Origin of the sequence: Pseudoalteromonas ruthenica (assembly GCF_008808095.1) — a bacterium.
GTDB classification, from domain to species: Bacteria; Pseudomonadota; Gammaproteobacteria; order Enterobacterales; family Alteromonadaceae; genus Pseudoalteromonas; species Pseudoalteromonas ruthenica.
Genome location: NZ_CP023397.1, coordinates 691,655 through 748,362, shown reverse-complemented (window position 1 = coordinate 748,362; position 56,708 = coordinate 691,655). Strand labels below are relative to the sequence as shown.

Annotated in this window: 60 protein-coding genes (2 of these 60 running past the window's edge); 25 read left to right on the top strand and 35 right to left on the bottom strand. The window is 48.4% G+C overall.

Going from position 1 to position 56,708, the window contains the following annotated elements; genetic code table 11:
• Positions 1-449 carry the 3' portion of a prepilin-type N-terminal cleavage/methylation domain-containing protein gene (locus PRUTH_RS18580; RefSeq protein ID WP_051034508.1) on the top strand. It extends 94 nt beyond the left edge of the window, so the window shows 449 of its 543 coding nt (coding positions 95-543); the start codon falls outside the window, past its left edge; it ends in the stop codon at positions 447-449.
• A gap of 16 nt (positions 450-465) precedes the next feature.
• On the opposite strand, the gene PRUTH_RS18575 is transcribed toward PRUTH_RS18580, so the two are convergent.
• A complete protein-coding gene (locus PRUTH_RS18575; protein ID WP_022946791.1) occupies positions 466-1,677 on the bottom strand; it encodes an EAL and HDOD domain-containing protein in 1,212 nt (403 codons plus the stop codon).
• A 359-nt stretch (positions 1,678-2,036) separates the two neighbouring features.
• On the opposite strand from PRUTH_RS18575, the gene PRUTH_RS18570 reads away from it, so the two are divergent.
• The 3 genes from PRUTH_RS18570 to PRUTH_RS18560 all read left to right on the top strand — a co-directional run bounded on the left by PRUTH_RS18570 (position 2,037) and on the right by PRUTH_RS18560 (position 6,177).
• Positions 2,037-4,199 carry a M3 family metallopeptidase gene (locus tag PRUTH_RS18570; protein ID WP_022946790.1) on the top strand — a complete coding sequence of 721 codons (2,163 nt, stop codon included), beginning with the start codon at positions 2,037-2,039 and terminating at the stop codon, positions 4,197-4,199.
• Positions 4,200-4,332: 133 nt separating this feature from the next.
• The gene (locus PRUTH_RS18565; RefSeq protein ID WP_130146468.1) at positions 4,333-5,253 is read left to right on the top strand and encodes a hypothetical protein; all 921 of its coding nucleotides are present in this window, start codon (positions 4,333-4,335) and stop codon (positions 5,251-5,253) included.
• Positions 5,254-5,307: 54 nt separating this feature from the next.
• The gene (locus PRUTH_RS18560) at positions 5,308-6,177 is read left to right on the top strand and encodes a mechanosensitive ion channel family protein (RefSeq protein WP_151174295.1); all 870 of its coding nucleotides are present in this window, start codon (positions 5,308-5,310) and stop codon (positions 6,175-6,177) included.
• Between the two features lie 28 nt (positions 6,178-6,205).
• Here PRUTH_RS18560 and PRUTH_RS18555 read toward each other — a convergent pair whose 3' ends face one another.
• The 3 genes from PRUTH_RS18555 to PRUTH_RS18545 form a co-directional block, all read right to left on the bottom strand.
• Positions 6,206-6,766 (bottom strand): serine protease external chaperone, encoded by a 561-nt coding sequence (locus tag PRUTH_RS18555; protein WP_151174175.1) that lies wholly within the window; start codon positions 6,764-6,766, stop codon positions 6,206-6,208.
• Positions 6,767-6,777: 11 nt separating this feature from the next.
• Entirely contained in the window at positions 6,778-9,093 is a 2,316-nt protein-coding gene (locus PRUTH_RS18550; RefSeq protein WP_151174174.1) for a S8 family serine peptidase, read from the bottom strand.
• Positions 9,094-9,270: 177 nt separating this feature from the next.
• Complete coding sequence (locus PRUTH_RS18545; RefSeq protein WP_022946785.1) at positions 9,271-9,699, bottom strand: Lrp/AsnC family transcriptional regulator; 429 nt, start codon at positions 9,697-9,699, stop codon at positions 9,271-9,273.
• A 162-nt stretch (positions 9,700-9,861) separates the two neighbouring features.
• Between PRUTH_RS18545 and PRUTH_RS18540 the strand changes: the two genes are divergently transcribed.
• Genes PRUTH_RS18540 through PRUTH_RS18525 form a run of 4 tightly spaced genes read left to right on the top strand, consistent with a single transcriptional unit; the run spans position 9,862 to position 14,436 of the window.
• Positions 9,862-11,067, top strand: coding sequence for an aspartate aminotransferase family protein (locus PRUTH_RS18540; protein ID WP_045979944.1), 1,206 nt, complete (start codon positions 9,862-9,864; stop codon positions 11,065-11,067).
• A gap of 25 nt (positions 11,068-11,092) precedes the next feature.
• Positions 11,093-12,127: an arginine N-succinyltransferase gene (gene astA / locus PRUTH_RS18535; RefSeq protein ID WP_151174173.1), complete on the top strand. Its 1,035-nt coding sequence runs from the start codon at positions 11,093-11,095 to the stop codon at positions 12,125-12,127.
• A gap of 3 nt (positions 12,128-12,130) precedes the next feature.
• Entirely contained in the window at positions 12,131-13,597 is a 1,467-nt protein-coding gene (astD, locus tag PRUTH_RS18530; RefSeq protein ID WP_138587424.1) for a succinylglutamate-semialdehyde dehydrogenase, read from the top strand.
• A gap of 35 nt (positions 13,598-13,632) precedes the next feature.
• Positions 13,633-14,436: a DUF1338 domain-containing protein gene (locus tag PRUTH_RS18525; RefSeq protein WP_022945492.1), complete on the top strand. Its 804-nt coding sequence runs from the start codon at positions 13,633-13,635 to the stop codon at positions 14,434-14,436.
• A 3-nt stretch (positions 14,437-14,439) separates the two neighbouring features.
• Here the strand turns inward: PRUTH_RS18525 and PRUTH_RS18520 are convergent, their stop codons facing one another.
• Positions 14,440-14,691 (bottom strand): TIGR03643 family protein, encoded by a 252-nt coding sequence (locus PRUTH_RS18520; RefSeq protein WP_045979941.1) that lies wholly within the window; start codon positions 14,689-14,691, stop codon positions 14,440-14,442.
• 102 nt (positions 14,692-14,793) lie between these two features.
• On the opposite strand from PRUTH_RS18520, the gene PRUTH_RS18515 reads away from it, so the two are divergent.
• Positions 14,794-14,934: a DUF2256 domain-containing protein gene (locus PRUTH_RS18515; RefSeq protein ID WP_151174172.1), complete on the top strand. Its 141-nt coding sequence runs from the start codon at positions 14,794-14,796 to the stop codon at positions 14,932-14,934.
• 81 nt (positions 14,935-15,015) lie between these two features.
• Positions 15,016-15,912: a DUF4231 domain-containing protein gene (locus PRUTH_RS18510; RefSeq protein WP_151174171.1), complete on the top strand. Its 897-nt coding sequence runs from the start codon at positions 15,016-15,018 to the stop codon at positions 15,910-15,912.
• A gap of 2 nt (positions 15,913-15,914) precedes the next feature.
• On the opposite strand, the gene PRUTH_RS18505 is transcribed toward PRUTH_RS18510, so the two are convergent.
• Entirely contained in the window at positions 15,915-16,739 is an 825-nt protein-coding gene (locus PRUTH_RS18505) for a TlpA family protein disulfide reductase (RefSeq protein WP_151174170.1), read from the bottom strand.
• Positions 16,740-16,795: 56 nt separating this feature from the next.
• On the opposite strand from PRUTH_RS18505, the gene PRUTH_RS18500 reads away from it, so the two are divergent.
• Positions 16,796-17,614 carry an AraC family transcriptional regulator gene (locus PRUTH_RS18500; RefSeq protein ID WP_151174169.1) on the top strand — a complete coding sequence of 273 codons (819 nt, stop codon included), beginning with the start codon at positions 16,796-16,798 and terminating at the stop codon, positions 17,612-17,614.
• 4 nt (positions 17,615-17,618) lie between these two features.
• Here the strand turns inward: PRUTH_RS18500 and PRUTH_RS18495 are convergent, their stop codons facing one another.
• Complete coding sequence (locus tag PRUTH_RS18495) at positions 17,619-18,578, bottom strand: MBL fold metallo-hydrolase (protein ID WP_151174168.1); 960 nt, start codon at positions 18,576-18,578, stop codon at positions 17,619-17,621.
• Between the two features lie 92 nt (positions 18,579-18,670).
• Between PRUTH_RS18495 and PRUTH_RS18490 the strand changes: the two genes are divergently transcribed.
• The 10 genes from PRUTH_RS18490 to PRUTH_RS18445 all read left to right on the top strand — a co-directional run bounded on the left by PRUTH_RS18490 (position 18,671) and on the right by PRUTH_RS18445 (position 28,713).
• Positions 18,671-18,928: a DUF3081 domain-containing protein gene (locus tag PRUTH_RS18490; protein ID WP_022943876.1), complete on the top strand. Its 258-nt coding sequence runs from the start codon at positions 18,671-18,673 to the stop codon at positions 18,926-18,928.
• A gap of 49 nt (positions 18,929-18,977) precedes the next feature.
• Positions 18,978-19,283: a hypothetical protein gene (locus PRUTH_RS18485; protein WP_235418273.1), complete on the top strand. Its 306-nt coding sequence runs from the start codon at positions 18,978-18,980 to the stop codon at positions 19,281-19,283.
• Complete coding sequence (locus tag PRUTH_RS18480) at positions 19,276-20,745, top strand: FAD-binding domain-containing protein (RefSeq protein ID WP_151174167.1); 1,470 nt, start codon at positions 19,276-19,278, stop codon at positions 20,743-20,745. The genes PRUTH_RS18485 and PRUTH_RS18480 overlap by 8 nt, the downstream gene beginning before the upstream one ends.
• 200 nt (positions 20,746-20,945) lie before the next feature.
• A complete protein-coding gene (locus PRUTH_RS18475; protein ID WP_130146500.1) occupies positions 20,946-22,535 on the top strand; it encodes an AbgT family transporter in 1,590 nt (529 codons plus the stop codon).
• 544 nt (positions 22,536-23,079) lie between these two features.
• The gene (locus PRUTH_RS18470) at positions 23,080-25,014 is read left to right on the top strand and encodes an ATP-binding protein (RefSeq protein WP_151174166.1); all 1,935 of its coding nucleotides are present in this window, start codon (positions 23,080-23,082) and stop codon (positions 25,012-25,014) included.
• 119 nt (positions 25,015-25,133) lie between these two features.
• Positions 25,134-25,601: a hypothetical protein gene (locus PRUTH_RS18465; RefSeq protein WP_151174165.1), complete on the top strand. Its 468-nt coding sequence runs from the start codon at positions 25,134-25,136 to the stop codon at positions 25,599-25,601.
• A 350-nt stretch (positions 25,602-25,951) separates the two neighbouring features.
• Positions 25,952-26,218 carry a hypothetical protein gene (locus PRUTH_RS18460; RefSeq protein WP_151174164.1) on the top strand — a complete coding sequence of 89 codons (267 nt, stop codon included), beginning with the start codon at positions 25,952-25,954 and terminating at the stop codon, positions 26,216-26,218.
• A 156-nt stretch (positions 26,219-26,374) separates the two neighbouring features.
• Positions 26,375-26,695 (top strand): DUF4160 domain-containing protein, encoded by a 321-nt coding sequence (locus PRUTH_RS18455; RefSeq protein WP_045979932.1) that lies wholly within the window; start codon positions 26,375-26,377, stop codon positions 26,693-26,695.
• On the top strand, positions 26,673-26,930 hold the full coding sequence (locus PRUTH_RS19410; protein WP_138548288.1) for a DUF2442 domain-containing protein: 258 nt from the start codon (positions 26,673-26,675) through the stop codon (positions 26,928-26,930). The genes PRUTH_RS18455 and PRUTH_RS19410 overlap by 23 nt, the downstream gene beginning before the upstream one ends.
• Before the next feature lie 424 nt (positions 26,931-27,354).
• The gene (locus tag PRUTH_RS18445; RefSeq protein ID WP_151174163.1) at positions 27,355-28,713 is read left to right on the top strand and encodes a DUF2254 domain-containing protein; all 1,359 of its coding nucleotides are present in this window, start codon (positions 27,355-27,357) and stop codon (positions 28,711-28,713) included.
• Here the strand turns inward: PRUTH_RS18445 and PRUTH_RS18440 are convergent.
• The 23 genes from PRUTH_RS18440 to dapA all read right to left on the bottom strand — a co-directional run bounded on the left by PRUTH_RS18440 (position 28,710) and on the right by dapA (position 49,472).
• Complete coding sequence (locus PRUTH_RS18440; RefSeq protein WP_151174162.1) at positions 28,710-30,935, bottom strand: carbohydrate binding family 9 domain-containing protein; 2,226 nt, start codon at positions 30,933-30,935, stop codon at positions 28,710-28,712. The genes PRUTH_RS18445 and PRUTH_RS18440 overlap by 4 nt on opposite strands.
• A gap of 139 nt (positions 30,936-31,074) precedes the next feature.
• Positions 31,075-31,503 (bottom strand): YbjQ family protein, encoded by a 429-nt coding sequence (locus PRUTH_RS18435; RefSeq protein ID WP_022943864.1) that lies wholly within the window; start codon positions 31,501-31,503, stop codon positions 31,075-31,077.
• Positions 31,504-31,506: 3 nt separating this feature from the next.
• Positions 31,507-32,316 carry a MipA/OmpV family protein gene (locus tag PRUTH_RS18430; RefSeq protein ID WP_151174161.1) on the bottom strand — a complete coding sequence of 270 codons (810 nt, stop codon included), beginning with the start codon at positions 32,314-32,316 and terminating at the stop codon, positions 31,507-31,509.
• Complete coding sequence (locus tag PRUTH_RS18425; RefSeq protein ID WP_151174160.1) at positions 32,313-33,533, bottom strand: beta-ketoacyl-ACP synthase; 1,221 nt, start codon at positions 33,531-33,533, stop codon at positions 32,313-32,315. The genes PRUTH_RS18430 and PRUTH_RS18425 overlap by 4 nt, the downstream gene beginning before the upstream one ends.
• Positions 33,533-34,258 carry a 3-oxoacyl-ACP reductase FabG gene (gene fabG, locus PRUTH_RS18420; RefSeq protein WP_151174159.1) on the bottom strand — a complete coding sequence of 242 codons (726 nt, stop codon included), beginning with the start codon at positions 34,256-34,258 and terminating at the stop codon, positions 33,533-33,535. The genes PRUTH_RS18425 and fabG overlap by 1 nt, the downstream gene beginning before the upstream one ends.
• Positions 34,255-34,665: a hotdog family protein gene (locus tag PRUTH_RS18415; protein WP_053909687.1), complete on the bottom strand. Its 411-nt coding sequence runs from the start codon at positions 34,663-34,665 to the stop codon at positions 34,255-34,257. Before PRUTH_RS18415 ends, fabG begins: the two co-directional genes overlap by 4 nt.
• 48 nt (positions 34,666-34,713) lie before the next feature.
• Positions 34,714-35,889: a beta-ketoacyl-ACP synthase gene (locus PRUTH_RS18410; protein ID WP_151174158.1), complete on the bottom strand. Its 1,176-nt coding sequence runs from the start codon at positions 35,887-35,889 to the stop codon at positions 34,714-34,716.
• Positions 35,886-36,443: a DUF3261 domain-containing protein gene (locus PRUTH_RS18405; protein ID WP_151174157.1), complete on the bottom strand. Its 558-nt coding sequence runs from the start codon at positions 36,441-36,443 to the stop codon at positions 35,886-35,888. The genes PRUTH_RS18410 and PRUTH_RS18405 overlap by 4 nt, the downstream gene beginning before the upstream one ends.
• The gene (locus tag PRUTH_RS18400) at positions 36,443-37,693 is read right to left on the bottom strand and encodes an NAD(P)/FAD-dependent oxidoreductase (RefSeq protein ID WP_151174156.1); all 1,251 of its coding nucleotides are present in this window, start codon (positions 37,691-37,693) and stop codon (positions 36,443-36,445) included. Before PRUTH_RS18400 ends, PRUTH_RS18405 begins: the two co-directional genes overlap by 1 nt.
• Positions 37,677-39,923: an MMPL family transporter gene (locus PRUTH_RS18395; RefSeq protein ID WP_151174155.1), complete on the bottom strand. Its 2,247-nt coding sequence runs from the start codon at positions 39,921-39,923 to the stop codon at positions 37,677-37,679. The genes PRUTH_RS18400 and PRUTH_RS18395 overlap by 17 nt, the downstream gene beginning before the upstream one ends.
• Positions 39,920-40,444, bottom strand: a complete 525-nt coding sequence (locus PRUTH_RS18390) for a LolA-like protein (protein ID WP_151174154.1) — start codon at positions 40,442-40,444, stop codon at positions 39,920-39,922. Before PRUTH_RS18390 ends, PRUTH_RS18395 begins: the two co-directional genes overlap by 4 nt.
• Entirely contained in the window at positions 40,441-40,869 is a 429-nt protein-coding gene (locus PRUTH_RS18385) for an acyl-CoA thioesterase (RefSeq protein ID WP_053909352.1), read from the bottom strand. Before PRUTH_RS18385 ends, PRUTH_RS18390 begins: the two co-directional genes overlap by 4 nt.
• The gene (locus PRUTH_RS18380) at positions 40,862-42,406 is read right to left on the bottom strand and encodes an HAL/PAL/TAL family ammonia-lyase (RefSeq protein ID WP_130146914.1); all 1,545 of its coding nucleotides are present in this window, start codon (positions 42,404-42,406) and stop codon (positions 40,862-40,864) included. Before PRUTH_RS18380 ends, PRUTH_RS18385 begins: the two co-directional genes overlap by 8 nt.
• A 3-nt stretch (positions 42,407-42,409) precedes the next feature.
• The gene (locus PRUTH_RS18375) at positions 42,410-43,357 is read right to left on the bottom strand and encodes a lysophospholipid acyltransferase family protein (protein ID WP_053909350.1); all 948 of its coding nucleotides are present in this window, start codon (positions 43,355-43,357) and stop codon (positions 42,410-42,412) included.
• Positions 43,354-44,094, bottom strand: a complete 741-nt coding sequence (locus PRUTH_RS18370) for a glycosyltransferase family 2 protein (RefSeq protein WP_151174153.1) — start codon at positions 44,092-44,094, stop codon at positions 43,354-43,356. The genes PRUTH_RS18375 and PRUTH_RS18370 overlap by 4 nt, the downstream gene beginning before the upstream one ends.
• Entirely contained in the window at positions 44,091-44,450 is a 360-nt protein-coding gene (locus PRUTH_RS18365) for an ApeI family dehydratase (protein WP_045979919.1), read from the bottom strand. The genes PRUTH_RS18370 and PRUTH_RS18365 overlap by 4 nt, the downstream gene beginning before the upstream one ends.
• Positions 44,443-45,822, bottom strand: coding sequence for an AMP-binding protein (locus PRUTH_RS18360; protein WP_151174152.1), 1,380 nt, complete (start codon positions 45,820-45,822; stop codon positions 44,443-44,445). The genes PRUTH_RS18365 and PRUTH_RS18360 overlap by 8 nt, the downstream gene beginning before the upstream one ends.
• Positions 45,806-46,375, bottom strand: coding sequence for a COG4648 family protein (locus PRUTH_RS18355; protein ID WP_151174151.1), 570 nt, complete (start codon positions 46,373-46,375; stop codon positions 45,806-45,808). The genes PRUTH_RS18360 and PRUTH_RS18355 overlap by 17 nt, the downstream gene beginning before the upstream one ends.
• An 8-nt stretch (positions 46,376-46,383) precedes the next feature.
• A complete protein-coding gene (locus PRUTH_RS18350) occupies positions 46,384-46,629 on the bottom strand; it encodes an acyl carrier protein (protein WP_022945170.1) in 246 nt (81 codons plus the stop codon).
• 13 nt (positions 46,630-46,642) lie between these two features.
• The gene (locus tag PRUTH_RS18345) at positions 46,643-46,906 is read right to left on the bottom strand and encodes a phosphopantetheine-binding protein (protein WP_045979917.1); all 264 of its coding nucleotides are present in this window, start codon (positions 46,904-46,906) and stop codon (positions 46,643-46,645) included.
• Positions 46,903-47,673 (bottom strand): lysophospholipid acyltransferase family protein, encoded by a 771-nt coding sequence (locus PRUTH_RS18340; protein WP_151174150.1) that lies wholly within the window; start codon positions 47,671-47,673, stop codon positions 46,903-46,905. The genes PRUTH_RS18345 and PRUTH_RS18340 overlap by 4 nt, the downstream gene beginning before the upstream one ends.
• On the bottom strand, positions 47,663-48,364 hold the full coding sequence (locus PRUTH_RS18335; protein WP_052698251.1) for a beta-ketoacyl synthase chain length factor: 702 nt from the start codon (positions 48,362-48,364) through the stop codon (positions 47,663-47,665). The genes PRUTH_RS18340 and PRUTH_RS18335 overlap by 11 nt, the downstream gene beginning before the upstream one ends.
• A gap of 190 nt (positions 48,365-48,554) precedes the next feature.
• Complete coding sequence (gene dapA, locus PRUTH_RS18330) at positions 48,555-49,472, bottom strand: 4-hydroxy-tetrahydrodipicolinate synthase (protein ID WP_151174149.1); 918 nt, start codon at positions 49,470-49,472, stop codon at positions 48,555-48,557.
• Positions 49,473-49,642: 170 nt separating this feature from the next.
• Between dapA and PRUTH_RS18325 the strand changes: the two genes are divergently transcribed.
• From PRUTH_RS18325 to PRUTH_RS18310, 4 genes are all read left to right on the top strand, one after another.
• Positions 49,643-50,296 (top strand): DUF6058 family natural product biosynthesis protein, encoded by a 654-nt coding sequence (locus PRUTH_RS18325; RefSeq protein WP_151174148.1) that lies wholly within the window; start codon positions 49,643-49,645, stop codon positions 50,294-50,296.
• Positions 50,297-50,560: 264 nt separating this feature from the next.
• Positions 50,561-50,815, top strand: a complete 255-nt coding sequence (locus PRUTH_RS18320; protein WP_022945176.1) for a type B 50S ribosomal protein L31 — start codon at positions 50,561-50,563, stop codon at positions 50,813-50,815.
• Complete coding sequence (gene ykgO, locus PRUTH_RS18315; RefSeq protein WP_022945177.1) at positions 50,812-50,955, top strand: type B 50S ribosomal protein L36; 144 nt, start codon at positions 50,812-50,814, stop codon at positions 50,953-50,955. Before PRUTH_RS18320 ends, ykgO begins: the two co-directional genes overlap by 4 nt.
• A gap of 110 nt (positions 50,956-51,065) precedes the next feature.
• Positions 51,066-52,148, top strand: coding sequence for a substrate-binding domain-containing protein (locus PRUTH_RS18310; protein ID WP_052698250.1), 1,083 nt, complete (start codon positions 51,066-51,068; stop codon positions 52,146-52,148).
• Positions 52,149-52,164: 16 nt separating this feature from the next.
• On the opposite strand, the gene PRUTH_RS18305 is transcribed toward PRUTH_RS18310, so the two are convergent.
• The 5 genes from PRUTH_RS18305 to PRUTH_RS18285 form a co-directional block, all read right to left on the bottom strand.
• Positions 52,165-52,566 carry a cytochrome b562 gene (locus PRUTH_RS18305; RefSeq protein WP_151174147.1) on the bottom strand — a complete coding sequence of 134 codons (402 nt, stop codon included), beginning with the start codon at positions 52,564-52,566 and terminating at the stop codon, positions 52,165-52,167.
• A gap of 64 nt (positions 52,567-52,630) precedes the next feature.
• Positions 52,631-53,281: a flavin reductase family protein gene (locus PRUTH_RS18300; protein WP_151174146.1), complete on the bottom strand. Its 651-nt coding sequence runs from the start codon at positions 53,279-53,281 to the stop codon at positions 52,631-52,633.
• A 17-nt stretch (positions 53,282-53,298) separates the two neighbouring features.
• Complete coding sequence (locus PRUTH_RS18295) at positions 53,299-54,009, bottom strand: SDR family NAD(P)-dependent oxidoreductase (protein WP_151174145.1); 711 nt, start codon at positions 54,007-54,009, stop codon at positions 53,299-53,301.
• Entirely contained in the window at positions 53,988-54,377 is a 390-nt protein-coding gene (locus PRUTH_RS18290; protein ID WP_130146940.1) for a thiol-disulfide oxidoreductase DCC family protein, read from the bottom strand. Before PRUTH_RS18290 ends, PRUTH_RS18295 begins: the two co-directional genes overlap by 22 nt.
• Before the next feature lie 99 nt (positions 54,378-54,476).
• On the bottom strand, positions 54,477-56,708 hold the 3' portion of the coding sequence (locus PRUTH_RS18285; RefSeq protein ID WP_151174144.1) for an acyl-CoA dehydrogenase. 30 nt of this gene lie beyond the right edge of the window; the window shows 2,232 of its 2,262 coding nt (coding positions 31-2,262); its start codon lies beyond the right edge, outside the window; it ends in the stop codon at positions 54,477-54,479.

Here is a 56,708-nt window from a genome sequence, read left to right as displayed (position 1 = left end):
CGGTATTGAGTATCACCGTGTTACCGCGATTTTTAAATTTACAAAATGATGCGCGCATAGCCGTACTAACCAATGCGCAGACCAGTATCGAACAGGCGAATACACTGATGCAGATGAAGGCGCAGATGCCTAGTTACCGAGCCACTGCGGTGACCGGGCGCAATGATCTTATTGATGTTGACTTAAACCGAGACGGTGTGATTGACCTCAGCGACGACAGCCCGGATGTGAGGTTGAAATGGTTTTTCTTAGATAACACCGATGTCGTCAAGCGGGTGGAATTTAGCGACGCCTTGGTATTTGAAGAACAAGGCATCGATTTTACCTATATTGGCTATGACTTTGATGACGACGGCGCGGTGCAAGATGACCAGTGCTATGTGCTTTACACACAAGCGCAATCTGCCGATCAGCCACCTACTTATGCACGCCAAACAACCGGGTGCTAAGCGCTATCGACGCGCTTTACAAATCATCGAACATTTGCGACCAGGTAATGGCCGATTGGTGTAAATTGGGCAACCCCTCATCACTGATGTTGAGCGGTACACAGGCTCTTTGCATCGCCCACCAACTACCAGATTCGTACGCTTTTACTAGCTCGAGCAGATAAAACAAGGTGTTGTTTTCCCCATTTAGCGCATTGGCAATATCATCAGGGAAAGGCAATTGCTCTACAATGCTTTGCATGGGCCTATCGAGCATAGCATCAATGAGGGAAAAGAGCCCTACAAGGAACGCGCTGCTACTGAGATGGGGGAAATAACGCTTTGCTAATAGCTCACAGAAGCGCGCGCGAATTGACGACATTTTGGTCAGCTCAAGCGGTTTTTCGTGGGCGATATGGGCGGTCACTATCAGTGACACAAAACGCCGCACCCGCAGCTCGCCTAGATACACTAAAGCTTGCTTAATGGAGTCCATACGCTCTTTAAGCGGAAACAGCCCAGAATTAATAAAGCGCAATAATTTGTAGGCTAAGGCGGTGTCTTGAGAAAACACCTCGCTGAGTTTATTGAGATTAATATTGGGCTTGAGGGTCATGCTGTAAATCATCATGATCAATGCCGAACGAGCAACACAATCGCGCTGTTTAACCATTTGCGGGCGAGCAAAATAATAGCCCTGAAAAAAATCAAAACCGCGTGCTTTGGCTTGCTCGTATTGCTCTTGCGTTTCTACTTTTTCCGCTAGGTACTTTATATTTGGATACTTTTTTAACACTGCGAGGGTTTGGTCTATTTCCTCAAAGCTGCTGTGCATAAGGTCAAACTTAATAAGCCGCACTAGCTTTAGAAACTTTTCCCATTGTGGGTGGTATTGAAAATCATCGAGCGCCAAACGAAAGCCACGGTGAAACAACTCTCGACATAACTGATAGTGCTCCTCACTGGGCTCAACAGTCTCGAGTATCTCAATCACCACTTTATCGGTAGGAAGAAACTCCCCTAAACGGGCATGTAGCGATTGCTCACCAAAATTGATCAGTGCTTTTCGCCCACCGGTGAGAAATGATAAACCTTGATTGAGCTGATTGTCATAGATCAGTTTGGCTGTCGCGGTTTTATCCTCGACATTCGGGAAGCGGTTATCTTCACCATCGCGAAACAACAACTCATAAGCAACCACCTTCTGTTGCTTGTTAAATACTGCTTGGCGCGCTACAAAAACGTCCAACCCTGCTCTCCTCGGCTACCAAATTCGCACTCAATCTTCACTACGACGCAAGTATACCCACCGCAAAAAACTTCACAATCGAACAAAAGCATAGGGTTGGAGAAGAATTTAACGCTTTACCTGAGTGTTAAGCATGGCTGAAGATGAAAAAAACACCAACAAATCGACGAAAAAGCGCAGAATTAAGGCCAAGTTACTTGTTGTCAGCACACTTTGCCAGTAATGTTACAGCCTATCAAAATGAAAGAGCCCCACCCTTCTTTTCATGATTACACAGTGCAAGTCACTGCACTCTCCCGGGGACGTGGCTTGCTCATGCGATAACTGACAACAATAACTTCCTGATAATGGAGTAAGCAATGCGTTTATCTATGATTGCCGCAGCGATTGCTGCGACTACCCTAGTTACAGGCTGTAGCGAGCAACCTGCTAACAACGAACAAAACCAAGCTCAAACCGAACAAGTAGCCAAAACCACCACTGACGCTGTACAAGAAAATCTCTTTTTAAGCCCTAGTCCATTGCAATATATGGCGCCCGAATTTGATAAGATTGATACCAGTTTATATGAGCCGGCATTTGATGCGGGGATTGAAGAGCAACGTGTTGAGATTGAAGCTATCGCTAACAATTCTGAAGCACCTACTTTTGAAAACACCTTGGTTGCAATGGAACAATCCGGCGCCATTTTGGACCGTGTACGCGCCGCTTTCAACAATCTCTCTGGTCTTATCTCAAATGATGAATATCAGCGTATCGATGCCAAAATGGCGCCGGTATTGGCCGAGCACCGTGACAATATTTATCTAAACAAGGCCCTTTTTGACCGTGTTGCTGCTGTTTATGACAACAAAGACACGCTGAATAAAGAAGACCAACGCCTGGTTGAATATTACTATAAACGCTTTGTGCGTGCGGGTGCTAAGCTGGATGAAAGCCAAAAGCAACGTATGCGCGAGATTAACTCTGAGCTTTCTAAGCTCAGCACTGAGTTTTCGCAAAATATCTTAAAGTCATTCAAACAAGACACCATCTTAGTCACCGACAAAGCGCAATTAGCGGGTTTAGCTGAAGATGAAATTGCCAGCTTAAAGGCAGCAGCGGAAAAAGCAGGCAAAGACGGCTACATGATCACCTTGGTCAACACCACCCGTCAGCCCATTCTTTCAAGCCTCGAAAATCGTGAGCTACGTGAAAAAGTGTGGCGCACGTCATCACAGCGCGCGCAACAAACCAATGGCCCAATTGCTATTAAAGAAGCGCAGCTTCGAGCAGAAAAAGCCGCTTTGCTTGGTTTTGAATCATGGGCACATTACCAGCTAGACGATCGCATGGCGAAAACGCCGGATGCAGTGTTTACTATGCTTGATGATCTTGCGCCGAAAGCGGTCGCTAAAGCTAAATCTGAAGCTGAACTCATTCAAGCAGCAATCAAAAAAGACGGTAAAGACTTTGAGCTTAAGCCTTGGGATTGGGCTTATTACGGAGCGAAGGTGCGCGCCGAGCTATATGACATTGATGCAAGCTTAGTAAAGCCTTATTTCGAAATGAATACCGTTATTAACGACGGCCTGTTCTTCGCCATGAACAAGCTTTACGGCATTACCATGAAAGAGCGCAATGACTTGCCAACCTACCACGAAGACGTGTTTGTATGGGAAGTGTTCAATGAAGATGGCAGCTCAATTGGCCTATTCTACCTTGACCCTTATGCTCGCGAAGGTAAGCGTGGCGGCGCGTGGATGAGTGCCTATGTATCGCAAAACCACCTTAAAGGAACCAAGCCTGTTATTTATAACGCGCAGAACATTCCCAAGCCAGCTGAAGGTCAGCCAACACTGATGACCTTCTCTGAAGTAACAACTATGTTCCACGAGTTTGGTCATGCCATTCACGGTTTGTTCTCCGATGTAAAATACCCATCGCTTGCCGGTACGGCCACTGCCCGTGACTTCGTTGAATTCCCGTCTCAAGCTAACGAGGACTGGAACATTGAGCCGAGCGTACTCGCTAACTATGCTAAGCACTACAAAACTGGCGAGCCTATCCCTCAAGAGCTGCTAGATAAGTTATTGAAGTCGCATACCTTTAACCAAGGTTTTGATACCACTGAATACCTAGCCGCAGCGTTGCTGGATATGGAATGGCATTCTATTGCACCGGGTACCAAGGTTGAAGACTTTGCCCAGTTTGAGCAAAACGCGCTTGAGAAACACGGCATTGATTACTACCCAGTGCCGCCGCGTTATAAAACCTGCTACTTTAGCCACATCTTTGCTGGCGGTTACAGCGCGGGCTACTACGCCTACCTTTGGACAGAAGTGTTTGCAGCGGACTCGTTCGCACATATGCAAAACGAAGGTGGCTTGACTCGTGAAAACGGTGATCACTATCGTAAAGAAGTACTCTCGCGTGGTAACAGCCGTGATTTAATGCAAAGCTACATTGAATTCCGTGGTCAAAAGCCAACCACCGATGCATTACTTAAACGCCGTGGTCTCGTGGAAGACAGCAAAGAGTAAATAAACGCTTTATAAGCGCATCATAACGCGGCCCTAGTGCCGCGTTTTTTATTGAAAAAATTCATACTCAGGTACAGGCATCCCTACTGTGGCCCTGCTATAATGCCCAGCGTTTTTCCACACCATCCAGATTATGATAAAAAAAACGCTTATTACCCTTATTTCCCTCAGTGCAATCGTCCTTGGCGGCGGCGCTGTCTGGTTGAGTTATCAGTTATATCAGAACAAGTTTGTCACTCTAGATCCACAACTTAAAGAGGTGTCGGGGATTGAGTTTGATAAACGTGGCCGCTTGTGGGCCATTAACGACAGTGGCGATGGCCCATTTCTCTATCAGGTCGATGACAAAGGCAAAGTGCAACGGCGCGTGCAAGTGGTCAATGCCAAGAACATTGATTGGGAAGACATGACCCAAAACGAATTTGGTCATTTCTTTTTAGGCGACTTTGGTAACAACGATAATCTGCGCCGCTGGCTGACAATTTATAAAATAGAAAACCCCATTGATATTAAATCTGATGAAACCAACGCAGAGATCATTAAATTCACCTACAAAGAATTGTGGGAGCAGCCGCTTACGCCTGAACGTAAGAACTTTGATTTAGAAGCCTTTGTTGAGTATCGACACCAACTGTATTTATTTACCAAAAATAGAACTCAACCATTTGATGGTAAAACGAACTTGTACCGTATTGGCAATCATGCGGGTAATTATGAAGCGCAATTTATCGCCTCGTTTCAAACCTGTACCACCGCCGAAAAGTTATGTTGGGTGACATCCGCAGCCATGAGCCCAGATAGGAAAAAGCTGGTATTGCTAGACTCCACCCATTTATGGCTGTTCGAGAACTGGCAAGGCGATAATTTTTTCTCCGGTACCATAGATAAGATCAATCTCGGTTTGGTAACACAAAAAGAAGCCGTCACGTTTTACGACAATGACACCCTGGTTATCACCGATGAGGAATTTAATGGGATTGGCCGCAATGTCTATGTTATAAAATTAACACAACAACAAAGAGAGCGTGTCAGCGATGGCTCCAAAGCCTTGTAGTATAGCGCCTCACTGACCACCTATTTAAGGAGTAATAGGGTGCTAGATAGTCCTATGCTAAAACAAATTACTGAATCCTTGGATACCGTTATATTCAGCTACGGTGGCTCCGCGTTTACCCTAGCGACCTTGATTCAAATCCCACTTATCATCGCCGGCGTGTGGCTCGTTGTGCGCTACATTGGTCGGCTTATCCATCGCCGTATTATACAAAAGCGTATGGGGCCAGATGCGGCGCTTTTATTCAAACGTATTTATTTGGTGCTGTGCATCATTATTATCATCTTTACCACCCTTGAGGTGCTTAATATTCCGCTCACCGCATTCGCATTTGTCTCAGGGGCCGTAGCGATTGGCGTCGGTTTTGGCGCACAGAATATTATAAACAACTTTATCAGTGGTTGGATCCTCATCGGTGAGCGCCCCATCCGTATCGGCGACTTTTTAGAGGTCGGTGATGCCAAGGGCGTTGTGGAAACGATTAACACCCGTTCGACCCGTATTCGCCGTAACGATGGCGTGCACCTACTGGTTCCTAACAGCCAGCTGCTAGAGAATACCGTAACCAATTGGACACTGATCGATACCATGGCGCGCACCTATGTTCGAGTTGGCGTGGCCTATGGCAGTGATGTGAATTTGGTGGCTCAGCTTATCACCGAAGTGCTAGAAGAGGTGCCCACCGTACTCAATAACCCACCCCATAGCGTTATTTTTGAAGATTTTGGCGACAGTGCGCTTATCTTCGATGCAGTCTTTTGGGTTAATGCGGAGGCCGAGTCCAACGTACGGAAAATAAAAAGCGATATCCGTTTTGGAATTTGCGCAAAATTTGCCGAACATGATGTGGTTATCTCATTCCCACAACGAGACGTGCATATTGATGGTGAGTTGAATATTCGCCAACAAAAAAGCCCCAACTAGTGGGGCTTTTTACTTCGCTTAAATATGCTTAGAAAGCATCAACGACCTTGTGTAACACTTCTACTTTGCTGGCTTTAACCAAATCAGAAGCTTGTAACTGGTCATTAAGTTGCTGCAATTCTTTGGCCGTCGCTGGCTTAACCAAAACGGTGCCATTAGCAAACTGTTGAACCATTTGTAAGTCGAAGGTGTTAAGCACTGCGTCAATATCGCCCGCAGGGATAAGCACTAAGTTGCCGCTTACTGTAGCAAATTCACCACGCAGGGAGTGGCGCATTACATCGCCTTGCCACAGCCCCTCACGGTCACTGGCTACAGCGCCATCATTGGCTTGCACATAGGCATTCGTGCCCTGCACGCTCACAGTTTTAGCCGGATCGGCTAAGTAAGCAGGTACGATACGGACATTGTCCACCTTTTCATACAGACCCACGCTGGCCTTTCGCTCTAACTTAGCGGCACTGATCGCAGGCACATCTTGAGTGCTTAGCTTATTATCTTGGTCCATAGTCGATTTTAGCGTTGTAGCATGAACTGGCGCCATAATCGCAGCGCTTAGCGCTATTGCAAGAGTTGTTAACTTATTCATTATTATGCTCCTTATTGACGACCAGTTACACGTAAACCCCATCCCTCGAGGACAGATTCTGCCTCGTTCGGGAAGACTACGCTGGTTTGACCGTTCATACTAAACGCAACTTGATTAGGCTGCGCCGTATCAACGACTTTCACAGTCCAGGTTCCTTTCGCACTCTCGCCATAGAAAGCGTTTGAGCGGAAATGCACCGTTGGCAAGTGAACATAACCTTGTGCAAAGTTGAAGTTGGCATCCAATGCTGGGTAAAGCTGCGCATGATGAGACGCAAGAACCACACTCTTAGTGCCACTTGGCGAAGTCACTTCGATAGCCAAGTCTGAACCCGCAGAGCTTTGAATCAGGCCCGGGATTTCTGGGTGACGGTAATCGGAGCGCATTTCTTCGTTAGCTACTGTGAAGCTAAACTGCATTGCTTCGATAGTATAGTCATCCGCCACTTCGATGCTGTGCGTTGCACCTGCCGCGTTGTTATCTGGAACCACTAAGGCTAATGATGCATCATCATTTTGAACACCCGCTGAAAGCCAGTCTGATTGCAGACGCTCGCCTAAATCAACATCATAGTTCAACGCCATTTTAACCGCTTCACCCGCATTCACACGGCCAAAGCCATAGAAGTTATTGAAGTGGTAACCTGCGGCGTTTTCTACCCAACCTTGGTGAGCAACAAACTCGCCGTTAGCCGTATTGAGCGTAACAGCGGCGTTATCAGCGTCAGTCATGCTCGCCGTTGTCGCCAAAATATGTTGAATGTCGCGAGCGCTTAAATCTGGGTTAGCTTCCATCAGTAGCGCGACCACACCCGCCGTGTTTGGCGCCGCAGATGACGTACCACTCATAGAGTTACTGTAGTGACAGCTTGGGTTCATTGGGTGACCCGGGAAGTCAAAGTTTTTATATCCTTCAAGGAACGACAGTGGCACACCCCATGCTCTCTCTAGGGCATCCATCATCGGCAATCCCGACGCACCTTGCAAGCAGGTCATTTCGTCCGTGGTGACCATTGCTGGCTCCCAGCTGCCGTCTTCACCGGCAGGGGCCGCAATAAACATGGCACTACCGGCAATAGAATAGCTTGAACGCTCGCCATTGGCTTTCAGTGCCGCCACAGAAACACTGTGTAAGCTACGGTTAGCCTGCGAAACGTTGAGATCAATACAGCTTAGGCCGATGTCATTAACACCTGAAGAACTACAGTAATTGCCGTTGTGGCGGCCTTCTTCGAAGTCGTTACCCGCTGCGTTAATGCTTAAAGCACCTTTGCCATCGCGCAACACATCGCTGGCGTAGGCCATGTTTGCCTCTTCGAACGGGTCCTCTGGTAAGAACGCCGGTGGGTTATAGCCATAGCTACGGTTAAAGACTACCTGCTCATGGTTTTGGATACCACTGGCAGGTAAGCCACTGATCAAGGCGCCCATGTGCGCGGCATTTTGGTTGGGAATATCCAGGTAGTTCATGGAGATAATTCCCGCATCAGGGGCCACACCACGACCACCCACACCATTGTGTGCTTTAGCCGCAATTAGACCCGCCACCGCAGTACCATGACGCGATGTTTTATCGCCGGTGATGGTCGGGTTAGTTGGATCGAGGGCGTCATCACGCAGGTTTAAAGAGCGGTGAGCAAGCACGTTATCAGCCAAATCTTCATGGCCAATTTCCACGCCTTGGTCGACCACGACGGCAATACTGCCTTTACCCGTGATCCCCAGTTTATACGCTTCCAATACATTCATGTCCGCACCGGCAGCGCGGCTAGAAACAAACGAATCCTCGAGTTGGGCGAAGTACGCTTCTTGGTCTTGCTCGGCGATGCCATTAAGCACAGCAAGCTGTTCTTTGAAAATATCACTTTGAGCAAAAGCGCGCTGCTCATTGTTATGTAAGTGCCACTGCTGCGCAGCTAAAGGATCGCCAGTAACATCGCTGATAGTGATGCTGCCAGCCGATGTTTTACCATTGGCAGATACATCGTAATTAATAACAGCAGGCTGCCCTGATAACGAGGTGTAGATAAACTCTTTGTCTTCACCAAGTGCTAAAGTGCCGTGTGAGAACGTATAGATACCGTCTTCGGCCGCAACCACCTGGTCTTCGTCATAGAATGTCAGCGTGATAGCATCGCCATCTTGATCGTGAGCAATCAAGGTGCCGGTCATCGGCTGCCATTGTTTCACTCCCTCAAGACTGACTTCCCCAGCTTTCGGTGCAGTATCAACTACAGGTTGATCGTCGCTGTCGCTGCCACCACAACCACTTAATGCGATAAGCATTGCGCTGGTCAAGGCGCTTAATTTTATTTTATTGTTGTTCATTGACCTTCCTTCATTGTGAATGAAGGAACCGAATTTACGCAAATAGGAACATACACTCAATAGAGTATTTACATCTCTTTACAACTAAAGCATGAATTTGTCATATTTTGGTGTAAGAGTTCAAAAAGCCAGCACTTTAAGGTTATTTATTGAACCTCAAGGCAACATTTTCCTACATTAGCGCTTGAATTTTGTTTCTAAAATGACGGATGAATTGGTGCGCTCAACGCCATCTAGGTTGCCAATATCATCAAGCAAGTGACTAAGCTTTTCGAGATTTTGCGCTTGCACTACCGCGATCAGATCAAACTCGCCACTAATAGCATATAAGTCGGTAATCGCATCTATGTGCTTGAGTTCAATGTTGGTTTTCGTGGTGAGCTTTTGTTTCACCTTAATCGACACATGGGCTGACACCATGGATGATAAATAGGCGTCACCATACTCGACACTGTAGCCTTTGATAACGCCACTTTCTTCTAGCTTTTGCATCCGGCTTTGTACCGTCGAACGAGATAAATCCAGTGCTCTGGCCAAATCAGAAATACTGGCGCGAGCATTGGTGCGCAGCAAGGACAACAACTTTTCATCTTGTGCGTTAATCATTTTGCATGCCTTTTTCGTTAATTTGATGGCTATTATAATCAATTTTAACAATATGGCACTGCAAATTGAACTTGATTAACGGCACCATAGCAGTAAGTTTTAATGAATCTATGCTTGGTGCAGCAATGACTCGGCCAAGCACAGTAAAAATAAAGGTGTGTCATGCAAGTAAATCGTGAACTATTTAATGAAGTAATGGTGCCAAACTACAACCCGTCAGCGGTTATTCCGGTAAAAGGGGAAGGCTCTCGCGTTTGGGACCAACAAGGTAATGAATTTATCGATTTCGCCGGTGGCATCGCGGTCAACTGCCTAGGTCATTGTCATCCGGCACTGGTCACCGCACTGAAAGAACAAGGCAGTAAAATCTGGCACCTTGCCAACGTTATGACCAATGAACCGGCTCTGCGCTTAGCGAAAAAACTCACCGATGCAACCTTTGCCGATCAAGTGTATTTTGCTAACTCCGGCGCTGAAGCCAATGAGGCGGCGTTAAAACTGGCTCGTCGTTGGGCGTTGGATAACTTCGGCGAAAAGAAAGCAAAAATCATCGCGTTTAACAAAGGCTTCCATGGCCGTACCTTCTTCACCGTTACCGTGGGTGGCCAAGCCGCTTACTCTGATGGCTTTGGACCAAAACCGGGTGAAGTGGTTCACTGCGATTATAACGACCTTGAGACTTTTAAGTCGTTGATTGACGACGATACCTGTGCGGTGATGATGGAGCCATTGCAAGGTGAAGGTGGGATCATTGCCCCTGATATGGACTTTGTTAAAGGCGTGCGTGAACTGTGCGATAAGCATAACGCGTTACTTATTTTTGATGAAGTTCAAACCGGTGTTGGTCGCACTGGCGAGCTTTACGCCTACCAAGGCCTAGGCGTAACACCAGACATTCTGAGCTCAGCCAAAGCACTGGGCGGCGGCTTCCCTATTGGTGCCATGCTTACCACTAAAGAGATTGCCAAACACTTAAAACCGGGCACGCATGGTTCAACCTATGGCGGTAACCCACTGGCCTGTGCGGTCGCTGAAGCAGCATTTGACACGGTAAACACACAGCAAGTGCTAGAAGGGGTGAAAGTTCGTGAACAGCTATTCCGTGACGGTCTCAATGCTATCAATGAAAAGTACAATGTGTTCAGCGAAGTACGTGGTAAAGGCTTGTTATTAGGCGCGGTACTTAACGCCGACTACCAAGGCCGCGCCCGTGATTTCCTTAATGCGAGCGTTGAAAATGGCCTAATGAGCTTAGTCGCAGGCGCCGATGTAGTGCGCTTTACGCCATCGTTGGTGATCCCTGAAGCGGATATCAAAGAAGGGCTAGCGCGCTTCGAAAAAGCCGTTGCTTCGCTGGTTAACGCCTAGTAACCACACGGCTAAGAGCCTACTTATGTTAGTACTTAGACCTATTCGCGGCGATGACTTCGCCGCGCTAAAACAAATCGCCATCGAATCGGGCCATGGTTTTACCTCACTGCCCGTCGATGACGAGTTGTTACAAGCAAAAATCGAGCGCTCTGAGCGCAGCGTTGAAAAGCATGTCAATGGCCCCGGCGATGAGGGCTACCTGTTCGTACTGCAAGACACCGAAAGCGGTGATATTGTCGGCACCACCGGCATTGAGGCGGCAGTCGGTATGAGCGTGCCGCTGTATCATTATCGGCGCTCCACGTCGGTGCATCACAGTCCAAGCTTAGATGTTTACAACCGCGTTGATACCTTGTCGATGTGTAACGATTACACCGACTGTTCGGAGATCTGCACCTTATTCTTACGTGAGCCGTATCGGCGAGGACTCACTGGTCGCTTCTTATCGCGCATCCGGTTTTTGTTTATGGCCGAACACAGCGACCGTTTTAGCGACACCATCATCGCAGAAATGCGTGGAGTCAGCGACGAGCACGGCCATTCACCTTTTTGGCAATGGTTGCAACAACACTTTTTTAGCATCGAGTTCCCCCAGGCCGACCACTTGGTGGGCTTAGGTGACAAGACCTTTATTAGTGAGTTGATGCCGAAATACCCCATTTACGTCAACCTTCTCAGTGAAGCGGCCCAAGCGGTCATTGGCCAGGTCCATGACAACACCAAGCCGGCGTTACGACTGCTGCAACGCGAGGGTTTTGAGCACCGTGGCTATGTTGATCTCTTCGACGCCGGGCCAACGGTGGAAGCCAAGCTAGGCAATATCAGCACCGTTCGCCAATCAAAAGTATGCCCTATTCTCATTAAAGAGCAGCTTGAACCGCAGGCTACCACCTGGGCGCTATGTAACGATAAGGTCGCCGATTTTCGCGCTATCTTTAGTGATGCCGTTGAATATTGCGACATCAAGCACCAACTTTATATCAGTGCCGAGGCTGCTGACACTTTAGCCGTCAGCCAAGGTGATTCAGTGCGCTTTTTCGCACTCTCTAGTCGTTAAGGAATGGCTATGAATGTTCAATTTATAAATAACCAATGGCTGGCCGGTGAAGGCCCGCATTTTGAATCGATAAACCCCGCGACAGACAGCGTTGTTTGGCAAGGCCAAGGCGCCAGCCCAGAGCAGGTCGATACCGCTATCGCCAGCGCCCGTGCCGCACAATTTGCTTGGTCGCAGAGTGCACTTGATGAGCGTATTGCCGTACTCGAGCGCTTTGTCGAGCAGTTAAAGGCCAATGCCGAAGAGCTCGCCACCACCATCGCCGAAGAAACGGGCAAACCCATTTGGGAAACGCGCACCGAAGTCGGCGCCATGACCGGCAAAGTGGCTATCTCGATTCGCGCTTACAAGGAGCGCACCGGCACGGTAGAAAACCCGATGCCTGGAGCCAAAGCCTTTATTCGTCACAAGCCCCATGGCGTGGTGGCGGTCTTTGGTCCTTATAACTTCCCAGGCCATTTACCCAACGGTCATATTGTACCTGCCTTGTTGGCTGGCAATACCGTGGTATTTAAACCATCAGAGTTAACACCTAAGGTCGCCGAACATACCCTTAAACTTTGGCAACAAGCTGGTTTGCCAGCTGGGGTTATCAACCTAGTACAAGGTGAGATTGAAACCGGTAAGGCCCTGGCCTCACATCAAGACATTGATGGCTTATTCTTTACCGGCAGCTCACAGACCGGGCACTTATTGCACCAACAATTTGGTGGTCATCCGGGCAAAATCTTGGCGCTGGAAATGGGTGGCAATAACCCATTGATTGTCAAAGGCGTTAGCGACATCGACGCCACGGTCCATGACATTGTGCAATCAGCCTTTATTACCTCAGGCCAACGTTGCACTTGCGCTCGCCGCCTATTTATTGAGCAAGGTGAACAGGGTGATGCCATTATCAAGCGTTTACTTGAAGTAACCAGCAACATTAAAATTGCCGACAGCTTCGCCGAAGAGCAGCCATTTATGGGCGCGATGATCAGCAAAAAAGCGGCAGCGGGCATGCGCGCAGCGTACGAGCAATTGCTTGCACAAGGCGCTACGTCACTGCTGGAAATGCAACACCTTGATACAAACACTGGTTTTGTCAGCCCCGGCATTGTTGATGTCACCAACATCGACCTGGCCGATGAAGAGCATTTTGGGCCGCTGTTAAAAGTGTACCGCTACAGTGACTTCGATAGCGCCATCAATGAAGCAAACAATACCTCATATGGTCTATCAGCCGGTCTTTTAGGCGACAGCCAAGCTGATTACGACTACTTTTTAGGACGCATTCGCGCTGGTATCGTTAACTGGAACCGCCCCATCACCGGTGCCTCAAGTGCCGCACCTTTTGGTGGTATTGGCGCCAGTGGCAACCACCGAGCCAGTGCCTATTATGCCGCCGATTACTGTGCCTACCCGGTAGCGTCGGTGGAAGCACCCACGTCTACCTTGCCGGAAAAACTTGCGCCGGGCTTAATACTTTAAAAGAATCAAACGCATCTATGTGTTAAGGAATTATTATGCATAACAATGTAAACACACTATTTGAACACTTGTGGGACAACTACCTTGAAGTGACTCCATCAGCCGTTAAAGTACACGAGCTACTAGGCTCGACTCAACGCGATGACGTTATTAACGACCATATTGCGCTGCGCACCTTTAACTTGCCTAAGGTTGGCTTAGAAAAGCTCGCTGCGCACTTTAAAGCCGTGGGTTACAAAGAGTGTGGCGAGTATCACTTCGAAGCCAAGAAACTCTACGCCAAGCATTTTGAGCACGAAGACCCGACTCAACCTAAAGTGTTTATCTCTGAACTGCTTGTTGAACAGTTCTCAGATGAGCTACAAAAAACCGTTCATGAGATGGTCGATAGCATTGATGAAGACGCCGTCACTGCAGACAACTTCTTATACTCTGGCACCCATTGGGATGTCAGCTATGAAACCTATCAAAAGCTATTGGCAGAAAGTGAATACGCTGCCTGGATGTCGGCTTGGGGTTATCGCGCCAACCACTTTACCGTGAGCATTAACCACTTGGCGCAATTTGATACCATTGAGCAGGTGAACCAAAAGCTTAAGGATGCTGGTTTTAAACTGAATACCTCAGGCGGTGAGATTAAAGGCTCTCCAGAGGTGCTACTAGAGCAGTCATCAACGCTAGCTGATGATGCGAAGGTGGCTTTTTCAGACGGTGAAAAAGCGGTGCCAAGTTGCTTTTATGAGTTTGCTCTGCGCTACTTAAAGCCTGATGGCGAAATCTACACTGGCTTCGTCGCCGCTTCTGCGGATAAGATCTTCGAAAGCACCAACGCCCGTTAAGCGTTAACGGTGCTTATACTGAGTCTTGCAGTATCCGCGTTCAATACGCGGATCACGCAAGGCTTGGTGTTTACTTTTGCGACCACTAACCCGCGCTCGCCAAAGACGAAAACTCCCCGCCTTTAGTTCACGGCGCATCAGTTTTATTACCGCTTGCTCATTGAGACCGTAGAGGCGTTCAATGGCCTCAAACGGGGTTCTATCTTCCCACGCCATTTCAATAATACGCGAATGATCGCCAGCACCTCTGTCCATCGTATCTCCTACTCATTGATTACTAATCACCACGCCTATTAGCCATAACGGCAACAAGGCTCATGGTGCAGTTAAACCTTGGCAAAGGCGGGAAAGATCACTGTGGCGCACAAAAAAGTTAATCTTCCTTATAAATATTGTCCGGTGTGTGGCTTGCGCTTTACGTGGCGTAAAAAATGGCGCAATAACTGGCCTTGTGTACGTTATTGTTCGAAGCGCTGCGCAGCTAAAGGCGTAGGCTAAGCACTTTATTATCAAGGTGTTTTCTAGCATACTTAGCGCATATATGCCGCTATTGGATTTTACACTAAGGAAGGGTTGCGCATGGGTGCAAAGCAAGATGTTACTGCCGAGCTACTACCGGATTGGGATCACTATATTGCTAGCGAGCCCAGTCGGGCCCTAGCGGATATTTATCAGCGCGCAGGCGCTCGCAGCCAAGATATTCGCAACTGGTATTGGCGCAGTATTCAATCCAAACGCCGCGCCTCATTAACGGTGCGCATTTTGACTTTCTCTTTGGTTATTCTTGGGGCTTTACTGCCTATTTTTGCCGGTCTATTTGAGCATTATCAACAGCGTCTATACCTAACCCAAGCAGGTGTCGGTGCGCTTGCTCTGGCGGGACTGTTACAAGCGGCAGATCGTATTTTTGGTTGGTCCAGCGGTTGGATCCGCTATATTTCAACGGTGACAGAAATGGAAAGCCTAAGCCGACGCTTTGAGGCCGACTGGTCACAGTATATTTTACACCGCCACCAGCCATTGCAACAGGACGATGTCCGCGCCCTGTTTGATTTGTCGCGCCACTACTTAGCGCGCACCGCACAATTACAAAAAAGCGAAACTCGGCAGTGGGTGTCAGAGTTTGCCACCGGCAATGAATTGCTCGGCGAGCTTATTCAACAATACCAAGCACCGTCGCAGCCAAGCGAATCAATATCTGCGCCGTCAACCACGCAACCGGGTGCCCAACTTGGGGCGGTGAATGTTAAGGTGGAATTTAGCCACAGTCCCTACTGCTACGCCATTGCCATCGACGATGCCGCCCCGATACGTTGTTGCGCCCACACGTGGACACAGCGCCATCTCGCACTGGGCGCGCACATCATCAAAATCTATGACGAGCAAGGTAACGAGGTGCTGGCGCAACAAACTTTTTATGTCAGCGCGGCACAGATTGCCGAGCTCACTATTGCCTTGCCGGCACGCTCAACATAGCCTTAATGGGCTGCGTGGGTATTGCTGTGCAGCAAGTGCGGCAACGCTTTGACCTGATAGGCTTTAAAAAGTTGGCCGCCGTTATCTATGATAATATCAATGCTGGGGTGAAACTGCTGTGCAAACACCTGCACATCTGCCGGCGTGGTCCACAAGTTTGACACCACCACCACCACTTTTTTGCCTTGCTCGGCGAGCTTATTCACCCGCTCACGGCTCGCTTGACACTGGCGCGCCGTATCCGCCTTGCGCTCTTGCCAATAACTTTCGCACCATGTGGCGCTAAATAACACTGCATCTGCCAAAGGGAGCTTTGTTGGCGATGGGTTATTTTCTCGAAGCATCTTGGCTGGCAGTGGCTGCGCGTTGGCTAATGCCGTAAGTGCCTGGGCCAACTGTTCATCGCTTTGATGGCTGCGATACACTAATTGCCCTTGGCGATTAAACAGCAAATGCAAGGGCGTCCCTTGCAAGCCGACCTGGGTTGCTAATTGCTTATGCTCATCCTGAGCAATCGTCATACCCAGTTGAAAACGCTCAACCACCTTGTTAATGGCCTGCGCATCATCGTTCAGGTCGATGTTAACGGCAACAAAGGCTAATTTATCGCCAAAATCTTGATAATGCTGCTGCAATTTTGGCATCTGTTGCATGCACGGGCTGCACCAGCTTGCCCACATCTTTACATACAGAGGCTTCGCGCCCTGCAACTGCGCGAGAGACACTGAGGTACCGCCTTGCAGCTCTTTTAGCTGAATGTTGTGCAATGGTGTGGCGTGGATGAACCAAGAAACGAATGTGAAGGTCAAAAGTATGAAGTATTTCATTGTTGCTACCTAGTTATTGCGATGGCCCTAAATTAGCAATATGCTGGTTGCAAAGCTTGAACAAAACCGACAATGTCATGACCTCGCCCACACGCATATTGAGCAGCCAGTATTATCGCCCTTTAAGCGACTTTGCCCTGCAAATAAAGGCCCTGTCTGTAGGTGGTGTGGCCCAGGTATGGCAGGCGCGAACCGGCGCTGAACAGCCCTACTCGCAGCAATTGTTACACGCTGATGCGCGCATGGGCTTGCTCGCAGTTACGCAGGGTCAGGCTTATTTAGGCGAGCAGTTATTAACGCCGGGGCTGTACATCACCGGTTGTCAGCAGCATAGCAAGGTGTTGAGCTGTGCAGCGGGCACTCATTTGCTCGGAGCCCGTTTTCATTTGGCGGCACAGGGCAGTTTCATCAGACAACCCGCCGCAGAGATGGTGAATCAATGTATTCGCATTGATGATATCGACACCGCCCCGCAACTGCACCGCGCCGCGCGATTCAGTGAAGCGCAACCATTTTTTGATCTGATTAAAACCCTGAGCAGCCATTTACCCCGCCAGCAACAAGTGCTCAGTGGCGCCGCGATTGAGGTGTGCACCAACTCCGCCGATTTAGCCGAGCAACTGGGCAAAACCCCGCGCACTATCGAGCGCTACTGCAAACACCACATTGGCATTTCCCTACGCAGCATTCATAAACTGCAAAGAGTGGCCCGCGCCCGCGAGCGAATTAAACATCAGCGCCAAACGTCTTTAACCGAGTTGAGTTATGCTCTAAATTTTGCCGATCAGGCTCACTTTAGCCGTCAGTTTAAACAAGTGGTTGGGCTCAGCCCGCGTGATTATCAACAACTCAAATGGGCTAATCGTTCGGCCTAAAGGGCTAGGCAAACCGCGCGTGTATCAGCGCACTGTGGCCCTGTTTGTCTACACCAACACATAAACCATCTTCCGCCAAATACAGTGCTCCGCTATACCTGTCTGTGGCAATGTCAGCGATGTGCGCCATCATTGCATCTCCCCCGTATCGGGCACTGAAATGGGTGAGTATCAGGCTCGGCACCTGGCGCTGTTGGGCATAATCACAAATGCGCTCAACGTCGCTATGGCCAGTGTGAAACCCAACCTTGTGCAAATCTTTAGCGGTGAAAGTCGCCTCATGAACCAATAACTGAACCCCTTCGATAAGCGGGTCTAAGCATTGCGGCTTTTCATTATCACCACACACCATGACGCTACGCGCTGGCCACGACGGGTAGGTATATTGGGTGGCCGATAAGGTGCGGCCCTCAAAGGTTACGTCTTCACCACGTTGCAGCTGGTTATAATGGCGGCCTGAGCCGATATGGTGGCGCTTGAGCTGTGCAATATCCAGCTTTAATGGGATGGCATGCTCGTCAAAGCGATACGCCTTGCTTGGCACCCGGTGTTGTAGCGCGCAGCTGCGCACTGTGGCCCAAGAGCCTGAGTACTTATCAAGGGCATCATAATCATAAAGCTGCAAGGAAAAGTTCAATTGCCAATCACTGAGTTTAAGAGTGGCACTGACAAAATCCAGCACCTGCTGTGGGGCGATGATGGTAAGCGGCGCTTGGCGGCCACTGAGCCCGGCCGAGGCAAGCAGCCCTGGCAAGCCATAGCAATGGTCGCCGTGTTTATGGGTAATAAATATCGCCTCAAGGTGATAAAGACTGAGCGTGGTTTTTAATATTTGATGCTGCGTTGCTTCGCCACAATCGACCAAATACCAAGGCTTTTTATCCTCTCGAAACACCGCGTAGCCTGAGACATTGCGCGTTGATGTCGGTGTGCCCGAACTACTACCGAGAACCTGGACCTGCATTGTGGCCTCCTTGAACAAATGAAGGTGTTGGTTGATTTTACGCACCTTACCCCCAAAATATAAGTAACAACAGCAACATTGTGAGAACCTCGATGAAAAACGAAATAGACAGTAAGACCCTGCTGCGGGTCTATGAACATATTCAAAAACATGGTGAGCAAACCGACGAGGGCAAGTTCTATGAGGGGCTCACGGCATTTTCTGATGTCGATGGCTATACCGTCTACCTTCAAGGAAGTGGTGTGTTAATGCGCTTTGGTTTTCACAACACTTACCACCTCGATTACCAAAGTGATAAAAACAAAGAGGATTTCATCAAAAAAATTGAGGCGATAGCTAAACAAGCTTGATCGCTGCGTCACTGTACCTGCGTATATCCTTTCATAGCAGTTTAAGGAGATGAATGTGCGCAGGCCTCGAGGTCCAAGAAAGACCCCCAAGACATTACAACACCACAGCGAGCAAGTGGTCGCCGCACTAAAAGCGGACCCCAGTAAGCTCGAACTCATCAAAAATAACTTGGAATATTACCGCCAGCAGCGCCATCTTAAGCGCGGCTTTTTACTAGCCATCGAGCGTTTTGATTGGGTTTTTAGCGCGCACAGCGATGTCGATGAAATCTGCGACGCACTGCTGCGCGACGATTATATTGGCAAACGCTTACGCCGTTATCCCCTGCTCTACAAAGGGGTATTGGATGATTAGCTTGGTGTGGTTAAAGCGCGATTTGCGCATTAATGACCATGCCCCTATTCATTTTGCCGCGCAAAGCATGCGCCCGGTGCTGTGTCTGTACGTTATTGAGCCCGAATATTGGTGCCTTGATGACACCAGCGAGCGCCAGTTTCGTTTTATTGCTCAAGCATTGCACTCCCTAGCTACCCAACTTGAACGCATCGGCGGGCGGTTATTAGTGCGTCGCGGAGAGGTGTGTGACATCTTAGCGCACATCCATCTACATGCGCCTATCCATACCCTGTATAGCCACCAGGAAACCGGTAATTCGTGGACGTACAGCCGAGATAATCAGGTGTTTTCATGGTGTCGCGAGCGCAGCATTACCATTGCCACCTATCGCCAACAGGCGGTATTTCGTGGCGCGATAGAACGCGATCATTGGCAAACAAAGGCGCAGCACTGGCTCAAGCAACCGCAATTAGAAAGCCCCACACACTTAACGAGTTTGCTTAGCCATCATGACGGTTTAGCATTACTAGATCACTATCCGGGCAACGATAACCTTATTGCCAGCGGAGCCCAGCATGGCGCCCACGCCTGTGCCTTGGCCACCCAGCAAAGCTTTTTAGCAACGCGCATGCACCACTATCGCGGCGGCATTTCTTCTGTCCTCAGTGCCCCCACCCGGTGCTCTCGTTTAAGCCCTTACCTCGCCTATGGCGTGATCAGCCTACGCGAAAGTATCCAGAGCCTGGGGGCTATCAAAGGCGCCGCAGGCCATAAGCGCGCGGTATTGGCCCGTATGCATTGGCACAGTCACTTTGTGCAAAAGCTGGAGTCAGAGCCGAGCTATTGTGAACACGCAGTGCACCGCGACCTTATTCATTTACGCGCCGAGCAGTTTGACGAGCAGCAGTTTTTAGCCTGGTGCCAGGGGCAAACGGGCGTGCCCTTTGTCGACGCCTGCATGCGTTTTTTGCATCACTATGGTTGGATTAACTTTCGTATGCGCGCCATGCTTATTGCCTATGCCAGTTACCAACTCTGGTTAGATTGGCGCCAACCAGCGGCGTTTTTAGCAGCGCAGTTTGTTGACTATGAACCCGGTATTCATTATCCCCAAGTGCAAATGCAATCGGGCTGCACCGGTATCAATCCGTGGCGAATGTATAACCCGGTGACACAAGGACAAAAATACGACCCGCACGGTCATTTTATTCGTCGCTGGCTGCCCGAGCTGAACAAGGTGCCTAGCGCCTATGTGCACACCCCGTGGTTATACAATGGCCTCAGTCATGACACCTACCCGCGTCCGAGTGTGCTACCGGACATTGCCCTGCGACAAGCCAAAGCGCGCATTTCCGATTACTACCGGCGCCATGTGAATAGCCGCGAGACGGCGCGCGTGGGCCACCAACATGGCTCCCGTAAACGCCAGCCAAAGGCATCAAGTAAAACAAAATCAAGCAAACAGCTGGGGCTATTTTGATCTCTTAGCACTGTTGGTGCGTAACAATTATTGCTTTTCCCTAAAGCATTATGCCCCTGAGCGGGCAAGCAGAGGTGCCCACCTCTGCTTTTTTTTGGCTATCCATCGCGCACTGCTCGGCTTTGACCGATAAACGATGACCGCCGCGCGCAATAATGGTATCTTTTGCGCCATTTGTGACTCCAAGGACAATAACAGGTATGAGTAAAGCAGTCTCATCTGACATGCCAGAACAACAAAAGGGGTGGTTTAATCGCTTTCTAGCAACGGTCGAGTTTCTCGGCAACCTGCTGCCTCACCCTATCACTCTATTCGCACTTTTTTGTGTCGCCATTGTGGTTATCAGCGGCATAGCCGACTGGGCTGGCCTCAGCGCCATAGATCCGCGCCCTGAGGGCGCTAAAGGACGCGATCCAGATGGTGTTATCGAAGTCGTTAGCTTATTTAGCGCCGAAGGCTTGCGCCGCATTTTTGAAGGGTTAGTGACTAACTTTACCGGGTTTGCGCCGCTAGGCACAGTATTAGTGGCCTTACTAGGGGTGAGCGTTGCTGAACACTCTGGGCTACTGTCAGCGGCCATGCGTGGCATGGTCATGGGCGCCTCTAAACGGTTAGTGACGTTTATGGTGGTGTTTGCTGCGATATTGTCAAATACCGCATCTGAGCTCGGTTATGTGGTACTTATTCCCCTAGCAGCAATGATTTTCCACAGCCTTGGACGCCACCCTCTGGCCGGTTTAGCGGCGGCTTTTGCTGGGGTTTCCGGTGGCTACAGCGCCAACCTTCTATTGGGCACCATTGACCCATTGTTAGCAGGGATCACCACCCCAGCGGCACAAATGATTGACCCTGACTACCAAGTGGGCGCTGAGGCCAACTATTACTTTATGTTTGTATCGGTGTTCATGATTGCCATCTTAGGCACTTGGGTCACGGAAAAAATCGTTGAGCCGCGCTTGGGTAAATATGACCCCAGTGAAGCCAGCATTGATTTGGGCGAAAATAAAATCGACCACCTGAGCAAAAAGGAAAAAACCGGCCTCAAATGGGCAGGTCTTTCGTTTGTGCTTATTGGTGTAATTTTAGCGTTCACCATTATCCCCGATGACGGTATCTTACGCCATCAAGAGACCGGCGAAGTGAAAGGTTCACCGTTCTTAGAAGGCATTGTGGTGATCATTTTTATCACCTTTGCTATTCCTGGGTTTGTTTACGGCCGAGTGGTCGGCTCAATGAAAAATGACCGCGATATTATTGATGCCATGAGCAAAAGTATGGGCTCGATGGGCATGTATATCGTTCTGGTGTTTTTCGCTGCGCAGTTTGTCGCCTTCTTCAAATGGACCAACCTCGGGACCATCTTAGCGGTGAATGGCGCTGCCTTGTTGCAAGCGCTTAACCTGACCGGGCCTGAGGTGTTTGTGTTCTTTATTCTTATGTGTGCCATGGTGAACTTGAGTCTCGGTTCATCATCAGCGCAATGGGCAGTAACCGCGCCTATCTTCGTTCCTATGCTGATGCTTATTGGTTATGCCCCGGAAACAATCCAAGCCGCCTACCGCATTGGCGACTCAGTGACGAACCTTATTACCCCGATGATGAGTTATTTTGGGCTCATACTCGCGGTAGCCACCAAGTATAAAAAGAATATGGGAATTGGCACCTTAGTCGCGACCATGCTGCCTTACAGTATGCTGTTCTTCCTCGGCTGGGTATGTTTGTTCTACTTATGGGTGTTTGTGCTCGGCATGCCAGTAGGCCCAGGCTCACCCACCTACTATCAACCTTAAATAAGAAAAGCCGGCCTCCATGCCGGCTTTTTTGTATTTGCCCACACATATTCAAGGCACATTACCTTTGGCGTATGCAGCTGTAGATGTTGAATAACGTTACATAAGAAAATCTCATGTGAAGCCACGTTATGATTGGAAGTGAATGGCTCAGTTAGAGGAAAGTCGGAAACAGAATAACGCGAGCATTTGAGTGAACAAAAATCGCTCTCATTTTTATATATCAAAGTTGGAAATAAACACTCTGTTAAGATATCCAATATCAGATTACTTCAATCACATAAGTGCTAACGCCCACCTGTTCATTCCTTCAAAAACATACAAAAACTGTATATTAAACAGTTGTAGCGCAATCGCTCACATAGTTAAGAAAACGAGAAATAGCTATTTTTAATAATACTGGCAATGAGTTAACTAGTCTGTTAAAAATATATCATTCATAAAAGTGGGCGGTAGCATAGTAAAAAAAACGTGCGATTCGCTCGCTATAAACATGTCAACTTGCATCGATTAGTAACGGTGTACCTCTATCTAGGGATGGAAAATGACTTATTCAGTTACTTATGAAGAAGGCTTCTTAATCAGAGAAATAGGGGCAATAGGGACAAAGCCTGACATTGCAATTACTGAATTAATTGCAAATGCTCACGATGCTGGTGCTTCAAAAGTTTCCATATTAATCCCCGCTGATTATGATCAATACATTACAGTTGAAGACAATGGAATAGGCCTTTCTAATAGTGAATTCGAGCAACGCTGGTTAAAACTGAGGTATGATCGAAGAAGACACCAAGGCTCTTTTGTCGAAATCCCAAATGACAATGACATAGTTGGAAAGCGATTAGCTTTTGGTCGGAATGGCGTTGGGCGTCATGCAGGGTTATGCTTCAATGACTCATATTCTGTAGAAACATGGAAAGATGGTAAATCTAATTTATATGAGTTGGCATTATCTGATGGGTCCCAACCAATTGAAGTCGTGAATTCATCAAATTATCAAAAAGGTGGGCATGGTACAAAAATTAAAGTTCTGGTTAAAAGAAACTTAATATCAGAACAGGAGTTATCGGAGATAATATCCGCGAGGTTTTTATTTAACCCTGAATTTAAAGTTGAAGTAAATGGAAAGCAAATCTGCTTATCGGAACACCCTGGAATAGTTAAAACTCAAGAAATAAAACCGATTGGCAATATAAAAATCAAGCTTACCTTAGTGGACTCATCAGCAGTATCTAGAACATCCAATCAACATGGCGTTGCTTTTTGGCTCGGGGGCCGTTTACTTGGCAGCCCATCTTGGTCAATACAAGGAAATCAAATTTTAGATGGTCGAAAGTCATTTGCAAAACGCTATACTCTGATCGCTGAGTCTGATGATCTATTCGATTATATTGAAGCTGATTGGTCTGGCTTTAAATCTGACTTTTCTTCTTTGGGTGTAATAACTGACGCAATTGGAGTATTCGTAAAAGCTTGTTATTTGGAGTTATCTAAGAGCGAAATAGACAGAGCTAAGAGAGAAGTAATTAACATTCATAAGTCAGAGATTAAAGAACTCTCTCAGTTAGCACGAAAAGAGCTGTATGATTTTATCGATCAAATCTTAGCTGAAAACCCCGATATTAAGCCAGAATTGTTAGAACTAGCATTAAGGGCCGCAATTAACTTGGAAAAATCTAGAGCTGGCGTTGCTCTTTTGCATAAGCTAACAACGATCTCTAGCGAAGATATAGAAGCTGTAGACTCCCTATTGCAAGAATGGTGTGCGTCTGACGCTATGAATATTCTATCTGAAATCGATTCACGAATAAAAGTTATTGAGGCAATCGAAAGGTTGAGTAGTGACCATTCTGTTGATGAGCTTCATACATTACATCCTTTGATAGAAAAAGCACGATGGGTTTTTGGTCCTGAGTTTGATACTCCCGAATACTCCAGTAATAAAGGCCTGATAAAAACAATGGATACAGTCTTTAAAAAGAAGCATAAGAAGGAAAACTTTTTAAATTCAGCTAAAAGACCAGACATCGTAGTTGGTGAGAACTCCTCGTTGAGTGCATTAGGCTTAGAGCAATTTGACGAAGAAATAAAGAAAACAAAAAAGGTTTTACTAATTGAACTTAAAAAAGGTGGTTTTGAGATTGGTAGAGAAGAAATGACCCAAGCAAAATACTATGTAGATGATATATGGCATGCGGGGGTCGGTTCATCAAGACCGTTTATAAAAGCCTATGTTGTTGGTGATACCATTGATAATTTTACTGGAAAGTTCGAGAGTGTTGGTTCGGATAAAGAAAATCAATACGGTGAAGTTCATGCCTTAACATATAGCGAAATGGTCAGGACAGCTGAAGCGAGGCTTTTCTCTCTAAAAGAAAAAATCGAGAGCCGTTATAGCGGCTTAGAGCAAGATAAACTTTTAAATGAATTACTTGCAACACCAGAGCAAAATAGCCTCGACCTAGCAATTGGTGAGTAAAGTCAGCTAACAGGCCATTCCAGCGCGGGCAATTAATGGTTTGATTTTATTAAGTTTTTCGTTATTCTAGCCAACTATTAAAAGCCCCTGAATGGGGGTTAGTATTTTTGGAGAAGTTTATGTGGACAGCAACATTATGGGTCGCTTTAGGTGTTATAACTGCTGCGCTTATCACACGTGGTATTAAAATATCTGAGTTCCGGCAATCATGGATTGATGGACTACGTTCAGACATATCCGAATATTTATCTAAAGCTCATCAATGGTTCGATTTATACTTAATTTTTAACAATGAAACTGAGCAAAAAAAAGCAGAGCTATCTGAAAAGTTAGACGTCTTAAAGTATGAAGCTTTGCATCTTCATAATCGAATTTGCTTGAGGTTTAAAGCCGACGATCAATCAGCAAATACATTATTAAAAAATCTTTTAGGTCTTTTAGACCCTGGTGAAGTAGGAATAGGTAATGATGCCAATTCAAAGTGGAGGGATTTATCAGATAAGGTGGTATCTGAAGCAAGAGAGTTATTAAAAGCAGAATGGGAAGCTACAAAAAACCCGTTGCTTAAATTTTATAAAAATATCTAACAAGCAATTTGAGAGTGATTCCCAACGCTTTGCATTTTTCATTCCATCGTTGGCTTTTGTGTTTAAGGTGGTATGGTTCGGTTTCGGGGTAGCGTTGCTCACACCTTAACAGGGCGTTAGGCAAACCTAAAGCATGATGGAGTTATCAGAGTTGGATTGGAATCTATTCTTTACTACTACTTCAGGATGTTCAACCGCTGTTGCCGCTTATTTTTCGTATAATGCTATTAAAGAAAATGAGAAGAATGTGTTTCTTCTTCAACGCAACGAAGTTGCAAGCGAACTTCGAAAATTATACCTCAAATTTCAATTTGAATATGAGACGTTCCATATCTCTATGAATCTTGAGTATGATTGAAATCGTCATCGTAATTTTCGTTGGTTTGATCTTGATAAAAGCAGTCCGTCATTCGCGAAAAGTTAACAAATATTTCTCTCAACTTGATAAACCACAAAAAGATGAGTTGGTTGAATTAGTCAATTCCAATCCAAAAAGGTATTTTCTGTCAGGCGGTTCATTTACAAAATTGCCGAAGCCGTTGGCAGTCGTCGGAAATATACTAGCTATTTGTGTAATTTTGTTTTTTGTGGTCTTATTTATCGCAGCACTTTCATAGCGTTACTGGTTTAAATTCATATAACAAGTCAATAATGGCATGAACGCAAAACGCATGGCTTGCGCTCCTTCGTCGCCAAGTATAGCCATGCATTTATGCGCCCCACATAGAGGCGTTAAGTTAACTTAATTTGGCAACGGAGATAAGGAGATATTTATGCCAAAGATCTACGAGTACCTTGGGTTGATATTGTTTTTCTATAGCAATGAGCACGAACCCATTCATATCCATGCAAAGTATCAAGGCAAAGAATCAAAAGCCGAGATTCATATGCTCAGCGGTCGAATACAAAAGATCGTCATCAAAGATAAAGGGACTGGCCTAGACTCGAAAAAGCGCAAGGAATTCGAAGAGTTTGTAAATGCCTATGCTGAGGATATTGTGAACAAATGGGTAGATTACTTCGTGAAGAAAAAGCATATCAGCCCGCAGATTATTAACCAAAAGGTGAAAAATGTCCGAATTATCAGTGGTTGATACAAGACACCTTACTGGCCATATCCTGGAAATAACATTCAACGATGGCCATAGGTCTGTAGTCGATTTTGCCCCGTTCATTTTTAGTGTCGGGCATCCTGACTATGAACCGTACAAGAACATCGATAAATTTCTTACTTTCGAAATTGAGGACGGCAATCTCAACTGGGACGACTATACGATGATCTTCCCTGTTGAAGACCTGTATTCAAATCGAATTGTTAGGGGTCGTTAAGGCGTTTTATAACAAGGTGTTATAGCGAGTTCGTCTTTACGCTCCTCTGGGGCTGCCGCACACAGCGCGGTAGTCCCTGGACACAGTGTTACCGAATAAATACTCTACCGTGTTTCTGTCCAAAAACGAGCTGACCCGACCGTTCCTCCTCACTCATAGCTGACCGTCAGATCTCTTATGACCTAATTCACTTAGATGCACAAAACCTCTGGCGTAATGCAGCTGTTTTTTTATTGCTCTAATGAAACATGGACATGACTATTAGTTGGTTAGGCATCACTTGCCTAAATGGCTACTTTCTACTTTTGTTTAGACGTTTCCAACTTTATTTCGCATCCTCAGCAGCGAAAGCGAAGACTGTCTAGGCTCAAATGGTGCACTGTGCTAGGGTTAGTTTTTAATATTCGCCATGGAGGCTTGTTCAGTGCGTACACCTCGCAAACTTGCTGCCCACTACCGGGCCATCGTCAGCAGCATTGGCTTCTACCCTGCTATTATCATCACCTTGCTGTTGTGTTTAGCGATGCTTTTGGCGAGCATCGAATATCATGAGCTGGTGATGGCCTTAAAATCACAGTGGCCGATGTTGTTTGTTGCTGATTTAGACACCGCTAAAACGGTGCTTAACATTCTCGCCGGTGGCCTCATCTCGTTGACGGTGTTTAGTTTTTCTATGGTGATGGTGGTACTTAATAACGCCTCATCCACTCTCTCACCTCGGGTATTACCCGGGCTCATTACCATGAAGTCGCACCAGTATGTGCTGGGGGTGTACTTAGGCAGTATTGTCTTTACCTTGGTCACCTTGATGAATATCCACGCCGAGAATGGCGATACCCAGCCGCCATCCCTGGGCACCTTTATAGCCTTAATGCTTGGGCTGTACGCCTTGGCGCTATTTGTATTTTTCATTCATTCTATTTCCCGTTCCATACAGGTGGACAATGTGCTTAACACACTGTTTTCACAAACTCAGCAACAACTGCAAGCCATCGCTCAAGCACAACAGCCCGACATCGCGAAAAAACGCCCTGACTATACCCAGTGGTATCATATAAAAAGCCCTCAAGCTGGCTACTTTAAAGGTGTACATACGCAGCAATTAAGTAAAATATTGGCACAACATGACCTTGAACTGGTCGTTGAAATTGAGCCTGGCTTTTTTTGTGTCGAAGGCTTTCCCTACTTAGCGGTGAATAAAGATATCAGCGATGACGGTGAACTTTGTGAGCAAATTTGTAAGTGCAGTGTTTTTTATATCGAAGAGTATATTGGCGATCATTACAGTTACGGCATTCGCCAAATTGCTGAAATCGCCATTAAAGCGTTAAGCCCAGGGATAAACGACCCCGGCACCGCTGTTAAAGCGGTAGACATGTTGAGTATTTTAATTATCACTCGCCTGCGCATTGCCGATCACAATTACACCTTGCTACACAGCGAGGAAGAAACGGCCCCTAGATTGTGGTTCTATGAGCCCAGTGTCGCTACTTTGTTAGAAGATAACTTTGACCCAATCCGCCACTATGGGCGCGAAGACACCACCATTTTAGTGAACCTTCTTGAGGCGCTAAAAAACATTCTGTTTGTGTGCGATGGTAATAAGGCTTACGTCGATGCTTTGTATCGCTATGTACAAGCCACCGTATTCGATGCTGAGCACAACATCACTAACCCCTATGAACGAAAGCGTATTGATGAGATGCTTGAGCGTGTCAATGAAGTCGCGAAGCGGCGCGGTGATGATGTTCATTTAGCATTATCACCGCAGCAACAAAGCTAAAGCTGCCAAGCGTAGCTGATTTTAGTAAAAAATGTACGCTCAGTGCGTTGCAGCTCATCCAGTGAGCCATCTTGATAGCCGCTGTCGGAATAGCCGAGATAGAATACCGACTGCGGATTCATTTTGTAGGAATACACCACCTGCGAGCCAAAATCGCGATTGCGCTTATGCACTTGCGAGTAAAGGTAGGCTTGCTGGTTGCGGTCAATATCTTCAAACTGCCAGATGACCTTAAGCATGCTGCGAATATTGAATTTATAGTAAAGTCGCAGGTCCCACTGCTGGGCACGATAAACGGATTGCTCATCAACATCGAGCTCACTGTAATTGTAATTCACCTTAAGCTGCAAATGTTGGTTCACATCCCAGCTCAGGGAGTTTTCAATATCGGCTCCCTCACCAAGGCGAGCATTGCTGTAGTCGATACGTGAGCCGTAATCGGCATAAAGCACATAGGTTAAATCTTGATGTGGGCGAATAGAGAACTGCACATAGCCATTATTTTGGATAAAGTATTCGCCGTAATAAAGCTCTTCGCTATGCCACATACCAAGCTCGTAAGTAGAGACCAAGGGCCCTTCAGCATATAAATAGCCTTCAAATTCTTGCTCAAGTAAATCGCCATCTAAATCAAAGCTTTTATCCCACTCTAAATCATATTGCCACTTAGTGATGCGGGCACCATCGTCACCGTACCAGGTTTGCCCGCCACCGAGCACGTACTCGCGAAAATCAGCTTTAGGCTGATAGCCCATATCGGCGCGATAGTCTTCATCAATCTGTTGATACTCGCCACGCAAGTTGTAATCACGCTTCGTGCGCTCAAGCGCCAAACTAATTGCCGTGCCGGACTGGTTAGCGGCAACGTCCCAATTTTCGACAAACAGCGCGCTATTATCGGTATCGGCATAAGACAGTCCGTAGTTAAAGGAGTCGCTGGCATTAAGGGCATAGGTACCATCGAGGGCTGCTACGGTATTATGATAATCTCCCCCTTGGCGCTGCGTAAGCGTCATCCCTACCCCACTGCGCTGTCCCCAGTCATAACGGTAACGCGCCACCGCATTAGTGACATCATCTTGCAGTTGCGCCAGTGATGAGCCTTGATTACCCGGCAATAAAACTGACGGGTTGGCGTCATCGGCGACTAACGTGGCATAGGTATGCGCGCCCTGCTTGCCGGTGACTTTCACACCATAATCCGGCTCGGCGATGGTGCGGCTGTAAAATAGCTCTTGCTGGTTGGTGCGAAAATACGAGGAACCATCTAAGAAAAACGGTCTTTTTTCGGCGTAATACAACGAAAAGTTGGTGTTTACATCGAGCTGCACAGCGTCAGCTTCGACCTGCGAAAAGTCCGGGTTAACCGTGGCATTAAGCAAGGTTTCATCATTGATACGCCAACGTAAATCGGCGCCTACTTCAACATCAACATCGCCATTTTGCCAATCACCGGGAACGTGCTCTTTACTATCATGGCGGCTAGCACTGATATGCGGTGTAAATAACACATCACGATGCTCAGTGCGATTGGCAAGCCCAGTGAGTTTATCAAATTGGCAAAAACTGCATTTTATATCAAGATCAAAGCCGACATTAGACAAGCGATAGAACACGTCCCGTGGGTAATTACGTGCAATGGAAATGCCCCAGGTGATGGGTTCATTTGTTTTTGGCAGGTTCAATACCGTCAGGGGTATTTTCATTTCGACCACATACCCATCGCTATGAATTTGCGCGGCGCTGTACCAAATGGCATCCCAACTGGGGTCTTCAACCCAGGTGTCAAAGTCGGTCGCGAGAATATCGCCTTGAGCACCATAAGCATTAACGAAAAACTCAAAGGCATTGCGCTCATCATTCAGGCTATCGATGATGATACCGACGTTGTCGTCCTGCCATAACTCATCTCGGTCTCGCAAGGCTCCGCGAATGGCCTCGGGGTTAGGGTCCTTGGCATCGATGCCTAAATATAGGAATTGACCATCATCGAATAAGTAGGCGGTTGTATTGACTGGAGAGGCAGCGCGTTCAAGGGGCTCATTCTGAGTGTTAACAGCGATTTGCGTGGCATTTTCCCACACATGCTCGTCAAGATTACCATCGAGTTTTACTTGCTCTTGCAGGTGTGCCAGTGCAAATTGTTTTGCTGGAGGGTATGCAACAACCGTTGCGCTGAAAAGGCTGCAACACGCAGCCAATAATAACACGAAGCGCGCCATAAACGTCCTTATTGGTACTACACCACTGTCTGCGTGGTAATTTTACTTTATGTTAACAAACAAAAAACAAATTACCACCCCTGTGCGGTGAACTTTGTACCTTTTTTCATTTATAGCGCGTGGACTGTTGTGTGCGGTTTTATAGCTTAACTAACGTGCCCTTAAGAGCCACACCGGCCATTAAAAAGCCAGCCCCACACTCAAATTGTTCACTGCTTTTAAATTCACGCTTTTTATAGTACGACTCTATACCCACGACGGCATTCATGCCTTCGCGCTGAGCGCGCTCTTGCAGTGCTTTAAGCGCACTGAGCATCACCCACTCACAGGCTTCTTTGTCTGATTTATTAAAGGCATTGGTTTTCTTATTGGTCATCACCTCACCGAAGGTCTCTTTCGCCGCGCTGTGTGGTTGATCGGCAAAGTAAAGGGGCACATCCAATAGCGCATCCTTGGCTTTCGTGGTCGCTAATAAGTCGGCAATAGAGTACTTGCCGATATCATCTCGAGCCGCCACACTGTGCGATGTTGCGGCCACAAGCGCTGCCATTAATAAATATTTTTTCATTTGTTATCCTCTGTTGTTATAGAACTTCCATGCCAACCCAAAGCCAAAGGCAACACTGTGGTTGCGCTCCACCAATGGGCTATCACGCCACTTTGCATCCTTGATGCGATAATACTTTACAAACCCGCCAAACCACCAGCGTCTTGAGTCATAACTTAGCCCCATAGACACTTCTTCACCGCCATATCCGTTACCACTGGTGTATTCGCTGCGCAGTGAATTAGCGGCCGCCGCTGGCACTGCATAAAAATAGTCGGCGTATTGTGAACTGGCATAATTAATTGCCAAACGGCTGGTTAACGTGATGCTTTGCGCTCCTTGTTGCCACAACCGCTGCCGCCACTGGGCATAAGGTCCCGCCTTAAAGCCAATATCATCAATGCGGGTGAAATCCGTTGCCAGTGCCTTACGAGTAAACACGCCAAGCTTAAAGTAACTAGGTTGGTTATAGTGGCCGACAACATAATAATCCAATGCTGGGCCCAACTCGAACACCCAGTCCAAATCATCCATGCCATCGCGGGCTTTACTCTCACCGCTGTCTACTGCAATTCCAGCGGTGGCAGAGATATCCAAATGCCAGTTATTATGCTGCCATAAGTAACCGGTGGCGCTGCGCCTATCAAGGTTTAAGCGTTCAGAGCGATAGCGCACATAAGGCACTGGCAACGTGTAGCTTTTTGACTCACGGGCACCGATATAAAGCGGAATATTAGCATGAAATACCCCCGCTCCAAGCTCAAGCTCTGCACTGACACTCGAAGCGCTGTACAGCGCTAAAACAAACGCAAAGCACCGCGTTATCAGGCTCATGGCATGCGCTTAAAAATCAGGGATGTGTTAATGCCACCAAACGCAAAGTTATTACTCATGACATAGTCACACTGTAATTTGGTTGGCTGGCGCAGATAATCCAGCTGTGCGCACTGTGGGTCAACACTCTCCAGGTTAACGGTGGGCGCAAACCACCCCTCACGCATCATTTCGATACTAGCCCACGCCTCGATGGCACCACATGCGCCTAACGTGTGACCCAGGTAGCTTTTTAGCGAGCTAATGGGTTTACGGCCAAGGGCATTAAAGGTGGCATGAGATTCGGCAATGTCACCGCGATCGGTGGATGTGCCGTGAGCGTTAACATAGCCTATTTGTTCGCCATTAAGCTGGGCATCATCAAGGGCCATAGTGATCGCCGTTTGCATGGTATCGCTGGTCGGCTGGGTCACATGCTCACCATCGGAATTACAACCAAAACCGACGATTTCCGCATAAATAGTCGCACCACGTGCTTTGGCGTGCTCGTACTCTTCTAAAATCAGTGTTCCCGCACCCTCACCTATCACTAGCCCATCGCGGTCTTTATCAAACGGCCGAGGCGTATGCTTAGGTGCGTCATTACGACAACTGGTGGCGTATAAGGTATCGAATACGGCGGCCTCGGTCACACAGAGCTCTTCGGCGCCACCGGCAACCATGGCTTTTTGTCGACCGAACTTAATGGCTTCATAGGCATAGCCAATGCCTTGTGAACCCGAAGTACAGGCGGAGCTGGTGGTGATCACCCGGCCTTTAATACCAAAAAACACGCCAATATTAACTGGCGCCGTATGAGCCATCATCTGAATATAGCTAGTTGCGGTCACCCCACTCATCTGCCCCGATTTCATCATATCAGCGAAGGCAATAAGCGGCGGCGTTGAGCCGGTTGACGAACCATAAGCAATGCCGGTATCGCCATTGGTAAGCGCCGGGTGCTCAAGCAAGCCTGATTGCGCCAATGCCCGCTCGGTGGCCACCGTGGCCATCAATGCGACGCGCCCCATAGAGCGCACCATCTTACGTTTATAGTGGCTAGGGCGCTGAAAGTGCGTCACCGGCGCCGCTAATTTGGTATTCAAATCAGCTATATCTTGCCATTGCTCCATCACTTTAACGGCGTTGTCGCCCTTCTCTAGCGCACTGCGCAGGCTCGGCCAGTCATCCCCTAGTGCCGTAATACAAGACATCCCTGTAACCACAACCCGTTTCATTACACTAACCCACCATTGACTGAAATAACTTGGCGAGTAATGTACGCCGCCGGATCAGAGGCTAAAAATGACACCGTTGCCGCGACCTCTTCAACATTGCCCATACGCCGCATCGGCACATGTTTTAATAGCTCCTTGGTATCGAGCTGCTCGGTCATTTCCGTGGCAATCAACCCGGGCGCGACACAGTTGACGGTGATTTTACGTTTTGCCAATTCCAGCGCTAATGCTTTTGTAGCACCGATGATCCCTGCTTTGGCGGCGCTGTAATTCACTTGGCCGCGATTGCCAGCGATGCCCGATACCGAAGCCAACGTAATAATACGCCCACCCTGACGGGCACTGACCATTGGCATAACCGCCGGGCGGACAACATTATAAAAACCATCTAAGCCAGTGCTAATAACCGTGCCCCATTCATCGTCGGTCATCGCCGGAAAGGCGGTGTCGCGCGTGACTCCGGCATTACACACCACGCCATAATAAGCACCATGTTCGGCAATATCTTGCTCTATGCTTTGGCGTGCTGAGTCTCTATCGGTAACATCAAAGCACAGGACTCGTGCACTGCGGCCCATAGCTTGGATTTGCTCACTGACTTTTTGCGCTTGCTCACGCTGGGTGCGACAATGCAAGATAATATCAAACCCTTGCTCGGCAAGGGCCAGCGCGATGGCCTTGCCTATACCTCGGCTTGAACCGGTGACTAAAATCGCTCTACTCATTGGTTTTCCTTAATAAACTTCATCGGGTCGGCGGGCTGAAATACATTAATTTTGGCTTCGAGATAACGCTCGTTATCGCATTCAATGGCGCAATCGAAAACACTGAGCCCGGACTCGTCCTGCACCACTTGCGTGACATAAATATCCAGTGTGCTGCCAAGCTTAAAGACCGGCTTTAAACAGCGGATTTTTCGACTACCTAATAAGAAGCCAATTTTAACACCACGCTGGTGCTGACAATCGTGAGCACCGGCATAGGCGGCGATACTCTGCGCCATATATTCGCTGCCGATATAACTTTGCACCCCATTGATATCACGCTGGTAAAAAGCACTGTCTGGGGTAATGGTCACTTGGCAATGGGCGCTGTCACTATCAAACGAAATCAGCTCATCAATCAACACCATGGGGGGGGCGATGCGCCAGCAATTCGCTTATAGGTCGATGGTTGTTGATCACGCTATTTCTCCAATAATGATACTGGCGTTATTGCCGCCAAAAGCAAAAGAGTTACTCATACATGTTTTCGGCCGTTCCCGAGTGGGTTGTTGTACAAGATTAATCGTCGCCAAGGAGGCATCAAGGGCGTAGCCGCTATGATATGGCAGCGTTAGGGTCTTCCCTAAACGTTGCTGCTCTATCAGCAGCCAACATAATCCAGCCTCTATTGCGCCGGCGGCACCCAAGGTATGGCCGGTAAGATGCTTCGAGGAACTTACCGGCGTTTGCGCGCCGATGACATCGGCAATGGCCCGTGCTTCCATGGCATCATTTTTTACCGTTGCAGTACCGTGGGCGTTGATGTAATCAATATCTGTGGCTGTCAAAGCCGCCTCGGCCAGCGCCTGGTGCATTGCCGCTATGGCACCTTTGCCTTGCGGCTCGGGTGCAGACATATGGTACGCATCGGAGCTACTGCCACAGCCTAATAACGCACAGCGCGCTGAGCCAAAATCCGCTGAGCGAGTCATAATGAATAAGCCCACACCTTCGCCAATATTAATGCCATCACGCTGCTGAGCAAAAGGCTGGCAAATCCCGGCGCTGGTCGATGCCAGTGCTTTAAAGCCATTGACGGTCAATTGGCATAAACTGTCTGCGCCGCCACAAATGACCGCATCGGCCAGCCCTGCTTGTAACATTGCTTTGGCGCTGCTCAGTGCTTTACTGCTAGAACTACAGGCGGTGGAAATACTATAGCATGGTCCCTCTATGGCCAGCTTGTCGCGAATATACTGCGCGGGGGCATCCAACGATTGCTGGTGGTAGTGGTAGTGCTTCGGCCAGCTACCTTGGCGAGCTTGCTGTGCTCGAGCACGCTCACCATCATAAATATCAGCGGTGCTGGTGCCGATGATTACGGCAATACGATGCGCTGCTATGCGGCTACGCAGCTTATCTAAGGTATTAGTTAATTGCGCCAAAGCAAGGTCAATCATGGCGCTATTGCGCCCGGTGCTATCAAGGGGCAAATTGGCGACCTGACCTAAGTAGGGGGTCATGCCCTCATTATCTAGCCCAGCGACTTGAGCCAAACCGCTGCGCTGTTCGCCGCTCAGGGCATCGAGATGGGCGCTGGTATCCGCTCCTAATGCGCTGACAAGAGCGAGGTCGTTTAACCAGGCGTTCATACCCCCACCTCGGTAAATATAATTTGGTATTGGTGCATATAATTAGTTAACGTTGTTGTGGCGCCTTGGTACTCTATGCGCAGTAATAGCGTGTGAGCACGTTTAATTTCCCTCACTCGGGTCGCGCCGCGCTGGAATTCCTGTATTTGCGCCCCTTTTAACTGCGCCTTGAGTTGCTGCATCGGCCAATGCACCAACTGCACATCGGCCAAAATGTACTCCGGGTCAATCGGCAGCGTGGCTAACTGAGTGCTTACGCTTATTTTCTCATCATCACTAAAGGCCATGGACAACAGCGGGATACCTGCCCCCGAGGTTAACACTAAGCGCAGCTCACCGCTTTGATTAACGGCCAGTTGGCTCAGTAGTGTAGCACTGCGCTCAGCCCGAGAAAAAGTCAGCTTTTTTTGCCACTGTTGCTGATGTAATGACGGCGGGGCAACACCCATATCGAAGCTCACCCCAGCGGCCAAGTCAACGCTTTTGGCGTTGCGCTCTGGCACCGTAGTACAGGCCGATAACACGCTGACAATAATTATCCATACAGCCCGCATTATTGAGTTTCCATGTTACAAAGAGTCGCAAGCACATCAAGACGGCGCTCACTTTGTGCCACATAGGGATTAGTTTTATCCCAGGCATAGCCTGCCAAAATGGCGCTGATCATACGCCGCACATCACTGCGCTGCTGTGGGTAAAAAATAACATCCTGAAAGCGGCCATCGTACCAAGCGAGGACAAAGGTTTTAAAGCACTCTACCCCTTGTTTAAGTGGTTGGGCAAAGTCTTTGTCAAAATCCACTTTTTCGCCACGCAAAAAGCCATCGACAATCGGCGCTGCCAATGACGCCGATTTCAACGCAATCGTCACCCCGGATGAAAACACCGGATCAAGAAACTCCCCAGCATTCCCCAATAACGCATAGCGCTTGCCATACAAGCGACTGACATCCGCAGAATAGCCGCCTAAGCGCTGGGTATCAGTGATTGCCTGCGCCGAGTCAAGCAACGCTGCGAGATTCGGCTCTTGGCCTACCAGGCGCCATAAGTTTTGTTGTTCACTGAGGGCCTCGTCAAAGTACTCGGGCTCACCCACCACGCCTAAGCTGGCGCTACCATCGGCAAAAGGGATAAGCCAATACCAGATGTCGCGATGCTGCGGGTGCACGGAAATTAAAATTTTGTTTCTATCAAAATTTGCGGCGCTGATATGGTCGTTGATATGACAGAAATAGGCCGTTCTTGTGGGCAAACTAGAGCGGCGCTCTAGCTCAAGTAAGCGCGGCAACACCCGGCCAAAACCACTGGCGTCGAGCACAAATCGCGCTTGCAGCCGATAGCGTTGCTGTTCGCTGGCCACGGACAGTTCGATATGCTCATCATGTTCTTGCAGCGCTTCAACTCGATGGCCGTAGCGAATCTCCACCCCCTGGGCCTGGGCGGTATCGGCGAGCAACTTGTCAAACGCTGCACGTTTGACTTGATAAGTAGTGCCACGCCCTGCAGAGAACTTGTCGGTAAAGTCGATAGCGGTATCCGTTCCTTGATAATGAAACGCGGCGCCATTTTTAAACTGAAAACCCAGCTCTTCGGCATGCTTGTCCACGACCTCGTCCATGCCGGCTTCGCTAAGGTAGGCCATGCATTGCGGCAGTAGGCTCTCGCCAATGGAAAAGCGCGGAAAATGCTGACCTTCAAGCACCACTACGTGCCAACCACGCTGGCGCAATAAGGCACTGACTAACGCCCCAGAGGGACCAGCACCGATGACCACAACGTCCGTCTGTTCAGTCTGATTTATCATTTTTATTCTCAATACTTAGTGGCGCTACCCAGTAAACAACAATAAGCCCGATCAGCACGGCAGCACCAAATTGGCTGATAGCGGGGGTATTCGAAAACACTAACATCGCGAATACCGCCAAGGACGACAACGCTGACAGGCTAATGGCAACAAAGGTGGTCGGCTGGCGCCCTGATTGCTGATAAAAAATAAAATAATCAACAGCTAACGCTAACACTAAGATAAGTCCCAAGGTATGAAATACCGACAGTGGCATAACGACCGCAATAAGGGTTACCACCAGCAACGCGCTGAGTGTCAACCAAGCAACCATGGCAGCCCCTCTGCGCAGGCCAAAAAATGCTATAAATACAATGGCTATGGCCAGGACTGCGAGCGCTAAAGCCCAATGAATACTGTGATGAAAGTGCGCTAACATGGCGCTCAGCTGGCCGGGCACATCCACCAACTGCATATCTTCAAACTCTGCCAGATAACCGCTCAGCGAGGCATGTTCAAGCGCGCTGACGGTGCTCAATGAATAAAAATATGGGCCTTGTTTGATAGGCGCAAGAAATACATCGGCCAGTGGCCCTTGAGCAAACTGCTCATAGCTCAACAGGGTATTTGCATCCGCTGGTAGCGCGGCGCCGCGTAATTGCGCCAAAAAGCTAAACCGGCCCTGCTGCTGCGCCTGGCGATAAAGCGTTAAAGCCTGTTGTTGGCTTTGCTGGCTAGGCAGGGCCACGCTGAGACCCTGAAATCGCCCTTGATGCAGTTGCACAAAACTGCGCACGCGCTCTTCGTTTATTAATAACTGCTCGATGCTTTCGCCTCGCACTAGCACCTGAAACGTTGGCCCATCACCATTTAAGTACAAGTGATGGCGCTTTTGCGCTTGCATAAGCTGCGCTGAGCTTGCATTAAAGCTGGCGATAGAATCGTTGACATGTGGCCACTGCACACTCAGCAACAAGCCACTCACACCCGCAAGAGTCAAAGCGATGACGCCTTTGCGCCGGCGCAGTCGAGCAAACAAGGTTAATGCGCACTCAGCAGTACTCAGTGCTAAGGGGCGTAATTGCGTAGGGCGCTGGGCACGGATCACCACAAAGCGCACGAAAAACCAAGCGCCGCACAATCCAGCAACAATAAAAATAGCGACATCTTGCAATAAGCTCATCGGCGCGGTGAAAAAGCAGGCGTAGCCGAGTGCTGTCGAGCCAAGAGCCAGCAATAACCCGCGTTTCAGTGCCACGCTGTAGCTATTGCTTTTTTTGGTTCTGTCGCTCAGCGCATGCAGCGCGTAATCGATGGCGACACCAATTAACGTCGTGGCGAACACTAAACTCAACACATGCAGTTGTTGGCGCAGCAATAAAAGCGCTAGCGCGCCTGCGAGCACTGCACTGCTTACGGTTAATAAACTCACCCACAGTGGCCAAACGCCGCGTATGGCGAGCAATACAAAAACAGCGAGTAACACCAGGCTCGCCAAGCCAAAGCGATTCATCTCCCATTGCGCTTGCTCCGCGTTTTCACTGTTATGAAATAGCACTCCAGAGTATTCAATCTCGGTTTCTGGGTGGGCTTGGCGAAGCGTACGAACCGCGTTTACAAGCTCCGCTGCCAGGGCATTGTTTTGCCATATTGTTGCTGTCGTCGTCACCTCACTGACCAGCAGCCAAACGGGAGGCTTATCTCCTTGACGCCATTGTAACTTACCATCGACGAGCCCTAATTGCTGACCTGTTGCAAAGGTGTCTAAAAAGCTAAAGGTTGCTAAGGATGGGTCATCACTGATACTGCTTGATAACCAAGGTGAGGCGGTCTGCGATAATTGCCGCTGAGCATAGTGACTAAAGGCCGTGGGTGAGCGCAGCGCTTGTTGATAGCCCTCGCTCATGAGCGCACCACGATAAGGCTGGTAGAACTCGGCGATACGCTTAAGTGTCGGTTGCACTTTAACCTTAAGCGACGGGTGTTGTTGCAGTTGTTGCGCCAGCTCATGATAAGCATTGACCGCCGTTTTTCCACTGAAGGAAAACACCAACTGGTTTTGCGCCGTACTTGATAGCTGCTGTTGCGCGCTATAAAACTGCGCATCGACGGCTTGAGTGGGCTGGCGCTCCAATAGGGCCATCATATCAGCACTGATACGCACTTCTTTCAGCGTCCACACCGCGACTGTGCAAAGCAGCAGGAAGGTGGGCCAAAGTACGACGCCTACAGACCTTACCCAGCTGCTCACTGTGTCGCTCCATTAGGGGTAAGGATGATTTCAGTGCGAGTGCCTTTTCGCTCATACAAGCCAATAAAACGCACCTGCTGTTGGCTGTCTTGGCAGCTGACAAGATGCGTGAACAAGCTTTTTAACTCTTGGCTTTGCGCCAGCAGTTTAAGGCACGACCAAGACTTAGCGGCGATCCGCTCGGACCGGGCCGCAGGCTCACTAATAAAAAACTGCGCCAGTTGCTGCGGGTCCTGCTGTAATAGTGCCTGTAATAAGGAGCTATAAGCACCACTTTGCGCCTGTTTAACAAATTGATCCTCACCTTGGCGCTCGAACACGCCCTCACTATCAATACGCAATACATTTTCTATCGGCGTTTGGGTGTGCCACCAAAGTTGCTGCGCCGTGAGACGATAACTGCCGGTACTGACAAAGGCGTTATCAAAGCCAGCGAAGTGCTTATGTTGCTCAAACTGCCCTTGCTGCGCCGCAGCCATAAAGGAGCACAGCATCATCAACACCGATAGCCACTTACTCACGATAGCACCTGCGCTAGCTTGTCACCGATAATACGTGGTGACACAAATTGCATCTCTTGAGTGGCTCTATCGACCGCTACTTGAACGGTATAGGCCTTCGTGAGGCGCTTATTCGAGGCACTGTCGAAGATCACATAGTCAATCTTCAGCCGTGTTTCATATTCTTTTAGGTAAGCCTCTACACGAATGCGCTGCGTAAAAGAGGCCGAGCCTACGTACTTAATACGCATATCGACAATGGGCCAATCATAACCAGAATCGCGCATTTGCAAATAGTCGTAATCGAATTTGCGCAACAACTCACAACGCGCGACCTCAAGGTAGCGGGCATAATTGCCATGCCAAACAATTTGCATTGGGTCGCAATCGTGAAATGGGATCTCTATATCGACGGCTGCGCTCAATAGCGTATTTTTATTATTCATAAAGGGTCCAACGCTGGTTTTGAATGTACTCGACGGTTTGCCGCAGGGTGCTCTCCAATGGCCGGTCTTCTTCGAGATTAGCAAAATAGCCACTGATGTCTTGGTACATGCTAGCAATGTCAGCGCTGAGTGCGCTTTGTTGCAACTCGCCGCGCTGAATACGTAGTCGCAGACCTTGCACTGCCGCCAACAGCGTGCATGCTAACACTTGCTCGGTCAATTCCAACACCCGCAGGCAATCCCTAGCGGCGATGGTGCCCATACTCACCTTATCCTGATTGTGACATTCGGTGGAGCGGGAAAAAACACTCGCTGGCATGGTTAACTTCAACGCCTCGGCGGTAAACGCGGATGCGCCGATCTGCACTGCTTTAAAGCCGTGGTTAATATAGCGGCGCTGCTGTTGGGCATCACTGAGATTACTGGGCAAGCCGTTGTTATAACGGGTGTCCACCAAGGACGCTATTTGCCGATCGGCAAGATCGGCTAAATTAGCCACCGCATTTTTCATGCTGTCCATGGCCATGGCGATATGGCCGCCATAGAAATGCCCGCCGTGCAACACATGCTCCCCTTCACCATCGATAATGGGGTTATCATTCGCGGAGTTCAGCTCATTTTCAATAAATTGTCGGAACCACGGCAAACTATCGGCCAACACGCCAATAATATGTGGCGCGCAGCGAATAGAGTATCTATCTTGCAAGCGGTCGGCATTGCGGGGGTGGCTATAGTGGTTAAGATCGTCTCGGATCCATTTTGCCACTTGCTGTTGGCCGCTGTGCGGTTTCACCGAGAACAGAATCTCATCAAAGTGATGGCTATTGCCTTTAAGGGCGATAGAGCTCAAGGCGGTAATACGAGTAGCTAGCTTTACGGCATAACTGGCACGCTCAAAGGCAAGGCAGGCCACTGCGGTCATCACCGCTGTGCCATTCATCATCGCTAAGCCTTCTTTAGGACGTAGCGTAATCGCCGTTAAGCCGCTTTGTGCAAATGCTTCTTGGGCGCTCATTACTTGCTCGTTAAAGCGTACCTCACGCTCGCCGACTAAAGCACCGGCCACGTAAGACAAAGGCGTTAAATCGCCACTGGCCCCCACCGACCCCTCTTGCGGGATAAGCGGTAAAATGTCGTGGTTAATCATATCACGCAGTAAGTGCAACAGCTCCCAGCTAACACCTGAGTAGCCTTGCGTCAGTGATGCTAAACGGGTCGCGAGAATCGCCCGCGTTTGCGCAGCACTGAAGTGTGCGCCTAAGCCGCAGCCATGAAAGCGGGTTAAATGCAGCGGCAGCTCTTTGACCAAATCAAGAGGAATATCTACGGTCACCGAGTCGCCATAACCGGTGGTCACCCCGTAAATGACGCCCTCTTTTTCTAGGAGTTGATCTAAAAACGCAACCCCTGCATCAATCTTGCGCTGCAGATGCGCTGAAGTGCTGATCTCTGCATTCACTGAAGCATGGGCAAAGGCGACAATATCTTCAATGCGAAGCGGCTTTTCGCCGAAATGAATCGTTTGACGGCTAGACACGAATTAGCTCTCCTTGTGGCGCGCGCTGTGCTCATCACGCTGCCAAAAATCAAAAAAATTAAACCATTGGTAAGGGTACTGCTGCACAACAGTCTCTAGCTCCTGCACGTAATCTTGGATTATTTTCTCCAGCGCTTGCTGCCTGCTCTTGCGTGGTAATGACAAGCCGTCGCTGTATTTGTTAAAGTGCACATCAAAGCCGCGTCCGTTGCGCATGCAAAATAGCCAATAAATGGGGCACTCCAGTAGCGCAGCTAAAATAAAAGGCCCTTGCGCGAACGGCGCGGGGCGGCCTAAAAATGGGCAGTATTGCACGCGCCCGATTGCCGTGGTGCTGGTTCTATCACCGACGATAACCACAAACTCCCCCTGCTCAACCTTGGTTTTCAGTAAAATTGCCAAGTCCGGGCCGAGTTCACTCACCTGGATAAGGTTAACTGAGACATTAGGGTTAATGCGTTGCAAGGTGCGGTTAAACTCCACTGCATGATGGGTAAACACCAACACATTGATTACGCAGTGGCTATGGCGCATACCTAACGCCCGGCACACCTCCAAGTTTCCCAGGTGGGAGCCAATAAAAATAGCCCCTTGCTTATGCGCCACTAAATCATCAAACAAATGCTGATTACGGTAATTGATTTGCGCTGGGCTAATGCGACCCAGCCAAGCGTCTATTTTATCAAAGGCGCTATCGGCAAAGGTACAAAAATGTTTCAGCCCGGTGCTAAAACGCCACGGTGGCTGAGTGCTGTTGTACCTATGTAAATTCTGCCAGTACTGCTTTGAGGCTGCGCGCGCCTTGCCCCCGGTAAGGTAAAAGTAAAACACCACAGGAAAAAGAAACACCCACAGCACCTTGCGACCAAAGAGCTTATAGACCGCCAATAAAAACTGCATGCCCCAATAACTGCCGCGTTCCTGCATTTTCGACCAATGTGTTTGGCTCATGAGTCTACCCTGGGTTTGCGCAGCAATAACTTAGGTAACCGAGGCAGCATGGCGAAAAATAATCGCGTATGCAGCCAGCTAATTTTGAGATTATCGTGCAGCGGCTGAAAGTGTGACACGCCCTGCTCTGGATAGATCACCTGGGTATCGATAAACAGCGAAGGAACACCTTGCCAATACAGACACACCATGACCTCAATATCAAAATCCATACGCGTCCCCAAGGCACGGCTATCAAACAAGGCGATACACGGGGCCAGTGGATAAACACGAAAGCCACACATGGAGTCTTTAATCGACAGGCTCAGGGTTTCTACCCACACCCAAAAGTGGGTGATATAGCGGCTTAAATAGCGATGCTTGGGCACCGACTCATCATACACCGGACGACCGCTGATAAGGCAATGGGGGTGAGCCTTGGCTTTAGCGATAAGCTTTTGCATATCGGCCAAACAATGTTGACCATCGGCGTCTACTTGCAAGGCATGAGTGTACCCTTGAGCATAAGCCCAGCGCAACCCCGTTTGCACCGCCGCGCCTTTGCCACCATTAACCTGATGCCTAAGTAAATGTAAACAATCAAAGCGCTCGTTTAACTGCTGCAAATAACGCTGTGCTGAAGCTGCACTGCCATCATCCACCATCACAATATCTAGGCCCATAGGCTCAAGTTCAGCAATGACATCGGCAATCACCTGCGTATGGTTATAGTTGGGGATCACAATGCACAGTTTCATGCGTCACTCGCAAACACAATACGACCGCTGGCATGCTGGCCTTTGTGCGAATAATACCGAAAAGTGAACTTATGCTCGCTTTTTTTCTCAAGCGCTAGGGTCACTTCCAGCCCTGGGGTCATGACCACCTGAAACTTGAGGACTTCGACATTTTCAACCGCATTATGGTAGCCAAAATATTTGCGTCCATAGTGAATGGCCCAATCCAGTTGCACCACCCCGGCCAAAATCGGTGCATCGGGAAAGTGGCCCTTAAAGTAATCAAGCTGGGGCGCAAGCGATAAGGTTAGCAATACCTCATCCGCTTGCTCATCAACGCCAACAATATCGGGGTGAGTGACTTTAAAATCAGTCAAAATACGACTCCAGTTCACTGGACACTAATTTGCCTTGTGAGTTGTAGGGTAAGCTTTGCAGATAGCGCCATTTACGCGGCAAACAGACCGCTTCGAATTCTAGACCAAGGTGCACTTTTAGGGTTTGGCTAATATGTTTACGCGGACATTGTTCGAACTGTTCTAGGCCCTCGCGAGTGAGCACCACAAGCGCGCCGAGGCGACCCGTACTTAACTGCATAATGGCCGCATGCTTGACCCAGGGGTGAGCTATTAGCCGGGCCTCCATACCCACCAGGTTCACCCGCTTTTCCGCCACTTTAACAGTGCGGTCGGCGCGCCCTAAAAGCATAAACTCGCCGTTGCTTAACAGCTGAACTTTGTCATCTAAGCGCATTGGCTCGTCTAATAATGGCGATTTTAGTGTTAGTTGTCCGTTGTGACGCACCAAGGTAACACCTGGGAACGGCTGCCAAGGCACAGCGCCGCTGGTGCTGACTTGGCGATAAGCAATGCCACCAGTTTCTGTGCTGCCATACACTTGGATTATGGCGCGCTCGAACTGCTGATACAATTGTGTTGCATCGCTGTCCTCTAGCGGTCCACCGGAAGAAAATAGCATTGCGAGATTGCTGCGCTTGCCACCGAGGACATTATCTTGCACTAGCCGCGAATACTGCGCCGGGGAGGCAACCAGCACCCAGTTGTTAGGCGCTTGGGAATCAATATACTGCGCTAGGTGCTCAGGATAGTGGAACATTGGTCCGTGCCAGCAATGGCCGAAACGGGCGGGCCATAATACTTTAAAAAGTAAACCGTAAATATGCTGATGGGACACCGTAGCCACAAACCGTGGTGAGTCAGCAGCAAGGCGAGCCATAAAGGTTTGCTCGAGTGTGTTGAGCTCGCGATTTATCGCTGTCCAGGTTTTGTATATGGCTTTCGCAGGGCCACTGCTTCCTGAGGTAAAGAAGATCAACCGGCCGCTTATTTTATCATTCGGCCAATAGATATTGTCATTGCGCTGTTCGGCCAATAATGAGCTGGACGTATCGTCGAGCGCCTCATCAATATAGCTAAACCCGCCTTCAGAGGCTGCACTGTGTTCGCCGCAAAAAAATGCGCTTAGCTGACGCATTTTCGCCAAGGTCTGCGGCTGCGCATTGGGCGGTAAGATAATGTCTATGGGGGTTTGTGCTAACGCCATGAGGCGGATAAAAAATTCAACGCTGTCGCTGTGATACAGCACCACCGCTGTGCTCATATCTAGCTTTTTATAATGTGCGCTAAACGCATTGATACGCTTAATCAGTGTATCAGCAGTGATGAAGGCGTTCTCGTCACTGGCACAATTTGGCGCCAATAGGTCGATTAATTTATTTAAGCTGTCCATTGCTCTTTAACCACATTCTATAAGCAAACTCACCGCCACCCAAAATGCCCATCGCTATATAGGCGACTAAGCCATTGTACACAGTCCAAAGCACCATATCTTCTAGTAGCACGGTGTAGGTTGCAAGAGCCGCATTGAGCACAAAGAAAACGGACCATATTTGCGTCACTCGATAGGTGTAATGCACGCCTTGGTCGCTTAATTGTGGCTCGCGCAGTCTTGCAAAGCGCTCTATCATGCTGGGTTTATGCACCAGTGTATAAGCGAACGCTGCCGCCATAACAAGATTAACAATCACCGGATACCATTGCAGTCGCTGAGGCTGTGCGCTCACTAAGGCACTGGCCACTAAAATAACGCCTGCCACGGAAGTGGGTAATAGCCAGCCACCCAGCACTTGAATACGCAAGCTCAAAGCGGCACGAATAATAAGCAAAGCCAATAACAGCCACATGATTTGTTGACTATATCCTTGGGATAAACCGAGATACACCAATACAGGGTAAGCCAGCAAACAAATAGACAGCAGCGTGTTAATAATTGCTTTGAGCATGAGGTGCCTTAAGCGACTAGTTTATGTACTTCATCAACCACATCCGATACCGTGCGTACCTGCTTAAAGGCTTCAGGTTCGATCTTTTTACCAGTGATTTCACGCAGCTTGACGACTAAGTCGACGGCATCAATGCTATCGAGATCGAGATCTTCATACAAGCTGGCTTGCATGGAGATATCATCGGCTTCAATTTCAAAGTCGTTTTCTAAAATGCCACGTAATACGTCGTAAATTTCAGCAGCGGTTTTCATGTCTTCTTCACTCTTAGGCGTTGTTGCGGGATTGTTCGATAAACTCAGCGAGCGCATTAATTGAGGCAAAATGCGCTTTGGTTTGCTCTGAATTGGCATCAATTTTCACATTAAACTCTTTTTTAATCGCCAAGCCGAGTTCTAAAGCATCGATGCTATCTAGACCAAGGCCGTCAACAAACAAAGGTTCGCTGTCATCAATGTCATCAACGCTGACATCTTCCAGGTCTAAACTGTTTATAATTAGTTGTTTTAGTTGTAATTTTAACTCATTCATAATTTTTCTACTTGGTTATGAAAATAGGTTTGCAAATACCGAGTCAGCGCGCGCGACTGCACACTTACCGGTTGTTCATCTTGCAGCCATGGCTGCGGCTGCTCTTGAGCAACTTGCAGATGCATGTGCGCTTTCACGGGCGCCACTCGATACCAAGGCACCCCTTTGGTTAAGGTGCTCGGCTGCATTGTAATTAACACCGCCCTTATGGGACATTGTGCTCGTAAAGCAATATTTGCCGCTCCACGCTTAAAACGGTTCAGTCTGCCACCGTGAGAGCGCGTACCTTCCGGAAATATAATGAGATTATTACCTTGTGCTAAAGAGCGCTCACAATCTTCGAGCAGACCTTGTGGGTCGGCATTACTTATATAGCCAGTGCTTTTTATCACGCCACGCATAAACGGGTTTTTAAATAAGTGGGCTTTAACAACACAATCAGCATTGGGAATGGCAGATATCAGCACCACTACGTCAATGAGGCTGGGGTGATTAGCCAATACCAACTCCCCTTTTAGCGTTTTCAGCACCTGTTTGTCATACACGTGAAAACCAATAACGCCCAAAGTATCCATCAATGCCACGAAGAAGCGAAAGCTATAATGCACCACTTTTCGAGCCCGAGCTTGACGCACATGCGGTTCGTGATAACACACACGCTGCAACGGGAAGACCAATACACTGAGCACAACACCGCCAAGACCAAAGACACTGAAACAAAAACCAGTGCCCAGCACACGCCAACAATAGTTCAGTTTACTGAGCATAATGCCAACGCCACTTTCCTACATCTATCGACTGATTGTGGATTGCGGCGTGCGCAAACCGTAGCGCCGATAAAGACGGTTCTGGTTGAGCATCAAGCAACTCTTGAAGGTCATAGCCATGCCCATTGATATTTTTTTTCAGTACTAGGGCAACACAATGATCCACCTGTTCTTCGTCAGCGTATTGCGCGTATATGTCAGGGAGCGCCCTATCAACATGAAGAAGTAAAACACGCTCAGTATCCCCACTGTGTAACTGCAAGTATGCTTCGATGAGCGCACTTGAGAAAGTGCTCCGACCACCTGCAATCGCACTTACTGCAGCGGTATTGTTTGTTAGTATTGATAACAAACCGGAAACTGCATTATGTACTGAAAGACCAAATTGAGTTGGCGACAATGGCTGCTGCTCAACTAATTGCTCGAGCAAATCAGACGTTTTATGTAAATCGCCGTGACGCGAGGAGAACACAACAGGCATTGCGTGTGCATCTATATTAACCATATTGGCACAGCTAAGCGCCATTTTCGCAAATAAGCTCAGACGCCGGCGCTGCATCGGCTTCACCCAGCTGACATCAATGTCGCTGTTAATTGTTGCCAAAGAAGCAATAACGTCTGTTATTGCTGGGTCTTTGACCTGCGCCGTCGGCGGCACATATATCGCTAACTTTTCAACAGCACACTTCATCGCTAAAGTCCGTTTTCCACAAGGGCGCAAATAGTACTGGATTGTTATTTAAATAGCAAAAAATGTAGCACTAATTAACTGCAGGTTAAGGGAGTGGAATGTCCAAGCAGTGCCCCAGCTATTGCAGGTTATCGACAAAGAAGTGAATGGCGAGTGCGCAACGCGCACTCTAACTTTGGGCGTGGTTGCTTTAGATATAGACGACGGCTTGTTTATCTATCATTTCCGGCTGCGCGTCGCCAACTAGCTCACCGCGTTGCAATTGCGCCATGAGCGCCTTGCCTTGGGCTTGCTGCTGCTCGCTCAGTGGCACATATGGAAGTCTAAACACCGGTTTAACCGCTGCGGTCATCGCCAACGCGGTATTGATAGCAACCGGGTTGGGTTCACAAAACAGCCACTGCATGAGCGGCTTAAGCTCCTCATTGCGCTGCGGTTGTGGTATGCGCATCAAATCACAAAATAACTCAGGTATCAGGTTGGTTGTTACTGAAATCACACCGTGGGCGTCAAACTCATGGATTGCATCATGCGCTTCGTCGTCGTTGCCTGACCAGCAAGCAATGCCCTGGCGCTCGTAGGCGGCAATACGTTCATTACCACCGCACTCCTTGACGCCGACAAAGTTTTTATGCTCTGCAAGCGGAGTCATAATATCAGGAGTCAGATCCTGACCCGTACGCCCAGGGACGTTGTAAATAAAGGCAGGGCCAATATCAAGAAGGCGGTTAAAGTGCTCCTTCAACCCCGCCTCAGAGGTACGCCCATAATAAGGATTAATCTGCAACGATGCATGCATCCCTGTTGCGAACCCATAGGTGGTTGCTTTAATCGCTTCGCGGGTGTTGTTACTGCCGGTATTCCCCACTATCAATAACTTATCAGCAAACTGCGAAACACTGTGGGCAATAAGCATCAAGTGCTCTTCCCAATTCATCAGTTGACCTTCACCCGTCGTACCGCCGACCACAATACCATCAACGCCAGCGGCGATTTGTCTTTCAACTAGTTTATCAAAGGTGGATAAGCATACCTCACCCGTTTGTGTATAGGGCGTCTTTATCGCCGTGATCACACGAGCTTGGCGTATTTTTTCCATTGAGCGCATAGAAATAATCTCATTTATTCTTTTATAGCAACATTTAATCATATCCATCGCCGCAATGGCAGATGTCTATGACTGATAGACGTGTTTATGCTAACAAATTATACACCTTGCATCTGAATTGCATTTGAACCACAATAACTGTACATATATACAGTTAGCTAAATTTACCAATGCATCTACTCGACTACCTTGAACAGTTCTACTACCGCGAAGAGTCTTTGTGTCAGCTGCTCGGTATCGAGCAAGAACAATTACAACACTGGCAACACTTACGCATATTTCCTCAGGCCAGCTATAGCCTTGAGAACAGTATTCAGTGCCACTCTTACCAAGGGATCTTTCCCTGCCAAGTATTTTGGCAGTATTATCCCGTAGCCATGCAAGATTGGGGCAGACAGCTGCAAAAGTCCAATATTGAAAGTGCTAGCACGGCATTTATTCTGTTTGCTCAACGTGCGCAGGGGGCGTTACAAAACTTGCAACAAGACGGCGTATTCATTGATGAGAGTTATACCGAAGACTTTGACGAGCGCCTCACACACCTTTGGCAGCAATTTCTCACTGGTCAATTCGGCACACAAACTCGCAATGGGCAAATAGAAGAAATCATGCAAATGGATGCATTGCGTTATAGCATTGATACGATTACTGAGGGACTCACTGTTCACGCTCTAGACAAAACCCAACGTCAACAGTTACACCCTGTTATGAAGCAGTTTTCCAAAGTGTTGATTCAGCCGCCAAGCCATGAATATGACCAGTCTTTGCGTGCTCGCTACCTGGATAAATTGACCATGAAGTATGATTTATCAGTAAAAATGTAGAGTGGCTGTGCTACATCACGTGCTTACAAGTATTAGCATCAGGTCAGTACGCCTTTATATGACTTGGCGCGCTCAGCCCTGTTTATTTGCTAATGAGGGTGCAAAATAACGCACCCGCCTCTACTAAAACAGCTCTTCAATGCTAAACATCACTGTGCATGGCTTCTGGCCTGCGCGTTGCAATAAACGCGTCAAACAAATGAGAATTAGTTGCAACAACCTCAATCAAGTGATATGTTATCACATAATTAAGGAGGTATTGCTATGAAACCTAATATTCACCCTCGCTACCAAAAAGTGGCCTTTCATGATACATCAGCTGATCAATACTTTGTGATTGGTTCAACCATTCACACTGACAGAACCGTAACCCTTGATGGCGTTTCCTACCCTTACGTCGCTATTGATATCTCTAGTGCGTCTCACCCCTTCTACACCGGCAAACAAAAAGCCGTAGGTAAAGATGGTCGTATTGCCCAGTTTAATCGTCGTTTTAAAGGCTTAGGAGCAAGAAAATGAAAGTATTGAGCTCTTTGAAAAGCGCCAAGAGTCGCCCCGGTACGCAAGTGGTAAAACGTCGCGGCCGCGTATTCGTTATTTGCAAATCCAACCCTCGCTTTAAAGCAGTGCAAGGAAAAGGCGGCAAAAAGCGCAAATAATGTAAAAGTGGTGCGTAAATAGCCAATTGACTGTTTACCCACCAGTCTAAACTTTACTGTTTGTGGCCCTATGCATACACTTAAATCTCTTCCGCTATTGCATGGTCACAATGAAGTATCTTCTGTTTACACTGCTCTGTTATATCGCCCTCGCCTTTATCAGCCCCCAGGTCGAGGCGCAAACTGCATCACCAGCGCTAAAAGTCTACTTTGTGAATCCCGGTCATCAATTTAATAATGCCACGGGTTTGTTTTGGCGTGATGTGAGCTCTGCCATGAACAGCGTCGCAGAAGATTTAAATATCGAATTGACGGTGAGTTACGCCAACCGAAACCACATCTTAATGAAGTCGCAGCTACGCCAAGCAATGAGCAGTGATGCCGACTACCTTGTTGTGGTTGACGAAAAGAAGGCGGTAACACAGTGGCTCAATGGCTCTCCCGAAATCACCAAGCCTATTTTGTTTATATTTAACGCCCCAGATGACGAGGTATTAGAAACTAAACCACAATGGTTCATTGGTTATCTTGCCCCCAATAACTTCGACGCAGGCTATCAGTTGGCAAATGCTTTATACCACATTGCGAAGTCGCGCTTTGCTCATGGCACAACCCTCAACTTATTAGCTCTGCATGGAGATTACAGCACTGACTCGGCAATCAGCCGCAAGCATGGCTTAGAACTTTTCTTACGCCAGCATCACGATATTAAGTTAGTACACAGCGATGTCGCTAATTGGTCTCAAGAGGAAGGGTTTCGAAAAAGTATCCGAGCCTTAGCCCGGTTCAAAGAAATTAATATGGTGTGGGCGGCCAATGACCCCATCGCCAACGGTGTTGTCCGTGCTGCCCGTAATGCTCGGGGAGAGACGCAGCCTGTTATCGGCGGTATCAATTGGGACAAGGTCCCAAGCAATGTCAGTGCAGATGTATCTGTCGGCGGGCATGTACTGCTCGGAGCCGCTGCGCTTATTGCTCTTTACGATGCCCATATACTTGAGCGGCCCTTCGGCTCTGATGCCAATTACCCAATATTCGCCGCCAATGATCCGCAATTTACGCCCCTTATTAATGCGTTGCACAATAAGGGACTAGGGGATATCGACTTTACTCGGTTTAGCAAAACTGCAGCGCAACCGTTAGATTTCACTTTATCCAACCTCGCGCAATGCTTAGCATCGCGCTGCCCTTAAAAACGAGTATTAATCGTTAGCCGAACAATAGCTCCCAGAAGCCTGGCGGTTCATGCAGCTCATGATACTTTTTACGCAGCATATCGATGTCTTTAAGAGTTTCACGGGCAGCCTCAAGTTGCCCCTGAGCAAGTTGTTGTTCAGCCGAGGCTATACGCTCAAGCACCTTATCCAACCCCTGTTGTGATTGCTCTGCTGCCTTTGAGAAGCGCGCTCGTTTGGCCTCTTGTACAAGCTCTTTCAGGTCCTTCAGAGCATTACTCATGATTGTCGGTTGCTGCGCCTTCATTGCTTGTTTGTAGCTATGGCCCATGTTTTTCATCACCGCTTCAAGGTCGATCTGCTGAGATTGAGCCTGGGACAAACATGGCAAAGTAAATAAAATAAGGGCGCCGAAGCGCTTTAGTAATGGCAACATAGTTACATCTCTTGTCTTTTGAGTCGCTATTGTACCGATGCATCGACAGGACACAAGCGCCCTGTCAATCCCCTTTACACTTCGCCTCAAGCACTGTCGGTTCACTGTCTGGCTGGGCGTAATGTAAGCGCCCCAGAGCGTGACCCACATGATAGCCATCTAACCCCGCCACCGCGACCGTTTGCAAGCTGTTGAGGTCGATATGGCCATCTTCAAACAAGGCCGGCTGCTTAAGTACCACCTGTTCGATTTCACCGATCAACATGATGGTACCGTTGTACTCTATTGGCTGCTCGCTTAGCAGCTTTACGCTATAACAAAGCTGACTCTCGGCCACACTGGGCGCGGGGCAATCAGCAATAAATTCGGCAGTGAGGCCAGTGGCTGAGAACTCACTCTCACCTGCTGGGTATTTGGCCGATGTTTGATGCGCCTGCTGCCAAAAGGACTGGTGAACTTGGTTCAAGGTGTACCAACCGGTTTCCCGAATATTGGCCAGAGTGTGGCGCTCGACCACATCCGGGCGCATGATCATCCCCACCAGCGGGGGCTGCGCCCCTAGGTGTACCACTGAGCTGACAATAGCAAGATTCTGCCGCCCTTGATGATCTGCAGTGCCCACTAAATTGGCACTTTTATAGCCAGACAAAGAGTTAACAAAATGAGCGCGATACCGCGATGGCATCTGCTCAATGTCGTGTTTACTAAAATGCATAAAAACGCTCTTAATAATTAAAATTGAATAGCAGATTTGTCCCAGTCAAAGTAGCCACACTCAGGTAAGTCCTGCGTTTCCAAAGTGAGCTCGCGCAGCCGCTGAGCCACAAACGCAGGCGTAAACAACTTGTGTTCGGGAACATTTTTTTGAAAAGGTTTAGACAGTGGTGTATCCGTGGTGCCGGGATGAAACAGCACGAATTTTGCTTGTTTGTGGGTGCGTCGAACCTCCACAGAAGCGGTTTTCACTAACATATTCAGTGCCGCCTTGGAGGCTCGATAACTGTACCACCCTCCCAATCGGTTATCGCTAATGCTGCCAACTCGGGCGCTAAAAATGGTTACCACAGACGGTTCATTACGAGGGACTAATACCGGTGTATGCTTAAGCCACAACATGGGAATGAGGGTGTTGGCTCTTATCACCTCATTGAATTGCTGTTCATTAAAGGCCGATAAAGATTTTTCTGGAGCCACGCCTTGGCCATGCAAAACACCATTGCAGATGTAGATATAGTCAAATCGCTGCCCGTTGAGCTCCTTTACCCATTCATTAATAGCCTCATCATCATAGTCAACGAGGTAATGTGGGCTGCGCTCAAGTTGACTACGCGAAACCGATGTAACCTCCACCTGTTGCTGTTCAAGCTCCTCAATAAGGGCTTTCGCGATTGCGCTGGAAGCGCCGATGATCAACGCCTGTTTCATGACTTGGGATTGCGACATTGGTTATTCGCACACTGACTAGGCATTAATAACCGAGAAACAGGGAGGCGATAACGAGCGAAGAGTCGGTAAGCGATATCCGCAAACCATTTAATGACCGGCCAGCGTAAAACAGCCAGCCATCGCATCTTGCCGACTTGTCGCCACACTCGCACCGTGGCATCTAAACCGAGGTACAATTGCCCCTGTTCGTCCACGGCATGCAAAATACGATTAGCAGCGCTGAATTGCACCTGCGGATAAGCGGCCATGGTATGACTATCGTGAATATCTACGAGCTGAACTTCATCTCGTATATCCGCTTGTTTTAGTTTTCTCATTTCCGCCACACACAGTGGACATTGCGCATCATAGAATAAGGTGATCATACTTACCTCCGCAAACAAATACGCACCATAGATGGGAGAGGATCAAAAAAGCCCTTGGCCGGAGCTCAAGGGCTTGTGTGATGCGTTGGCATCTATCAGTTAACTAGCATTACGCAACGTCGTGGTTTCACCATCGGCGCGCTCACCATTAGGAGTTAATAAGTTCATATCGTAATCAAACTCATCAACACGAATAGCCAGCTCACGCTTGTTGTTATAGTCAATCAGTGAAGCGTACTGCTGCGCGTCAATAACGCTTGCCGCTAACGCATTGTCGAGAGTTTCGCTAAAGCGCACGCCCGAGCGGATCTGTTTCGACTTAATAGCCTTGCGCACTTTCGCTAGGCTGTCTAGGTTAGCCAGTTTTGCTTTGTAAGCTTGCTCATTAATATCATGGCCATCACCTGGCGTTGGCTTAACGAGATGCGTCAGTTGCGCTTTAATATTGGTATCAAGCTGTGCTTGTTTCGCCAGCTCACGTACCAACTCGTCGCCGATAGCAGGCATCTTGTAGCCATACTGCCATGTCAAAAAGCGCATGAACTTACGCGTACCTGACGCGGGGAAGTTATCCAAAAATGCATGCAATGCCTTTTCCGCCTGCTGCAACGCCCAACGAGTTGCATAGTGGAAGTAAGGAGCTGCTTGCTCTCTATCCTCAGCACTGACTTTTTGCTCATAGTATTTAATAGATGCCATAGCTGCATACATGTAGCTCATCACGTCACCTAAACGCGCTGACAACATTTCTGCTTGCTTAAGCTTGCCACCTAACACCAATAGCGAGAAATCTGCGTACACCGCTAAACGAGAGGATAGCTTATGTACCGCTTTTTCATATTCACGCACCTCTGGCAAGTTTGATTGACTTGACGCAGTGAACGGGAGCATGCCGTGCTTAAATGCCCGAAGTGCGTTTGCTGTGCTATAACCCACAGTTTTGCGCAAGATGCGATTGAACGTCGCGTCGGCACCTTTTTCCTGTGAGTGAATCGCCTCAACCATGTTTTGCAGGTACGGGTGACAACGCATTACACCTTGACCAAAGATCATCAGGTTGCGCGTCAAAATGTTTGCGCCTTCAACGGTGATAGCGATAGGCTGCGCCACAAAGCCGCTAGCTAGGGTGTTTTGCGGGCCGCGTTGAATCGCTTTACCGGCCTGAATATCCATTGCTGAATTAAGCACATCGCGACCAATTTCAGTCATGTGGTATTTGGCAATGGCGGTTACCACTGATGGCTTCAAGCCCATGCCAAGTCCTTCGGTGGTCAGCACTCGCATGGCTTCTTGTAAGTAAGTTTTGCCAGCAATATCCGCGAGTTTTTCCTGGATACCCTCAAATTGGCCAATAGCCAAGCCGAATTGCTCACGCACAGCGGCATATTCTGCCGCGCCTTTAAAGGATACTTGTGATACCGATACGCCCAGTGCAGGTAGTGAAATACCGCGCCCTGCGCCTAAACAGCTCACCAGCATTTGCCAACCACGACCAATATTCTGTTGTCCGCCGATGATGAACTCCATCGGGATAAAGACTTTCTCGCCGCGTGTCGTGCCATTATAAAAACGCACGCCCATCGGGTCGTGACGATTGCCTAATTGCACGCCAGGGTGGTCATGAGGAATAAGCGCACAAGTGATACCTAGGTTTTCTTTGCCACCGAGTAGGCCATCAGGGTCTACTACTTTGAACGCCAAACCAAGAACAGTCGCGATAGGGGCTAAGGTGATATAACGTTTGTCCCAAGTGACCTCAAGACCCAATACTTTCTTACCCTCAAACTCGCCTTCTTTAACCACACCAATGTCTGGAATACCACCGGCGTCAGAGCCGGCCTCAGGGCTGGTTAGCGCGAAGCAAGGAATGTCGCGGCCATCAGCTAGGCGTGGTAAATAGTGATTTTGTTGCTCGTCAGTGCCGTAGTGAAGTAGTAACTCACCTGGGCCTAGAGAGTTAGGCACCATGACCGTCACTGCCACCGCCGAGGATTTCGTTGAGATTGTCGCAACGATGGTAGAGTTTGCATATGGGCTGAACTCTAAACCGCCAAACTTTTTCGGGATGATTAACGAGAAAAAGCGCTCTTTTTTAAGAAATTCAAGAATATGCTCAGGGAGATGATTACCCGATTGGATTTCGGTCTCGTCAATCATCTCAAGCAATTGTGCCACTGGGCCGTCGAGGAATGCCTGCTCTTCGGCACTCAAGGTTGCCGCTGGCACATCGCGCAGGGCAGCAAAGTCAGGTTTACCCCGGTAAATCGAGCCCTCTAACCAAACATCACCAGCGTCTAGCGCCTCTTGCTCGGTAACAGAAATACTCGGAAG

What these genes read in the sequence shown, in the direction of transcription:
- PRUTH_RS18370 (WP_151174153.1), bottom strand. Translation starts at nt 44,094, where the DNA reads ATGAAACTGTGCATTGTGATCCCCAACTATAACCATACGCAGGTGATT.
- PRUTH_RS18545 (WP_022946785.1), bottom strand. Translation starts at nt 9,699, where the DNA reads ATGATTAACGCACAAGATGAAAAGTTGTTGTCCTTGCTGCGCACCAAT.
- PRUTH_RS18410 (WP_151174158.1), bottom strand. Translation starts at nt 35,889, where the DNA reads ATGAACGCCTGGTTAAACGACCTCGCTCTTGTCAGCGCATTAGGAGCG.
- PRUTH_RS18360 (WP_151174152.1), bottom strand. Translation starts at nt 45,822, where the DNA reads ATGGACAGCTTAAATAAATTAATCGACCTATTGGCGCCAAATTGTGCC.
- PRUTH_RS19410 (WP_138548288.1), top strand. Translation starts at nt 26,673, where the DNA reads ATGTCCGAATTATCAGTGGTTGATACAAGACACCTTACTGGCCATATC.
- PRUTH_RS18400 (WP_151174156.1), bottom strand. Translation starts at nt 37,693, where the DNA reads ATGATAAATCAGACTGAACAGACGGACGTTGTGGTCATCGGTGCTGGT.
- PRUTH_RS18375 (WP_053909350.1), bottom strand. Translation starts at nt 43,357, where the DNA reads ATGAGCCAAACACATTGGTCGAAAATGCAGGAACGCGGCAGTTATTGG.
- PRUTH_RS18335 (WP_052698251.1), bottom strand. Translation starts at nt 48,364, where the DNA reads ATGAAGTGTGCTGTTGAAAAGTTAGCGATATATGTGCCGCCGACGGCG.
- PRUTH_RS18325 (WP_151174148.1), top strand. Translation starts at nt 49,643, where the DNA reads ATGCATCTACTCGACTACCTTGAACAGTTCTACTACCGCGAAGAGTCT.
- PRUTH_RS18505 (WP_151174170.1), bottom strand. Translation starts at nt 16,739, where the DNA reads ATGAAATACTTCATACTTTTGACCTTCACATTCGTTTCTTGGTTCATC.
- PRUTH_RS18300 (WP_151174146.1), bottom strand. Translation starts at nt 53,281, where the DNA reads ATGCATTTTAGTAAACACGACATTGAGCAGATGCCATCGCGGTATCGC.
- PRUTH_RS18490 (WP_022943876.1), top strand. Translation starts at nt 18,671, where the DNA reads ATGAAAAACGAAATAGACAGTAAGACCCTGCTGCGGGTCTATGAACAT.
- PRUTH_RS18525 (WP_022945492.1), top strand. Translation starts at nt 13,633, where the DNA reads ATGCATAACAATGTAAACACACTATTTGAACACTTGTGGGACAACTAC.
- ykgO (WP_022945177.1), top strand. Translation starts at nt 50,812, where the DNA reads ATGAAAGTATTGAGCTCTTTGAAAAGCGCCAAGAGTCGCCCCGGTACG.
- PRUTH_RS18345 (WP_045979917.1), bottom strand. Translation starts at nt 46,906, where the DNA reads ATGAATGAGTTAAAATTACAACTAAAACAACTAATTATAAACAGTTTA.
- fabG (WP_151174159.1), bottom strand. Translation starts at nt 34,258, where the DNA reads ATGAGTAGAGCGATTTTAGTCACCGGTTCAAGCCGAGGTATAGGCAAG.
- astA (WP_151174173.1), top strand. Translation starts at nt 11,093, where the DNA reads ATGTTAGTACTTAGACCTATTCGCGGCGATGACTTCGCCGCGCTAAAA.
- PRUTH_RS18510 (WP_151174171.1), top strand. Translation starts at nt 15,016, where the DNA reads ATGGGTGCAAAGCAAGATGTTACTGCCGAGCTACTACCGGATTGGGAT.
- dapA (WP_151174149.1), bottom strand. Translation starts at nt 49,472, where the DNA reads ATGCGCTCAATGGAAAAAATACGCCAAGCTCGTGTGATCACGGCGATA.
- PRUTH_RS18555 (WP_151174175.1), bottom strand. Translation starts at nt 6,766, where the DNA reads ATGAATAAGTTAACAACTCTTGCAATAGCGCTAAGCGCTGCGATTATG.
- PRUTH_RS18460 (WP_151174164.1), top strand. Translation starts at nt 25,952, where the DNA reads ATGATTGAAATCGTCATCGTAATTTTCGTTGGTTTGATCTTGATAAAA.
- PRUTH_RS18385 (WP_053909352.1), bottom strand. Translation starts at nt 40,869, where the DNA reads ATGAATAATAAAAATACGCTATTGAGCGCAGCCGTCGATATAGAGATC.
- PRUTH_RS18560 (WP_151174295.1), top strand. Translation starts at nt 5,308, where the DNA reads ATGCTAAAACAAATTACTGAATCCTTGGATACCGTTATATTCAGCTAC.
- PRUTH_RS18425 (WP_151174160.1), bottom strand. Translation starts at nt 33,533, where the DNA reads ATGAAACGGGTTGTGGTTACAGGGATGTCTTGTATTACGGCACTAGGG.
- PRUTH_RS18295 (WP_151174145.1), bottom strand. Translation starts at nt 54,009, where the DNA reads ATGTCGCAATCCCAAGTCATGAAACAGGCGTTGATCATCGGCGCTTCC.
- PRUTH_RS18550 (WP_151174174.1), bottom strand. Translation starts at nt 9,093, where the DNA reads ATGAACAACAATAAAATAAAATTAAGCGCCTTGACCAGCGCAATGCTT.
- astD (WP_138587424.1), top strand. Translation starts at nt 12,131, where the DNA reads ATGGCTATGAATGTTCAATTTATAAATAACCAATGGCTGGCCGGTGAA.
- PRUTH_RS18290 (WP_130146940.1), bottom strand. Translation starts at nt 54,377, where the DNA reads ATGATCACCTTATTCTATGATGCGCAATGTCCACTGTGTGTGGCGGAA.
- PRUTH_RS18480 (WP_151174167.1), top strand. Translation starts at nt 19,276, where the DNA reads ATGATTAGCTTGGTGTGGTTAAAGCGCGATTTGCGCATTAATGACCAT.
- PRUTH_RS18470 (WP_151174166.1), top strand. Translation starts at nt 23,080, where the DNA reads ATGACTTATTCAGTTACTTATGAAGAAGGCTTCTTAATCAGAGAAATA.
- PRUTH_RS18355 (WP_151174151.1), bottom strand. Translation starts at nt 46,375, where the DNA reads ATGCTCAAAGCAATTATTAACACGCTGCTGTCTATTTGTTTGCTGGCT.
- PRUTH_RS18320 (WP_022945176.1), top strand. Translation starts at nt 50,561, where the DNA reads ATGAAACCTAATATTCACCCTCGCTACCAAAAAGTGGCCTTTCATGAT.
- PRUTH_RS18430 (WP_151174161.1), bottom strand. Translation starts at nt 32,316, where the DNA reads ATGAGCCTGATAACGCGGTGCTTTGCGTTTGTTTTAGCGCTGTACAGC.
- PRUTH_RS18485 (WP_235418273.1), top strand. Translation starts at nt 18,978, where the DNA reads ATGAATGTGCGCAGGCCTCGAGGTCCAAGAAAGACCCCCAAGACATTA.
- PRUTH_RS18570 (WP_022946790.1), top strand. Translation starts at nt 2,037, where the DNA reads ATGCGTTTATCTATGATTGCCGCAGCGATTGCTGCGACTACCCTAGTT.
- PRUTH_RS18565 (WP_130146468.1), top strand. Translation starts at nt 4,333, where the DNA reads ATGATAAAAAAAACGCTTATTACCCTTATTTCCCTCAGTGCAATCGTC.
- PRUTH_RS18520 (WP_045979941.1), bottom strand. Translation starts at nt 14,691, where the DNA reads ATGGACAGAGGTGCTGGCGATCATTCGCGTATTATTGAAATGGCGTGG.
- PRUTH_RS18310 (WP_052698250.1), top strand. Translation starts at nt 51,066, where the DNA reads ATGAAGTATCTTCTGTTTACACTGCTCTGTTATATCGCCCTCGCCTTT.
- PRUTH_RS18305 (WP_151174147.1), bottom strand. Translation starts at nt 52,566, where the DNA reads ATGTTGCCATTACTAAAGCGCTTCGGCGCCCTTATTTTATTTACTTTG.
- PRUTH_RS18405 (WP_151174157.1), bottom strand. Translation starts at nt 36,443, where the DNA reads ATGCGGGCTGTATGGATAATTATTGTCAGCGTGTTATCGGCCTGTACT.
- PRUTH_RS18440 (WP_151174162.1), bottom strand. Translation starts at nt 30,935, where the DNA reads ATGGCGCGCTTCGTGTTATTATTGGCTGCGTGTTGCAGCCTTTTCAGC.
- PRUTH_RS18540 (WP_045979944.1), top strand. Translation starts at nt 9,862, where the DNA reads ATGCAAGTAAATCGTGAACTATTTAATGAAGTAATGGTGCCAAACTAC.
- PRUTH_RS18465 (WP_151174165.1), top strand. Translation starts at nt 25,134, where the DNA reads ATGTGGACAGCAACATTATGGGTCGCTTTAGGTGTTATAACTGCTGCG.
- PRUTH_RS18455 (WP_045979932.1), top strand. Translation starts at nt 26,375, where the DNA reads ATGCCAAAGATCTACGAGTACCTTGGGTTGATATTGTTTTTCTATAGC.
- PRUTH_RS18415 (WP_053909687.1), bottom strand. Translation starts at nt 34,665, where the DNA reads ATGGTGTTGATTGATGAGCTGATTTCGTTTGATAGTGACAGCGCCCAT.
- PRUTH_RS18350 (WP_022945170.1), bottom strand. Translation starts at nt 46,629, where the DNA reads ATGAAAACCGCTGCTGAAATTTACGACGTATTACGTGGCATTTTAGAA.
- PRUTH_RS18340 (WP_151174150.1), bottom strand. Translation starts at nt 47,673, where the DNA reads ATGCTCAGTAAACTGAACTATTGTTGGCGTGTGCTGGGCACTGGTTTT.
- PRUTH_RS18495 (WP_151174168.1), bottom strand. Translation starts at nt 18,578, where the DNA reads ATGCAGGTCCAGGTTCTCGGTAGTAGTTCGGGCACACCGACATCAACG.
- PRUTH_RS18475 (WP_130146500.1), top strand. Translation starts at nt 20,946, where the DNA reads ATGAGTAAAGCAGTCTCATCTGACATGCCAGAACAACAAAAGGGGTGG.
- PRUTH_RS18435 (WP_022943864.1), bottom strand. Translation starts at nt 31,503, where the DNA reads ATGAAAAAATATTTATTAATGGCAGCGCTTGTGGCCGCAACATCGCAC.